This window comes from Gemmata sp. SH-PL17 (assembly GCF_001610855.1).
Classification (GTDB): domain Bacteria; phylum Planctomycetota; class Planctomycetia; order Gemmatales; family Gemmataceae; genus Gemmata; species Gemmata massiliana.
Genome location: NZ_CP011271.1, coordinates 862,611 through 920,281, shown reverse-complemented (window position 1 = coordinate 920,281; position 57,671 = coordinate 862,611). Strand labels below are relative to the sequence as shown.

Sequence of the window (57,671 nt, the reverse complement as noted above, 5' to 3'; positions counted from 1 at the left end):
ACGCGCCGCGGAGTTCGCGCGGGGAGAGAGCGCCGTCGTGGTTCGTGTCCAGAATCTCGAACAGCCCCGCGCCATCGAGCACCGTGAGCAGCACCTGACCGCGTGCTACTTGCGCCTGGAGATCGAGCCACGCATCGAGTTCCTTACGGTCGAGGGTGCCGTCGCCGTTCAGGTCGGCGATCGGCGCGAGCCACGCCAAATTACCCCCGCGCCGCCGGGCGCCGGCGCCCTCTTCTGGTGGGGCGTCGAGTTGAGCCACGATCTGCTTCCGCGCGGCCGCCAGTGCTTCATTCACTTTCCCGCTCGCGACCCACCCGTCCACGCGGAACCGCCCGCTCGCGAACGCGAACCGGTTCGTGGTGCCCGGTTTATCGGAGAGCTTCACGACCCAGGACGTGCCCGACTCTTGCGCGTTCCACGCGGAGAGTTCCGCGGCCTTGAACCGCTTGTCGCGCTGGGCGATTCCCGTTGCCCAGTGCGTGTTCTTGGGGTCGGTCGGGAGCAGCACGAGCGGGAGCTTCGCGAGCACATCGGGCTGCACGCTGTCCGCGGCCGGCGGAGCAAGTAGCACGGTCCCCGCCGCGCCGGGATAAACAGCCTTCGGCACGAGTTCGCCCGCGCCGATCAACTCGTCGTCGTTCTTGTCGAGCTTCTTCAGCACATCGGCGGCCGCGCTCCACTCCTTTTCGCTCACCTTCCCGTCGCCATCGGTATCCAGGTTTTTGACCAGCGCAGCTGCCAGTTCCGTACTCGCGGGCAACCGGCCGACGCCGACCTGCACGTTCCCGACGCCGGCCGCACGGTAGCACGTGGCGAGTTCGTCCGAGGTGACTTTGCCGTCGCCGTTGCGGTCCAGTTCCGCGAACGTCGGGGCCGCGCCAACGGGCGGCGTGAACCCGTTACCCATCGCCTGCCGCAACGAGCGCACGGAGGGGAGCTGCGCGGCTTCCTTGGTGTCGAGCGAGCCGTCGTTGTTGCGGTCAAAAAACGCGAACAGCTTGGCGAACGTTTCGTCCCAGATCGCGGAAACCGCGACGCCGTCAACTTCCGCCCGGAGGTCGATGCGGGCGAGTTTCTCTTCGCCCAACAGTACGAACTGCACCGGTGCCGCGGCGCCTTTAGGGGGAGCAGGATCGGCCGCAGGAGACCACCCGAGCGCGGCGAATCCCAACACCAGCACGCACGAAGTCATGCGAATCACAGCAGCTCCTTGATCGGCTTGGCGTTCGGGTCGGCGAGGCGAATCGGCCGGCTCACGTTCGACATGTTCTGCTTCATCGGGTCGAGGCCGATGGTCTTGATGACGGTCGCGATCAGGTCCGGCGTGCGCGTCGGCTCGCTTTCCACCGCGGTGCCGTCCGCACTCGTCTTGCCGACCACTTGCCCACCCTTAATCCCACCACCAGCCAGCACCGCGGCCCACGACGTGGGCCAGTGGTCGCGCCCGGTCTGCCCGTTGATCTTCGGCGTGCGGCCGAACTCGCCCTGGCACACCACGAGCGTGCTGTCGAGCAACCCGCGGTCCTTGAGGTCGGCCAGCAGCGCCGCGAACGCGGTGTCGAGCGTGCCGGAAAGCGTTTTCACGCGGTCGAAGTTGTTCGCGTGCGTGTCCCAGCCGTCCAGCGTGACTTCCACGAACGAAACTCCGCGCTCCACGAGACGCCGGGCGAGCAAGCACCCCTGGGCGAACGTCCCGCGCCCGTAAGACTCGCGCACCGCGGCCTTCTCGTCTTCGAGCCGGAACGCGGCGGCCGCTTCGGGGCGCATGAGGCGCACGGCGCGGTCGGTTGCTGCCTTCATCGTTTCTGCAACCGGGTGCCCCTTCCCGGGCGCGAAATCCTTCTCCAGCCCGGAGAGCAGGTCGAGGCGCTTCGCGTGGATCTCGGTGCTTACACCAGCGGGCCGCTCCAGGTCGGGCACTTTCAGTTCGGTGGGCGGAACGCCCAAACCGCGGTCGCCGCCCACAACGAGCGGCGCGAACCGCGGCCCGAGGAACCCGCCGCCGATGTCGCCCGTGCGCCCGCCGATGCTCACGAACCCCGGCAGATCGGCTTTGGGGTCGTCGAACTCGTGCGCGACCAGCGAGCCGAGCGCGGGGAACTGGATCGCGCCCTGCGGGGTGTACCCGGTCAGGCTGACGACCCGCGCGCGGGCGTGATCGCCCTCGCGGGTGGCCATCGAGCGGACGATGGCCAAGTCCTTCGCGCGCTTCGCCAGGTTCGGCATGTGCTCGCTGAACTTCATTCCCAGTGCGGCCGTGTCGATCTCCTTGAACGGACCGCCGTTGTCGCTCCCCGGCTTCAAGTCCCACATATCGATGGTGGCCGGCCCGCCGTTCATCCACAGCAGAATGACCGACTTGTGGCGCTTCGTGCCGGCCGTTGCATCGGCCGCGAGCGCTTGCAACCAACCCGATTGGGACGCGCCGATAGCGCCCAGCGCCGAGAGGCGCAAGTAGTCGCGGCGCGACGGCCCGGCACGGAGCGCGGAGCCAGAAACGCGGAGTGAGAACATGGACCCCTCCTGTTGATTCGGTTACGGTTCGCGGCACTCCGGGCGAAATCAATCCGCCCGAAGTGCCCCGCGTCCCGCTAGTGGTTTGTGTTGAACTCGGTGGTGTTGACCAGCGCCCAGAACACGTCGCCGAGGGCGCGTTCGCGTTCCGATTCGGTGACACCTTCGACGAACGCGACCATCGTCTGCGATTCCTTCGCGCTCGGCTTGCGCCCGAGCACCGCGAGGAACAGCGTTTCGATCCGCCCCTTCGTATCGAGGAACGGGGCACTCGCCACCCCGCCGAGCGTCGGGTTCTTTGTCGGGTCGGTGAGGTCCGTTGTGAGGCGCCCGTTCATCATCGAAAGCGCCTGAGTGATCGATCGCTCGGCCGTGACCGGGCGCTCGACGTGGAACTGCGACGCGAACCGTTTACGCCCCTCAAGCCCCAACCCGCGGCCGGTGTCCGCGCGCTCCGGCGGCAGCCCTGCGGCCGTGCGGAGGCTGTCGTAAAGTTGCTCGCCCGTCAGCCCGCGAACCGGCATGCGTGCGAAGAGTCTTGGGTCCGCGGGGGCGTCTTCGCGCGTCAGCGCGGATAGCTGGTAGGCTTTCGTGAGCACCAGCGCGCGGGTGATGTACTTCAGGTCGAATCCGCTGGCCGCGAACGCATCGGCGAGCTCCTTGAGCAGCTCCGCGTGGTAGCCGGTGTTGCCGCTGTCACCGCTCAGGTCGTCGAGCGGCTCCACGAGCGCGGTGCCGTAAATGTGCGCCCAGAGCCGGTTCACCGCGTTCCGGGCGAAGTACGGATTCTCCTTCGCGGTCAACCAGTCCGCGAGCAACGTGCGCCCGGTGTCCGAAGCCAGCACCTCGGGCCACTTCACCGCGCCGCCGTCGAGCAGTTCGGGGGCCAGTGACTTCTTCGTGTTGGGGATCATCAATTCCGGCGGCACCGCCTTGCCGGACTTGTCTTTGGTCGGCGGTGCGAAGAACGCGGCCGTTTGCCAGAACTGGTCGCGGGTCCAGCGCGCGAACGGGTGGTTGTGACACTGCGCGCAATCGAGGTTCACGCCCAAGAACGAGCGGGTGGCATTCGCCGCAAGGTTTTCCGGTTTGCTCTCACTGGCCGCGAAGAACCCGACCGGGCTGACGCCCCCGCGCCGGGTGCTCGTGGACTCGGGCATCGTGAGCAGCTCGCGCACGACGCGGTCGTAGGGCACGTTTTCCTGGATTCGCGCCGCGACCCACGACTCGAAATCGTCCGCGAGCCGCGCGAACTCGGCGGTGTCGGCTTGGGGCACCCAGGTTCGGCGCCAGAACGTTGCCATGTGGCGCGTGTGGCCGCCGGACTCGATGAGTCGCGTGATGAGTTTCGTGCGCTTATCGGGGGACGTGTCCGCAAGAAACTCACGCACTTCCGCGGTCGTGGGGACGCGCCCGCTCAGGTCGAGGGTCGCCCGGCGCAGAAACGTCGCGTCGTCGATCACGGGCGCGGGCTTCACACCGGCCTTCTGCCATTCGGAACTCAGGCGCCCGTCGATCAGTGCCGCGAGCTGCGTGGGGTCCGGTGGGGCCGCGTCGAGAGCGGCCGGCCACGCGACCGCGGCGACGAGCGGGAGCAGGTATCGGTGGTATCGCATCGGTGCGATGATCTCCGGTTCATCAATGTGGGGGGATCGGGTTAGTAGTCATTCGGGGAGATCAGGTGCCCGTCGTCGCGGAGCGTGAGGTACGCGAACGTGAGCGGGTCGAGCTTCGTGCCGACGAACCGCACGGAGCCGTCGCAAAAGAGTACGTTCGCCCCGGCCGTGTGGAACCCGTAGATGCCGAACCAGTTGTTGCAATTAACACTGCAATCGGTGGAGTCGCCCCGGCCGGGGTTCTCGCCGGTCTTGGCGTCGGCCGGCCCGAACGCGATCGACCCCCAGCCGGCCCACGCGCCGCGTGCGTTGGGGCTCAGCCCGAACTGGCCGTCGCCGTCCTTTTTCTTCCCGGCGCGCCACACGTCCGGGCGCCCGGCCTGTTCGATCAGGAGGAGCGTGCAGGACAGCCCGTCGGTGACCTTCGCGAGCGGCACGAAGTCGTTGTCGCTCATCGGCTGGCGCTGGTTGCCGATCATCTGATCGGTGGTGTTCGCGTTCAGCCCGTACCCGCCGCGGGTCATCAGCACCCCGTTGGACGAGATGTAGTCGCACACCCCGGCCTTCGTGGTGTAGACCGTGTCCTTGTCGGCGTTCTCGGACTTGGTGGACGCCTGGGACTGGATCGTGATCGTGCGCGCGCCGGGCGCCGCGGGGCACAGGAACGGCTTCACCGGCGCCTCGACCGCGGCCTTATTCGCGGGGTCGAAGAAGTCGTACTTGAGGTTGTACTTCTTCGCGACGGCTTCCTCCCCGAGGTACGGGAGGATGTACGCCCCCCACCCGCTGTACGGGGCGCCGTTGTTGAACCCTCCGCGGCGCGGGGGCAGCCCGCCGTGAACTTTCTCGAACTCCGAGAACCCCTGCCCGAGCTTGCGGAGGTTGTCCGTACACTGGGTCCGGGCCGCGTCCGCGCGGGCGGCCTGCAACCGCGGTAGGAGCAGGCCCGCACCCAGGAAGAGCATGCCCGCCGTTACGACGAGTTCGATCCGAGTGAATCCTCTGCGCATCGTTCACACTCCCCGTGTCATTAGCCGCGTAGCGAGACGGTAACGGTGTCCGGAGCGGAGCAAATTCTGAGGGGTAGTTCCCTCGATCAAAGCAAGCACCAGACCGAGACCGCCCGTGGGCACAAAGGCCCGTTTTGGGTTTGAGATTTCGAGCCACCACGAAGAGGTGATTGCCTCTCCGTGGTTGTGTCGTAACTGGCGCCCGCGCTCGTTCACTGTCGCGTGCGGCCCTGGGTTAGTACCCGCCGGTGACTTCTCCGCCGTAGGGTTCGCCGTTGTTGAGCCCGGTGCGTCGCGGTGGCAACCCGCCGCTGGCCTTCTCGTACTCGGCGAAGGCGGCGCCTATTTTTCGCAGGTTGTCACCGCACTTGAGGCGATCGGCAGCCCGCACCCAGGGCAGAATTAGCCCGACGACGAGCACGCCGAGGCCCTACGATCAATGCGTCTATTCGACTCAGTCCGGTACGCATGCGGTGTTAGAAGTCTTCAGAGAAAATCTCGCCGCCGTTGATGGTAATCATTCCAAACAGAGTGTTCGGGTGAAGGCCGACTCGAAGGAACCGCACGCTGCCGTCGCAGAATACCGCGGGCGCGCCGCCGGTGTGGAACGCGTAGAACCCCTGGCTGTTGTTGCAGTTGATCGTACACGGCCCGCCGGTGCCGTCCGCGGTGATCCCGTCGGACCCGAACTGCTGGACCCGGGTCACCTGGTACGCGGCCCACGGCCCCCACTGGTTGTAAGCGGCCTGCGACGTGTTGCTGGCCTGCTGCTTGCCGAGGATGTAGAAGCCCGGGCGCCCGGCCTGCTCACTCACCAGGAGCGTGTTCGAGGTGCCGTCGGTGATCTCGGTGAACTTCCGGTTCACCCCGTCGTGCATCGCGGTGCAGGTGTTGTTCCCGCTCAGCGACTGGTTGCCGTACAGGGCCGATTGGAAGCTGTTCGGGCCGAAGTAGTCGCCGGCCGCGCCCGTCGAGATGACGCCGGAGTAGTTCACCTCGATCGTGCGCGGGTTGTTCGGCACCGACGGGCAGGTGAAGATCTTCAGCGGCACGGTGATGTTGGCAGCGTTCTCCGGGGCGTAGAAGTCCCGGTCGAGGCGGTAGTTCCCGCCCAGTGCGGCTTGTTCGACGTAGGGCAGGATCGCCGGCCCCCACCCGCGGCGCTGCCCGGCGGTCAGGTTCCGGCGCGGGGGCAACCCGCCGTTGGCCGACTCGTAGTTGTGCATCGCGAGGCCGATTTGTTTGAGATTGTTCTGGCAGCTCATGCGGGCCGCGGCTTCTCGCACCTTCTGAACCGCGGGCAAGAGGAGCCCAATCAAGATCGCGATGATCGCGATCACCACGAGCAATTCAATGAGCGTAAACGCGCGGCGGGGGCGCCGATTCATGAGTCACTCCACAAGTGCGAAAACACGGAGTTCATCAGGAGCTGCGTAGCGGGACGGAGAGGCGTCCGGAGCGGAGCAAACTCGGGTTCAGTTGGGTCAAGCTGGCTACATGTGGCAAAAGTCGGACCAAGCCCGGCTCCGCGCGTGAACTTTCATTTCCGGCGGATTTTCGACGTACAGAGGTTCGGTCACCCGGCGCGCGTGCGCATTTTTTGACCGCGCGCGCGAACAGCGTATCCAGTTGTTATTCGTGCGATTTTAATCATCTCACGATCCGTTCTTGTGGCCCAGCGCGCCCACCGGCGCGTTCGGATCAGCAGTTCACTCAGCCACCAGGGGCCACAGCGGGTGCTTCGCCCGCCACAGAATTGTGAACTAAACTCCCGGCGGAGACCGCACCACCGGAGCACTCCTCGCCCGTTCCGCAGGTACCCCGCGCGCGGGCGAAAGCGGTCGTACCACTTTCCGTTGGAACGCCCATGCCCACCGAAGATACCGTCCACGTCGGGGCACTGGTCCGGGAGCACGCACACACGGTCCCCGAGGCACCGTCTGCCGAACCGGGTCCGGCCCACGCGGGTGCGGCTCGGGAGCCGGCCCCGGCGCTGCTGCCGACGCGGGTTATTGGGAGCGCGCCCGGCGCCGGCCCGGAACCCGCGTCGGCAGCAGCGCCGGGGCCGCGGGTTCCGGGGTACGAAGTTGAACACGAGATCGCCCGGGGCGGAATGGGAATGGTCCTCGCGGCGCGCGACCCGAAGCTCGGCCGCGACGTCGCCATCAAGGTGCTGCTCCCCGGGAGCGGGTCCGACGACGCGGCCCGGCGGTTCGTCCAGGAGTCGAAGATCACGGCCCGGCTCCCGCACCCCGGAATCCCTCCCGTCTACGAACTCGGCACGCTTCCCGATGGGAACCCCTTCCTGGTGATGAAACTCGTCCGCGGGTGCACCCTCGCCGCCGAACTCGCGCGCCCCGACCGAACGACCGACCTGCCGCGGTTCCTGCAAATCTTCGAGCAGGTCGCGCAAGCCGTCGGGTTCGCCCACTCGCAGTCCCTGATCCACCGCGACCTGAAGCCGGCGAACGTGATGGTGGGGGCCTTCGGTGAAGTGCAGGTCATGGATTGGGGGCTCGCCAAGGGGGTGTGGGAACCGGGGAGCGGCGCGCTCCCTGTTGATCCCGGGACCGAATGGGGGGCCGGCGGCCCCCGGGGAGCGGGCGCCCCCGTCCGGACCGAAACGGGCCTGGCGCTGGGCACGCCGGCGTACATGGCCCCCGAACAGGCGCGCGGCGAGTGCCTCGGCCCGCCGACCGACGTGTTCGCGCTCGGCGGGATCCTGTGCGCCGTCCTCACCGGGCGCCCGCCGTTCGAGGGCGACACCGTCCACGACACCATCCGGCGCGCGGCACGGGGCGACATCGCCCCCGCCTTCGTGCGCCTCGATTCCTGCGCCGCCGACGCGGGGCTGGTTTCACTGTGCAAGCAGTTGCTGAGCCCCGAGGCGCCCGACCGCCCGGCCGACGGCAGGGCCGTCGCGGGCGCCGTCGCGGCCTACCGCGCGGGCCTCGAACAGCGGCTCAGGGGCGCCGAGCGCGCGCGGGCCGCCGCCGAGGCCCGCGCGGCCGAACAGCGGAAGAAGCGGCGCGTGCAACTGGCACTGGCCGTCTCGATCGTCACCCTGGTTGGATCGGTCGGCGCGGGAGCGTGGTGGCAGGACCGTCGGGCCGCGGACCAGCAGCGCGATGAGGAGCGCCGGCAGTTCGCCGAGCGCGAGCGCCGGGACCGGAACGCGGCGGCGCTCGACGACTTGCTGGCGCACTGCGAGGACCGGTTGCGGCAGGGCGACGCCGACCGCGCCGAGGAGGTACTGCGCCGGGCCGAGGAGCGGTTCGCCGACGGCGGCGCGGCCGGCGCCAACGAGCGCCTGGGCCGCCTCCGGGCCGAACTCACACTGCTCAGGGAACTCGATCGCATCCGCGATCTGGAGTGGGGGGTCATCAAGGGCGAACATACCAAAAAGGAGCGCCTGATCGCCGCTTGGTCCGAGGCGCTGCGCCCGCTCGGGTTCACCGCGAGTTCGCCGCCGTCGAACGAGACGGCGAACCGGATCCGAGACGCAATGACCCGCGAGCGGTTGCTCGGGGCACTGGAGAACTGGTTCTGGACGCAGCCGTCCGACGAGGTGCTGGCCCTGCTCCGGGCGGCCGACCCCGACGGGTACCGCAACGACGTCCGCGCGGCCCGGCGAGGCGAGAACGTGGCGCGGTTGCACGAACTGGCGCGAGCACCAGAGGGGCTCCGCCAGCCGGCCCGGTTCGCTCTCCTGCTCGCCCGCGAAACGTGGCTCCCTCCCGCGAGGCGCGACCAGATCCTCCTGGCCCTCTACCAGCGGCAGCCGAACGACTTCCACGTGCTGATGGACCTCGCGGCGGTGCGCCCCGGCGAGCGCACCGAGCGCACCGAGCGCACCGCCGAACGGGTGGGGTGGTACCGCGCCGCGATCGCAGTGCACCCCCGCAACGTCCCCGCCTGGAACAATCTCGGCAACGCGTTGCACACCCTGGGCCAGTTCCCGTCGGCGGTCACCGCGTACCGGGAAGCCATTCGACTCGATCCGAAGTTCGCCGTGGCGTACTCCAACCTCGGGAACGCACTGCGCGATTCAAAGGACTTGCCCGGCGCCGCCGCCGCCTTCAAGGATGCCGTCCGACTCGACCCCGGCTACGCCCTCGGGCACAACAACCTCGCCAACGCCCTGCAAGACGCGGGGGATCTGCCCGGGGCGCTCGCGGCCTTCAGGGAAGCCGTTCGGCTCAAACCCGACTTCGCCCTGGCCCACTCGAACATGGCGAGCGCCCTTTGCGAGTCGGGGAACCCGCGGGCGGCGGTCGCGGCGTGCCGGGAGGCCGTTCGGCTCGCCCCGGCGGACGCAGCGTTCCGCTCCAATCTGGGGAGCGCCCTGCGCGAGGCGGGCGATCCGGACGGGGCGATCGGTGCTTACGAGGACGCGATTCGACTCGATCCGCGGTACGCACCGGCCCGATCCAACTTGGGGGCGGCCCTGCGCGACCGGGGCGACCTGCGGGGTGCGATCGCGGCCTATCAAGAGGCGATCCGGCTCGACCCGAAATTTGCCCCGGCCCACTCCCACCTCGGGAACGCGCTCCGCGAGGCCGGCGACCTGCGGGCCGCGGCCGCGGCGTGCGAGGAGGCGGTCCGGCTCGACCCGAACCAGGCACACGCGCACTACCACCTGGGACTGGTCCTGAAGGCCGCCGGCGACGCACCCGGGGCCGTCACCGCGTACCGAGAAGCGATCCGGCTCCGGCCCAAATTTGCCCCGGCGCACAACAACCTCGGGATCGCGCTGAAAGCCGCCGGCGACCTGCCGGGCGCCGTCGCGGCGTACCGGGCCGCGGTCCGAACCGACCCCAAGTACGCCCCGGCCTACAACAATCTCGGGGTCGCGCTGAAAGCCACCGGCGACCTGCCGGGCGCTATTGGCGCCTACCAAGAAGCCGTTCGACTCGATCCGAAGCACGTGTCCGCCAACTACAACCTGGGCCTCGCGCTGACAGCGAAGGGCGACGCGCCCGGGGCGATCGCCGCGTACCGACGGGCCCTCCGGCTCAACCCCGACCTCCTCCCCGCTCACGCCAGTTTAGCGCCGTTACTACAGGCATCCGGCGACCTGCCGGGGACCGTTGCCGCGTACCGCGAGGTGATCCGACTAGCTCCCCGGCACGCCGGCGCCCACGCCGCGCTCGGGTTGGCCTTGTCGGAGTCGGGCGACGCGGGGGCCGGGCGGGCGGCGTTTGCCGAAGCGGTGCGCCTCGACCCGAAACAATTCGGGCCACCGTTTCGCGCGCGCTTCCCCCTACCCGTTGCCCCCCCTCCTCGTGAGGCGAAGTCGCCCACCCGCGAGCGCGATTAATGGTCCAGCGGCTCCGGGAAAGCGGCGCCGGCAACGACCCGTGCGGGCCGCCCCGCCCGCATCACGGAGCAATCGCTGCCGAGCGGACCAATCACGGGATCCCGCGGACGATGAGCGGGCCGACGAGACGGGTGAGCGCGACGGGGAGCCGCTGCCACAACCGGATGACCTGCTGGAACCGCGGGTTGTCCGGGCGCATGTCGCCGACCTCGCCCTGGAGCACGCTGTACTGCCAGGTGGCCGGGTGCGGGACCGCGCCCCACTGCTTCTTGAACCGGAACGTGCTGCTCGCGACGGTCGAGCGGCCGAAGTCGAACACCCGCTGCCCGCGCTCGATCGCGCGCCGCAACAGGTGGTGGTACATCAGCATGTTCACGTTGCTGGGGTTCTGTTCTTTCAGCGCCGAGGCCGTCGGCACCTCGGTGATGCCCCAACCGTGCAGCAGGAGCGCGGCCGCTACGGGGTGGTCGCCGGCGTGCAGGAGGCAAATTTCCGCGTCGTTGGGGAACTTGTTCAGGATCGCGCGGAACAGCTCCTTGCCGTACACGGGTGAACCGAGGTCGCGCATATTCGCGCACAGGACGTCGTGGAACCCGTCGAGGCACTCCGCGCCGCCCCACTGCACCGAGAACCCGCCCTTTTCGCCCTTGCGGATCTGGTTGCGCACCTTGGGGCTGAATCCCTTCCACAACTGCTCGGGGCACCCGGGCAGCGGCAACCGCATGTGAACCTTGCTGGTCAGCGAGGCGTTCAGCGCCGGGTGCGCGATCGGGGCCTCGTGCCGCAGTTCGAGGTAGCGGACGTTGAGTTCCTCGGCGAGCGTCGCGGCGCGCGCGACGAGTTCGGCCTGGACTTCGGCGGAATGCGCGACGACGCCGTTCGTGTTCAGGTACGGCAGGCTGACGAGGAACCGGCCGAACAGCATCGAGCTGACGCACGCGAGCGGCAGGAACCCGACGGTGCGCCCGCTGGCGGTGGTTTCGAGCGCGTAGACCTCGTGCCCCAACCCGGTGCGCAGCACGTCGAGCCAGAGCGGGTGCTTGCTGAGCGGAACCTCCGGGGCCGAATGCCGCACGAACGCCGCGAGGTCCGCGACCCGGCCGGAGATCGCGGCGCGCGAGTGGGCGACCGTGACGAGCGGCGGTGGTGGGACGGGCGACATGGGGCGATGCATCACGAATTACCGAGGGTCAAAAACCGGCAGCGAACAATGGGGAGCACATCAATCACGGCCAGAAAAACTAAGACGCAGGATCGTACAAGAAATAAAACGGATAATGGACCGGGGGCACATCCGTAAATTAGGTAATTTCTGGTCCTCTTTATGTGCTTCTGGTGCCCTTCTGTGGCCAGCCCCGTTTTTCTGTTTTGATCGTGCCTGAATCAACGTTCTCCTGTGGCGTTTCCGATTCACCGTGCCAGCAGTTCGTCGTAGAGGCACTTGAGGCGCTGCATTCGCGTTGCGAAGTTGTATCGTGTCTCGACGGTTTTCCGCCCGGCCGCGCGGAACTGTTCCCGTCGGGAATCGCTCCGGAGTAACTCGGCCAGCGCCGCGGTCAAGCCATTGAGGTCACCCGGTTCGACCAGTGCGCCGTTGTGCCCGTCCCGAATCAACCGCGGGACGCCGTTCACGCGCGTCGAGACGACCGGCACGCCGAGCGCCATCGCTTCGAGCACCACGTTCGGGAGCCCCTCGCGCAAGCTGCTCAGAGCGAACACGTCCATCGCCTCGAAATACGCCCGCACGTTGGTCTGCCAGCCGGCGAGCCGCACGCGGGCGCCCAAGTCTAGTTCGCGAATCAGGCGCTCGAGGTTCGCGCGCTCGTCCCCCTCCCCGACGATGACGAGTCGAACGTCGTGCCCTTGCGCGACGAGCGCGTGAGCCGCGCGAATTAGAACATCGAATCCCTTCTCGGGCGACAACCGACCCACCGCGCCGATCACGGGGGAGTTTGTGGGTAAATCTAATGTGGCCTTTGCGTCCGCCAAAGTTTGTACGCGCGAATACTCCGCGGTGTCGATACCGTTTTCGAGCAGCACGCAGTTTTTGGCCGGCACCCCGGCCGCGAGGCACGCATCGAGGAGGTCGTCCGACACGCAGATCACGCGCTCGTAGTACGGGAGACAGAGCTGGTCGATGCGGTAATACAGCGGCGTCCGGCGCGTGTGCCGGACCCACCCGTGAACCGTCGTCACCAACCGCATCGGCCACAGGCGCTTCAGCAGCAGCCCGAGCGCGTTCGTCTTGTAATCGTGGCCGTGCCACACGGTTACGTTTTCGCGCCGGCAGATCGCGAGCGCCCGCGTCACGACGCGCCAGTCCCACGCTCCGCGGTCCGGGATGGAGGTGAGCGGCGCGCGGTACTTCGCGGCCTGGCGCGTGAGCACGTCGAACCCCGGATCACCGGGCGGGTGCATGTACGCGCACACCGTCCGGTACCCGAGCGGCTCCAGGAACCGCGGCGAGTTCAGGATGGTCTTCTCCGGCCCGCCGCCGGCCCCGGTCACGACGCGCGCGTCCAGGATCACCGGTTTGGTGGTCGGTTCAGCGCCTCGTTCGATTTCCGGTGAATCGGACAACAGAGCGGGCGGGTGAATGAGTGAGCCGGCGGTGTCCACGGCGTGGGTCGGTTGGAGTAAGTGTAGGTCGAGAACGGCCCGCGCGTGAGGAGAAGCGCACGATCAAGCGGGCGGAAAGATCGCGGCGAGCAGCGGTTGTAAACAGTGTTCCCAGTGGTGGTGCTGCTCGACGTATTGCCGAGCGGCACCCGACAGCGCGTGACGCAGGGGCGCGTCCGTGAACAATGCACTGACGGCACGGACCCACTCTTGCGGGGTCGAAGCCGAGAGCAGGTGAACCCCGCTCTCCGTGCCCAGTGCGGCCAGCGCCGGCGGCGCGGCCACCACCGCTTTCGCCATTGCCATCGCTTCCAGTACCTTGTTTTGCACGCCGCGGGCGAGCCGGAGCGGAACCACTACGGCCGCGGCCGAAGCCACAAACGGGCGCACATCAGGCACTTGACCGATAACAGAGATACCGGGGATCGCGGCGAGCGCTTGCACCGCGGCCGTCGGTTTGCGCCCGATAATGCGGAACTCGGCGGTGGGGAATTTTTCACGGAGCGCCGGCCAAACGTCACGCGCGAACCAGATCGCGGCGTCTTCGTTCGGCAGGTAATCGAGCGCGCCGACGAACGCACACGCCAGTTGTGTTTCGTACTGCACCGGCGCGAAGTAGTCCAAATCGACGCCGTTGGTCGCGACCGTCGCAGCGCCCGCGTGGGTGAACGAATCGTAGACGTTCGCTTCGGCCCGACTTACTACACTCGCGGCCCGCGCGAATTCGGCTATCGCGCGTTCGGCCTTTCGTACCCGCTTCGCTTCGAGGCGGTACAGCCATTTCTTGGGCGCGCGACCGACCGCCGCGAAATCGAGCCATTTTTGGCTGTCCACGTCGATCAAATCGACGACCGCGGGCGTACCAGCAAGAGCGGGGATGCGCAGATACGGCACGAGCGCGGACGACGACGCGACAACGGTATCGAACTTCGTCTCCGCCGCCCACTGTTTCAACACGCGGGCCAGCCCGCTCGACGCGAATAACCCTTCCGAAAGGCTCGCGCCGGTGGCGAGGCTCCACGCGGCCCGGCCCCAACGCGACACGCGGCCGACTGGGATCACAGCGACCCGTTCGCAGAGATCATTGAGTGCGGTGAGCGATTCCGGCGGAACGGGTTCGTCCGCGAGGCACCCGAGCCAGACGCGGCCGCGCGTCACCATCTGCCGGAGCAGATGGTACGTGCGAATGCGGTCGCCTTTATCTGGGGGGTAGGGAACGCGGTGCGTGAGATAAAGAACCCGCGGGGCGGGTTCTTGTAGCGACCGGTCCATCACGCGGGCATGAGAGCGGGCATCGTTTCGCTGTCGTCGGGGATCGACACAACGTTGGCGACGAACCCGGCGGCCACGGCGTCGCGGTTCGGGAGGAAAAACAGGCGGCGGAGCGCGTTCGGGCTTGCTCCCGCTTTGCACAGAGTGGCCGCAATCAAGCGGAGGTCGAGGAACAGGCTCTGGTTCTCGACGTAGTAGAGGTCGTACACGACCTTGTAGCGCACGCTGGTCACGTCCGAGTCGGCCGGCAGTTGGCACTGCGCGAGGCCGGTCACGCCGGGCTTCACGCGGAGCCGGTGGCGGTAGCCCGGGACGAGTTGGTTCAGGCCCTTCGCCTGGATCACTTCGGGCCGTTCCGGGCGCGGGCCGACCAGACTCATGTGCCCGAGCAGCACGTTGAACAGTTGCGGCAGTTCGTCGATGTGCGTGGCCCGCAGGAACTTGCCCACGGCGGTGATGCGCGTGTCGCCCTTCTGCGACCACTGGATGCCGGAGCTGGCCTCGCAGTTCAGTCGCATCGAGCGGATCTTGATGATCTTGTATTTGCGCCCGTTCAGCCCGACGCGCGTTTGTGTGTAGAACACCGGGCCGGGCGACGTGATCTTGACGGCGATCGCGGCGAACGCCATGAGAACGAGAGCCAACGGGAGCATGGCGAGTGCGGCGGCGTAGTCGAACACGATTTTCGCCGCGGCGTACCAGCCCAAGTTCACGGGGATCTCAAGAACCGCGTCCGACGGGAGGCAATCGATCTCCGGCCACGGTTCGCGTTCGGGCGACTGGGCGGGGGTCGGCAGTGTCGGCGGGTGCGTCGGCACAGCACTCATAAGGAGTCCGTTCTCCGGCTTCGGGGCGAGGCGTTAAACGTTCTCGGGTTCCCGCTCGCGTTACGGGCGAAGCAGCGGGTCTTACTTCGATTCGGACGGTCGGGGGGCCAGCGCTTTTTTCACTTCGGGCAAAAAGTCCGTCAGGAATTCGTGGATCGGGTCGTGGGCGCTGGTCGCATCTGGCCCGGGTCGCGTCACGTACATTTTGTATAGCGCAGACTGCCAACCGAACCGGACATTTGTGGAAGCTTCCCAATCTCCACCCAATCCCCACATCCAGCAAACCCGTTGCGACTCGGCTGGTGGGGCCATCTTATCAAATCGAGCCGACCAGTAGGTCGCGGGCGACTGGTCCGGCAGTGCGACCGCTTTTTTCTGCGGCTCTCCTGCCATTGTATAACCGCTACCGGCGTAACAAGCCTCGGGGGTATGGGCGCCGATAGGACCGCTAGGACCGCACAAGATCAGTACGCTGAATTCTGCTCCGGTCTTTCTGTGTTTATAAATTCTTGACAAATGCCCAGTCGCTTCAGCTACTTTCAACACCTTATCAGACATCTGGTATTCTGAGCTCGTCCAGTTTCCGAAATTTGTGGGAATACCGGTGAGCTTTTCAGATGCGGCGCGAACGTCTTCAGACGGTCCCCATCGATTCGACCGCGTTCCTTCAACTATCGCGGCTCCCGCAAGCCCCGCCACCGCAAGCACAATCACCAACCACTTGCGAAGCACCGCACGCCCGGCATTTCCGGGCGAAAGTGCGGGCGCGATTTGGTGGGGGTGAATGCTCATGTGGGCACTATTCGCATCGAACTGCGGTTTCGCAAGGTGAGCAGGGCTTAAATTCGCTCGCCTTGCGAAATCGATAGCGACATAAGTCTCTATCCGAAAAATGGTTACGCGGGAAGCTGTTTCACGTAGTTGTAACCGTAGGAATACACGTCCTGCTTGATGCCGTTCACCACGGCTCCGACCAGTTGGATATTCAACTGCGTCAGTTTCTCCGATGCGGTAACGACCTTCGGCAGTTGGCTTACATCCTGCATGATCGAAAATACAACACCGTCCACGTGTTGCGCGATTAAGAGGGCGTCCGCGACCGGCAGCACCGGGCAGCTATCAACGATCACGAAGTCGAACTGTCCGCGGAGCCGGTTGAACAACGTTTTGAGCGGGTTCCCTTGCGCGAGCGCGGCGATGGTTGCGTTCGAGCAGTGGCCGGCGGGGATGACCCACAGGTTCGGGACCGCGGTAGCCTGCACCGCGTCGCTCACGTCCACTTCCTGACGCAACACTTCAGACACGCCCGGCGCGAGGGGAAGCTCGAACAGCTTCATGATCGACGGGTTCCGCAAGTCGCAGTCCACGATCAGGGTGCGCATCCCGGCGGTCGCCATACTGGTTGCCAGTTGGCTCGCCAGCGAGGTCTTGCCCTCGCCTTGCGTGGCACTAGTCACCATCACCACTTGCATCGCCTGGGCCTTCGCGGTGTGGAGCAGCATCGTGCGCGTCGAGTTGATGGACTCGTTGAGTACGAAGCGCCAGTTCGCGCCGCCGGCCTCGGTCGCGGCCTGGAGGCTCGCGCGGTTCGGGAACGCGGGCACGGTCCCGATGACCCGCATCCCGAGTTCGTTCACCACCTGGTCGACGCCGTCGACACGGCGCGAGCGCCATTCGAGGAACGAGACGAGCAGGATCACGCCGAAGAAGGACACGGCTCCGCCGGCCGAGGACAGCACGATCTTCTTGTTTTGGTTGTTGTTCGGGATCTTCTCGGCGCCGCCCCGGGCGCTCACGCGCCCGCTCTGCAGGGCCGCGACCTGCAACTGAATGAGCTGCGACTGGATCTTGTCGTGCATCTCGCGCTGCGGCTGAAGGTTTTTGCGGTCCTCGTCGATGCTCAGCCCGCCCGCGGCGGTGGTCGCGATCACCCGTTGCAGCCCGTCGCGCTCGAGCCGGTGCTTTTCGCGCACCCCCTTCTTGACCTCGATCGTGTAGGCCAGTTCCTCGGCGCGTTTTTTCTTATTCGCGGTGTCGATCGCCCGGGCGACCTCGAGGGCCTCGGTCGCGGCCAGTTTTTCGGCGCCCTTGACCTCGGCTTCGAGTTTCTTCACCTCGGCCCGCAGGGTCGCGATCCCGTCGTCGAGGTCCGGGTTGGTGGCCTTCGTTGCCTCTTTGTCCGCGTACTCCTTGCGGGCGGTGTAGGCGCTCTTCGCCGCCTTGACCCGCACGTCCGCGGCCACGAGTTGGGTGACGATGGCCGGGTCCGGTGGGGTCTTCGGATCCTTGTCTTCTAACTGTTTTTGCACCACCTTGAGTTCGGCCTCGGCCTTCTCGATCTCGCGCCCGGCCCCCACGAACAGCGCGTCGGCTTCGACGTGCTGCTTTTGGAGCAGCGCGAGGGCGTTGCTGGTGGCCTCCGCGCCCGTGGTACCGTTGGTCCGGCCGGCCAGTTCGAGCTTACTTTTTTGGTCGCTGAGCTTCTTTTCGATGCTCGTGAGCGTGGCCTGGAGAGCGGCGCTCTGGTCGTCGCGCTGTTTGCGGTCGAGGACGGTGGCGTCGTCCACGTACCGCCGGACGACGTGGTCGAGGATCACCTTCATGTCCTCGATGTTGTTGCCGGTGAGCGTGACTTCGAGGATCTCCGGAGCCGCGACCGCGACCCGGATCGTGTCCTCGAGCATCGCGACCGGGTCCTCGGACTGCTTGACGGTGTCGAGGCTCGATACGGCCGGGTCCGCGAGGGCGCGGGTGAACACGTCGCGCGACTTCAGCAGGAACATCTGGTGGCGGCGGTACGCCTCGAAGTCCTCCTGGGTCTTGTTGACGAACTCGACCTGCTTGGGTTGTAGTTGCACGAGCGCCCGGACCTGGTGCTTGCCCGTGGGCAGTGCGAGCCAGATCCCGACCGCGACCGCGACCGCGACCAGACCGCCGATAAACGTGCCCAGCACCCACCGCCGTCGGAATGCGTTCAGCAACCCAAGTGGGGTGGGAGTGGCCGCCACCGCCGGTCCCGGGATGTTGGGCTGGTTCGTGTAGTTAAACGGCGAAAGCGCGACCGGGACCGGCCCCCCGCTCTGCGGGACCTGGTACGGCGGCTGCATCATGGGTGGGTCACCGGCGATCGGACGGGCCATTATGTGGGGTCTCCGGCGCGGAAGCTCGGAGCGGGGTGCGTGCGCACGTCCCGCGTGCGGACAGGCTCGGGCCGAACCCGGAGCCGGGACCGGGGCTGGTTTATCCGGGGCGACCGATTCGACCCGCAAATTCAACCCCGTTAAAAACCTTAGCACGCTGCGCGCCGGATGTTCCGGTGGCCGCGATGCTTCTCGCTGAGCGATCGCAAACAACTACCGTCGTTGGAGTTCCGGCAGCGGTTTTGCCGCGGTGCCGGGGCGCGGTTGCGGTTCCGCGGTTCGCGCCGGAATGGTGCCGCGTAGGTATTACCGACGTCCGCGCCATTTTCGCCGGAGTTTACGACACTTTCGTTTGGTCCGTCACAGTGTAATCTCTGCAACCCAGGATAGGAAAGAGCACCTGTCAAGGCAGTCGGGAAGATTTGGCCCCGGCGCGGAAGGATTAAAGGTGGGGTTAGGATGGGTGGGTCCGGAAAGGGCGGATGGGAGGGAATGTTTTTATTGGACCGGGAAATGGGGGACGCCGATTAGACAGGCGAGCGTGGCGGACCGGGGAACCGGAGCGGTCCCGGTCGTCCGCACTGTTTGCGTAGTCCCAAGGATCGGGATAAGGAGAGTATCATGGCGCCCCGGCGCTTCTGGAAAGTGTGGGTGGCGTTGGCCGCGGTCGCCGGTTCGTTCGGCGGCTCCGGGTGTCGGTCGGCCCACGATTTGAAAGCGGAACGCGACTGCTGCAAGCCGCCGCAGTTTAACTGCTGCACCATCCCCGACGTCCCGGTTCCCAAGGAACTGAACAAGGTCAGCCTCCCGGCATACATCGTGGAGACGCCGGACGTCCTTCAGATCGAAGCGATCCGGGTGATCCCGTTGCCGCCGTTCCGGTTGGAGCCGCTCGACGTGCTCTACCTGAGCGCGGAGAACGACTTCGACCAGAACAAGCTCACCGGGCTGTACCCGGTGGACCCGGACGGCACCATCAACCTGGGGCCGCGCTACGGCGGGGCGCTCCGGGTCGCGGACATGACCGTCGAAGAGGCTCAAAAGGCCATCGAAGATAAGGCGCGGATCAAGGCGAAGAACGTCAGCGTGACCGTGTCGCTGGCGCAGTCGCACGGCGTCCAACAGATCAGCGGGCAGCACATCGTCCGGCCCGACGGCACGGTGGGGCTGGGGTCCTACGGGAGCGTGTACGTCGCGGGCCTGAGCCTCGCGCAAGTGAAGCAGGCGATCGAGGCGCACCTCTCGAAGTACCTCGTGCGCCCCGAAGTGTCCGTGGACGTGTACTCGTACAACAGCAAGTTCTACTACGTCATCACCGACTTCGCGGGCAACGGCGAACAGGTGACGCGCCTGCCGCACACGGGCAACGAGACCGTGCTCGACGCGGTGTCGCTCATCGGCGGGCTGTCGGCGGTGTCGAGCAAGAAGATCTGGGTGGCGCGCCCGGCCCCGACCGAAGCCGGTAACGACCAGATCCTGCCCGTGGACTGGTGCGGGATCACCCGTAAGGGGCAGGTGAAGACGAACTACCAGATCATGCCGGCCGACCGGATCTACATCCTGTCGCAGCCGCTGAGCAAGTTCGACACGTACTTCGCCCGCGTCCTGTCGCCGGTCCAGCGCACGCTCGGTGTGGCGCTGCTCGCCGGGAGCGTGAACAACCAGTTCCGCAACAACGGGAACAACGGGAACGTCGGGATCGTGGCCCCGATCATCCCTTAAAACGGGACCGTCTGAATCGAAGGTTGTAGGGTCGAAAGTCACAACGTCGGAGACCGCGCTCGATTGCGGTCTCCGACGTTGTGACTTTCGACCCTACGACCTTTGTCATTTGTTATTGGTGGCTCGAATTGAGGAATCGGCACGTCCGGCCGGTTCTTCTGGTCGTGCCGCCGGTCACCGTGCGGAACATGGACATCGGTGGTGCGGCGCCTGCTTCGGCGCGTTCCGCGGCGCCGATGTCGTTTGCGGCAGCCGGAAGTGGGTCGTGCTAAATTGAACGGCCTCGCGCACCCTCTTCTGAAGGAGTCCCCGTATGTCGTTCCGAGTGTCCGCGATCATCGCCGCTGTCATCGTTTTGGAGTTCGCGACGCTCAACCCAGCGGGGGCACAACCGCAGGCCCCCGTCCGCCCGCGGAACACGCAGTTTCAGAGCGTCTTCGGCGGCGGGCGCCCGATCGTGGCCAATCCCGCTCAGGGGTTCCTGGGGCAGAACCAACCGGTCGTGAACCCGAACGGTCCGCAAGTGCCCGGGTTCGCGTACCCGGGTCAGGTTTTGTACCCCCAGGGTCTCAACGGCCCGACCGCCGTCGACCCACAAATGCGACCCACGGGCGTCGTCGGCTCGTTCAACAACCTCGGGCACTGGTACGGCGGGAACACGGGGAGCTACGGCCACTGGTACCCGAACGGGATCGCGAACGGGCGCGGGGTGTTGGGCTACGGCGGCGGGAACGGCACCTTTGGTCCCGGCGGGAGCGTCGGCCCGACGGTGGGCAACTCGGCCCGATCGGGCGGCTTGCTGAATTCCGTCGGGGGAACCGCGTTGGGTGTAGGGGCCGCAGTCGGCTCGTTCCGTCGGTGAATGAAGACCCGAGTTGCGCTACTTCGGGCACGTAACGAACCGCGCCGTGAGGACGTGTGTTTACGAGCCGCGACCGCAAGGGAGCGGGGAAACTCCCAGGGTTCTCGGAATCGTGCCCGCTACTGGATGCCGTTGCACCGCTCCCTTGCGGTCGCGGCTCGTAAAATGGTTCGTTTGAACGAATTCTGCTCTCAACCGTGAAAGGAGTCTCGGTATGAGTATTTGCTCGTGTTTCGCCCGGCTCGCGACGAAGGTCGCGGCCGTGGGGGTAGTGGCGTGGGCCGGTTCGTCCGCACGCGCCGCGGACGTCACGCCGCCGGTCCCGGTGGCGGTCGGCGCGCCGGTCACTCTCGGTGCGCCCGGCTGTGAAACCTGTCAGCACGGCACCCCGAAGGGGAGCTGCACCACGTGCGGGAAGTCGATCCTCTTCCCGAACAAGAACAAGAAGCCGTACCCGGTCACCCTGGCCCCCGGCGCGTGCTTCGGGTACTTCCAAACGCAGTGGCGGAAGTGGGACGAAGTGTGCCCGTACCCGTACCAGGGGCAGAACGCGAGCGACGCCCCCAAGCCGCCCGTCATGACGCCCCCTCGCCCGGGCGAAGAACTGAACCCGCCGCGCCCGGTCGAGCCGAAGGGAACCAATCCGAAGGGGAGCGACGCTGAGCCGAAGACGGACACCAAGAAGCCCGGCGACCTGCCGCCGATCCCGCCGGTTCCGGGCAGCAAGTTTAATCCGTGATCGTATCTTAAGCCGAGGACCGTCGCCCGCACCCGACCGCGACCCGGTCGGGTTGCTGTGTTTGTGGGGCTCCCGGTTCCACGTTCCACCTCTTCCACGGGGAATTTGCGATGGCGGGAAAGTGTCTGGTGACCGGCGGGGCGGGGTTCATCGGCTCGCACTTGGTGGAAGCACTCACCGCGGCGGGTTACACCGTGCGCGTGCTCGACGATCTTTCGACCGGGCTCCCGAGCAACCTCGCGCACATCTCACCCGCCCCGGAACTGGTTCGTGGGTGCGTGACCGATGCCGGCGTGGTCGAACGCGCGGTATCGGGGTGCGACGTCGTGTTCCACCTCGCGGCCCTGGCGTCGGTCGCGAAAAGTGTCGAAGACCCGCTCGCGTCGCACGCGGCCTGTGCAACGGGGGCGCTGAACGTGTTCCACCAGGCGCGCAAGGCCGGCGTTCGGCGCATCGTGTATGCGGGGAGTGCGAGCGCCTACGGGAACGCCTCCGACGAGGCCGGTCAGGACGAGAACACGCCGCTCATGGCGCTCTCGCCCTACGCCGCGGCGAAGCTCGCCGGGGAGTTGTACGCGGAATCGTTCGCGCACTCTTACGGCATCGAAACGGTGCGGCTCCGGTTCTTCAACGTGTTCGGCCCGCGCCAGCGCGCGGACAGCCCGTACTCGGGCGTGATCGCGATCTTCGCGGCACTGCTCGCCGCGGGGCGCACCCCGACCATTCACGGCGACGGGCTCCAGTCGCGCGACTTCGTGTACGTCTCGGACGTCGCGAAGGCGCTGATGCTCGCGGCCGAAACGCCGGGCGTGAGCGGGCGCGTTTACAACGTGGGCACCGGCGGGAGCGTGAACCTGCTGATGCTGATCGCGGAGCTGAACAAGATCCTCGGCACGACCGCGGTCCCGACCCACAGTGATTCTCGCATCGGCGACGTGCGGCACTCGCGCGCGAAGATCGACCGCATCCGGGCCGACCTCGGCTACGCGCCCACGGTGCCGTTCGCCGAGGGCCTGCGCCGCACGCTGGAGTGGTCCCAGTCCCAGGCGAACTAACCCCGACTTCTTCACCGGGCTCCCGCCCTGTGCTACGTCAGACGGCCCCTCCGGGGCGAAAACCCGAACCCTCGGCCACCCGGTCACCTTCATCTCATCTGCAATGTGGCGGTGAAGGCCAGTGCCTTTCCGCCCCGGAGGGGCCGGTGTTCGTAGCACAGGGCGGAAGCCCTGTGTGCTTGACGGCCGCGCACAAAAGGCGATGATAAGCACCTCGATTCGAGTTGGTCCCGCCTTCATCCTGACACGCCGTTCCCACACCATGAACTCACACGAACACTCACGCCGTTCGTTCGTTAAGCACTCTGTTGCGCTGGTAGGTTCCGCGCCCCTCATGGGCGGCACCCTTCGCGCGGAAGCGGACAAAGCCGACAAGCCGCTCCTTGCTTATGTGGGGACGTTCAGTTCTCCGCTGCGCGACGTGTTGCCGACTCAGGTGGATCTGCCGCCCGGTAACGGGCGCGGCATTCACATTTTCAAAGTGGACCGCACCACCGGGGCGCTGACTGCGACCGGCGTTCACGAAATGGGCACGAGCCCGAGCTGTCTGGCCGTCAACGCGGCCGGAACGCGACTGTATTCGGCCAACGAAACTGATCGCGTGGGCAAGGACAAAGTGGGCACGGTCAGCGCGTTCGCGATCGACCGGGCGGACGGTAAACTGAAGTTGCTCAACACGGTGAACTCGGGCGGCGCCGGCCCCACCTACGTGAGTATCCACCCGTCCAAGAAGTTCGTGCTGGTGGCTAACTACTTCGGCGGGTCGGTTGCTGTGCTGCCGATCCTCGAAGACGGTCGGTTGGGCGACGCCACCGACACCAAAATCGACGCCGGGAAGGTTGGCCCCACCAAGGCAACCCATGCCCCGCCCGGGAGTTTCGCTTTTAGTGGCCACGACCGGACCCACGCGCACATGATCGAAGCCGATCCGAGCGGGCGCTTTGTGCTGCACGTGGACCTGGGCTTGGACAAGATCTTCGTCTGGAAGTTTGACGAGAAGAAGGGCACGCTGACACCGAACGAACCGCCCGCGGTTTCGCTACCGCCCGGCGACGGCCCGCGGCACTTTCACTTCCACCCCAACGGCAAGTGGTTCTACTCCATTCAGGAGGAAGGCTCCACGGTCGTGCTGTTCGACTACGACGGCACGACCGGCACGCTGACCTCCCGGCAGACGATCTCCACGCTGCCGCCCAAGTTCGCGGGCAGTAACTTCTGCTCCGAGATCCTCGTTTCCACCGACGGTCGATTCGTCTACGCGGGCAACCGGTTGCACGACAGCATCGGGGTCTTTGCCATCGGCGAGAAGGGCACGCTGACCCATGTTGCCGACGAGTGGACCCGCGGGAACTACCCACGCAGCTTCAGTTTCGATCCAACTGGCCAGTTTCTGTACTGCTGCAACCAGCGCGCGGACAATGTCACCGTGTTCCGTGTGGACCGCAAGACCGGCGGACTCACCTTTACGGGGCACTACACGCCCGTTGGTAACCCGTCGATTGTCGTGTTCCTCGATTTGGCGAAACCGGGTGAGTGACGCGCTCAGAATTGAGGAGTCCGCTTCTTATAAGGGAGCGGCTCCAGTGCCTGTGTTCATGACACTTTTGAAGAACGCCCAGATCATCTCGGTGGCGTTGACGGCGTTCGAGGGCGGTCCGGCCACACGCGGGTTCAGTTGTGCTCCACCCCCGGGCCAGTGGTGGCCGAGGTCTTCGACCGTGACCGCGTCGAAGACGACCGGTCCGCGGTAGCGATCCACCCTAACTGTCTGATCGTCTTGTTGTAGTACGGGGGCTTCGGCGCACCCGAGCGCCCGCGCCCAGCGTTCGAGCGTATCTGTAATGGGCGGCCGGCGCACGAGTCGGTTGCGCCACGGCAACCGCACATCGCCCCCGCGGAGTGGGAGCAACAAATCACGCGCGCCGACGGTATAGAGTGTGGGGACGGGGCGAGCGGGGCGCGGGTCGCGTAGCCAGCAGTATCCCGCAACAGGGGCGATGGCCGCCACACGGTTCGCCGCTTCTGCCGCGAGACGAAATGTCATCCCGGCCCCGTTCGAGAAGCCCGTTACAAAGATGTTGCGCGCGTCAGCGCGGAGACGAATTATCGCGTCGTCCATGACCGCTGTGAGGAAACGAACATCGTCCGGTAAAGCCGAAGAACGCGGCGCGAAGGGCGAGTCGGAATTAGAAGAAGATTCGGTGCCTGAGTCTTCGATTGCTCGCGGTTTGTTATTCGCTTCAGAAGCGTCGTTCCAGCGCTGCGGATTCGCAAGAAATGACGGCGGTTTAGTCGGGTCCGGGGGAAGTGCTTCCGGAACAGCGAGCGCAAAGCCTTCGCGCCGGGCGAGTTCCGACCAACCTGTTTCGCGGTCGGCCCATTCCGCGGTCCCGCCCGTGCCGGTGAGGAAGATCACGAGCGGCGCGCCCGGAGACACGGGGAATGAGAGCCATTCCCGACGAAAACCAGAGATTTCTGCCCCAATTCGTTCCACAGGGACGTTTTAGGAAATGAGTACCTCTCCGGAACGTGAACTTACTGACTCGTTGAGCACGTTGAACGGGACCATCTGTAACGAACTGCGCAATGTCGTAATTGGCTCCCGGGGAAGCGTGAACCGAGTTCGTCCCGATCGCGCCAGTAGATTTGGGCACGCGGTTTGCGCGGAAGTGTAATTAGTGAAGGGGGCGAAAGTTTACCGGCCGAATCTGCGCCCGGCCTTGGAAGGTCGGGTATAATACTGAGGGATCGAACGGAATCGGCGCGAACCGTGAACCTTTCGTTCTTCGGGACCGTCGAAATTCTGGGGCGGGTTGTTCCGCCCACAATCGCGACCTAAGCTGTTGTTCCCATCGCGGGCCAGTGTCCGGAACCACTGACGCGCGAGACCCCCATCAAGACAAATTCGTTGGCACGGGACTCGGAGCGATCAGGCCCCGGTAGACCCGTATCGCGATACGGTACGCACACGACTTTTGCCGACCGGGGTTCACCGGACGGAACGGACTGAAATATGAACCGTATGACGCACAACGACGAACTGAACGACCAACCCGTGAACGAACTGCCACACGACGAACGTGTGCCGCAGGACGAGCGCGAGGATTCGGACGACGATTTGGCCGACGACAGTGAGGAATCGGACGAGGATACCGCACTCGAACCAGAAGAGGCGAGTGGCGATAGCGAGGCCGCGAGCGAAGACGAGTATGCCGGTGGACCGGACGACGCGCTCGGGTTGTACCTCCGGCAGATGGGTTCCATTCCGCTGCTCAACCGCGAACGGGAACTCGCACTGGCGAAGCGCCTGGAGCACCACCGGAACCGGTTCCGCAGTGCGGCACTATTGTGCCCGCGTTTGCTCGTCCGGGTGTTGGAGAAGTTCGAGCAGATCGCGGCCGGCCAAACGCCCATCGACCCGAACATCGACGCTTACTCTTCCGCGGACCTGCGTCTCACTCGGGCGCAGATTCTTGCACGCCTCGGCACCGACCTCCCGACGCTCCGCGTGCTGCTCGGTCAAGACAGCGTGGTGTTCGCGGCCGGCGTGCGGGACGAGTTCCGCGGCGACCACAGCGCGTGGCAGCGTGACCGGTTCCACCGGCTCGCCAAGTGCCGTCGACTCGTGAGCGAACTGTCGCCACGAACGGAGCTTCTGGAGCGCTGGACGGACGAACTGAACGACCTCGCGGACGAACTGAAGCATTTGGCGATCGCGCAGAGCGAAGTCGGGTGCCCGGCCGACCGCATTAAACAAACCAAACTGCTCCGCGACGCCGAGTGCGGTGCGTCGATGACGACCGACGAACTGGCGGCGCTGATCCGCGTGCTGCGGAAGCGGCGGCTGGCGTACCAGGCGGTGCGGAAGGAACTCGCGGAAGCGAACCTCCGGCTCGTCGTCTCGATCGCCAAGAACTACCGCAACCGCGGGCTGCCGTTCTCGGACCTCATTCAAGAGGGCAACCGCGGGCTGATGCGGGCCGTGGACAAGTACGAGTGGCGGCTGGAGTTTAAGTTCGGCACCTACGCGACGTGGTGGATTCGGCAGGGGATCACCCGGGCACTGCACGACAACGCCCGGACGGTCCGCGTGCCGTGCCACCAGATCAGCTTGTTGTCGCGTATGGAGAAGACGCGAGGGGAACTCACGGCCGCAACCGGTCGCGAGCCGACCACCGAGGAACTGGCCGCGGCGCTGGACATCAAGCCCGAAGACGCTCGCAGCTTGCGAATCGTCGGCCGGCACCCGGTGAGTTTGAACGACGCGGTTGGTGGAGAGGGCGAACGCGCTCTCGAAGATTTCCTGAGCGACGGTCAGATCCCGAACCCCGGCGAGCACGTCGACGCGAATCTGCTGAAGGAACGCATCGGCGAAGTGCTGAAGAGTCTGGCACCCCGGGAGCGCGAGGTGATCGAACTGCGGTTCGGTCTGAAGGACGGCACCCCGCGCACGCTCGACGAAGTGGCCAAACAGTACGGCATCACGCGCGAGCGCATTCGCCAGATCGAGGCACGCGGGCTGCTGAAACTCCGTCAGCCGACGCGCTCGTGCCGGCTCGAAGAGTTCGCCGACGAGAACGAATAACTCGGACCAATAAACGAACGACGCGGCCGGAGAGTGCTTCTCTCCGGCCGCGTCGTTTTTCGTACCCATCACTTACTTGATCCCGCCCTTAACGCGCGACACCTCGACGGTGACCGGGCCAGTCGTTGACGGCTTGCTATCGATTCCCAGTTCGCTCGAAAGCTTGTTCGCGGCCTCCTGGGGATTGGCCTTCACGTCGCTCGGCCCGACGAGCATCGTCGGCGGCGTGGGGGCAATAGCCGGAGGCGGCGTCGGGTCGATGCTGGGCACACTTGCGAGGGGCTTGCCCTGCTGAGAGAGCGGCGCGTCCTTGGCGAACGGTCCAACCGGTTTGAACGTGTTGCACCCGGCGAGCAAGCACACGCCCAGCGTGAAGAGGAGCGATTTCACGGGTTCACCTCCCGAACTTCCTGAGTGGGACGCACGGGAGCCGAGGTTCCGCCGACTGCGGCGGTACCCGATACCGGGACCGGGGCGGCCGGGGCGACCAGTTTCGCCGCTGCCGCTTTCGCGTCGAGCGGCTTCTCCGGAGCGAGATCGAACGATGCGACGCTGTTCGAGGGCAGCGGGGCCTTCGTGTTCTTCGACACGCCGAGTGCCGCGACCCGCGTTTGGTAGATCGCGTTGGCCTGGCGTTCCAGTTCGTCGACCTGACGCATCAGCGCCTCGTCGACCGGAGTTTTCTCCAGGGCCGCTTGGCGGAGTTCGGTGCAGACGGTGAGCCGGCGGAGCAGGGCCTCGGCCTCGGCTTGTACGGCCCCCTGGACCACGTCCGGCGGGAGCGGGGCCGCCGGGCGCGGACCACCCATAACCGGTCCGCTGCGAACCGTCGGGCCGGTCGGTTTTGGCGCGCTGAAGACCTTCTTGTACCACGGCCGCGTATCGGTCGCGGACCCGTTATCGGCCGCGATCGCCGGTGTCGCCGTCGTTGTGCCGACCGCCAGCGCAGCGGCGACCCCCCAAGCCCGTAGTCGGCTCATGGTTCCCCCCATTTCCCGCAGTACCGCAAGCGCGGCTCGAGCGGCAGCCCGTGATCCGCGCGTTCCCCAACGGCACGTCTTCAGCGGGTGACTATTCGCAGTGAGTGGGCGGCTTATGCCAATGAGAACCGCGCGTGTAAAGACCGTTTCGGGCGCGATCGGGGATTTCTTAAAGTGTGGCTGTCGCAAGTAACTATCGGGCGGCTGCTCGGGAGATGAAATGCACCGGCCCTCCCCCAATTGGGAGAGGGCCGGGTGACGAACCTTTCTACTGGCTCACCATTTGAACGCGAAGCCGAAGCTGATGCCCTGGATGAAGTAGCCGCTCGTGCTGAATTGCGGCTGCGGACGGATCGGGCTGACCAGCGGCGCCCCGGACCCCGGCGGGAGCAGGTTCGGTACGCGGGCCGCGTCGAGCCGGGTGTCGATCGCCTCACCCGGGCGCACCGCGCTGCTCAGGTACAGGAAGTTATACCCGACGAACAGTTTCAGGCGCTCCGTGGCCTGCCACCCGACGTTCAGCCCGACTTCGGGCACGACCGCGAACTTGTCCTGGCTGAAGCGCCCGATGTTCGCCCCGGGCACGGCGAGCAACCCGCCGGGCGTCGTGGTCGTCAGACCGTTCGCGAACGTCAGCGCCTGGGAGCCATTAATTTCCACCGTCTGGTGAACCGTACCGAACGCGACCGTCGCACGCGGATCGAGCGACCAGCGCCCGCGCTGGAACGTTCCGGTGATCCCGATCTGACCACCGTGGAACTGGTTCTCGGTGCGGAACGAGTCGTTAATCACGCCTGAAATTGCCGGGATGCCGACGTTTGGATCCGAGTCCGCGGTGCGCGCGAACCGCTCGGTGATCGTGAGTTGCTCGGTGACGTTCAAGTAGCGGTAACCGGCGAGCAGGTCGATCCGCGCGGTCGAGTCCCCGATGAGGTAGCGCCGGTAGTTGAGTTCCCCGCCCCACACGGTGCTCTTCATGGCGGCAGTCACGCTGCCGACCGCGACGCCGGGACCGGCGATCACTTCCGACGACTGGCCGAAGGGGAAGTTCGGGTCCGAGAGCGTGCCGTTGATGTTGAAGAACGGCCGCGCCAGGAGCGGGAACTGATTGGTGTTCGCCGAAAACGTCGCCGTGGTCGGCGCGACCCAGAACACGCGGGCGTCGATCCCGCGGCACTCGTTCTCGCCGAACCAGTAGCCGGCCCCGATGCGCCCGCCGACGTGGTAAGTGTCGCCGAACGACCCGCCGAGCAGCACCCGTGTGTCGCCCTGACCGACGATGCCGTTGAATTGGGGCGAACTGGTGGTCACGAGCGGTGGCACCTGGCTGCTGCGGTTCCACCACAGCAGCACTTCTGAGGTCAACCACCACGACCTTCGGGTGCTGGCCAGGCGATCGAAGGGGCCGTGCTGCTGGTTCGCGTTATAGAACGGATCGTCCGTCCCCACCGGGCAGTCGTAGCCGGGCACAACGGACGGAACCACGACGCCCTCACTCGAAAGGCTGCCCGTGGGGATGCGCCCGGTCGGGTCGCGCGACTCGGTGATGCTCGGTGTGCCCGGAACGGCACGCGGCGGCGTCAGAGCGCCGGGCGTCATCGGCTGAGTCATCGGCATTTCGCCCATCACGACGCCCGTGGGCGGCTGCGAAATGACCGGTGTGGGCGTACCGAAGTTGCCGGGCGCGTAGGAGCTACTCGGGGGGTAGCTGCCGGGCACGCTGGTCGTAGTCGGCCGGGATGTGATGTTGCGCAACCCGGTCTGCGTGATGCCCGAATCGGGTTGCGGGTCGGGAATCGCACTCGGGCGCCCGAACGCTGCGGCGCGCGGGCTCTTCGTACCAGTCGGGGCCGGCTGCTGAGCGAACGCGGGGTGTGCAAACACGCCCAGCGCGATTCCCAGACCGCCGAGCAGAATGCGGCGCATGTGAAGTGGTCCTCCCTGACACGCTTGTCGGGTCGGTTTCCTGCCGCCCGGAATGCGTCACGTCACATCTCTCATTCGGCCAAATTCCCGCGCCACACGGAACTTCACTGGCCGTCCGGCGCAACTTCTTTTCCCGGCGCGCCGGACTCAACGGATTTTCGCGCGCCTTCGTACTCACCCGCGCCGGGAGCGCAGATACGGGGACCGCGTTACTCGGGGGGAATGGCTGAAGTGGCGCCGGTACGCGGACCGAAGTAAGCGTCAGAAGCCGCACAAACTGAAGCTTCTCGGGGAAGATGCCAAGGAGGGCGATCGTGGCAACTCGGCGCACGCGACTCAAGAAGAAGATGAAGCAACTGATCCCCGCCGTGACCGTGACGCTTACCACGGTCCCGTTCGCGGTGTGGTCGTCGTCGGCACAGGCGTTCTTCCCGCCGGTGTGGGGCAGCCCCCCGGTCACGGTGGTTCCGCCGGTCAGCCCGCCGCCCATTATTGTGGTACCGCCGGTGAGCCCGCCGCCGTTCGTGCCGCCGCCCCCGCCGCCGGTGATCGTGCCGCCGGTCGTGCCGCCGCCGGTGATCGTACCGCCGACGTGCCCGCCCCCGCCGTGTGGGGTGCCGGAGCCGGGTACGATCGTGGGTGGAGTGATTGGGCTGGCCGCGGCCGCGGGCTACGGGTTCCGCCGGCGCGACGGGAAGAAGCCGGAGTAAGAAGAAGCCGGAGTAAGAAACCTCGGCCCCTAAATGGCGAACCCCAACCGCAAGGTCGGGGGTGGCGCGGACTGTTAGGACCGACGGTGGCGCTGGTTTTTGGCTGTTACCCCCGACCTTGCGGTCGGGGTTCACAATCAGTCGCATCGACCTGGAACCGCGGCAGATCGTCGCTGTTCGCGCGAAGTTCGCGCACGGTGTCGATCGCGCGGCGGAACCGGAACTCGCCCAGGAGTTGCGCGAGTCGGTCCGTTGTGCGCCCGACTCCGACATAGGTGCGCCAGCGCGCGAGGCGCCCGAGCGGGAGCTTCGGCTGGTCCGGGTCGAACTCCCACGGGTGGAAGTACAGCATCCCCACTTGTGGCACTTCCGAGCGCGCCGCCTGCCGCAGCCCCGCACGCATCACCGCGAGCGGGAACAGGCGGAAGTACCCGCCGCCGGCGACCGGCAGGTTCATCCCAGCCACGCGGTACGTCAGCGGCGGGAGTTCGAGGATCTCGCGCTCGCGGCCCTGTGCAACGAACGGCACGCGCGGCGCGGTCGGCAGCCCGTAGCGGTCGTGGCGCACCGGGAAAATGGAGCTGTCGTACTCGAAGCCGCACTCGGCGAGCGCGTCGATCGCCCACCACGTCTCGCGCATCAAACTGAAGGTCGGTGCGCGGAATCCGAATACGGTTGCGCCGATCGTTTGTTCCAGGATGTCTTTACTTTTACGCAGGTCTTCGCGGAAGCTCGCCGGCGTGAACTGGTGGATGCGGCGGTGGTCCCAACTGTGCGATCCGATTTCGTGTCCCGCCGCGAAGATGTCGCGCACGAGCTTCGGGTGGTTCCGGGCGATCTCGCCGACGATGTAGAAGGTGGCCGTGACTTTCGCTGCCGCGAGCTGGTCGAGCAGGCGCCGCGTGGCGGCTTCCATTCGGGCCGCGTAGTTCGCTTTCAGTTCCGGGGAGCACGGCAGCCCCACCGCGGCCTCGATCCGGTCGTGTTCTTCGACATCAAAGCTGATGACGTTTGCCACGCGAACGGCCGGGGAGTGTCCGGAGCGAGTCGGGACACTGGTACCCGTACTCACGCTCGCGGCCCCCAGGGGGCGGTAGGGCGATTGCACGATCTCTCGCATTGCGCTCATATCGGTCTTCCAACGGGAAGCCGGACGGGTTCAGCAGGGCGTGGCGCTGAAGGGTAGCACTTTTTGGGAGTTCGACTCAAGACGGGTCTTGGAAATGCCGAACCGTAAAGGTTTCGCATCGTCGTGTAAGCTCTTCGCTACCTTAGTAAGTACTACCGAGTGGCAGAGAGTGACCTGACTAGCTCACGTTGCTGCTTCCAATACGCGAAACTCCTCGTCCAGCAGCAGTTACGTTCACACGGCTCGGTCAGTTCGACCGGCATTGAGATTGCACAGTAAATTCTCGGTTGTGTGCGGAATCGGGTTGACAGCGCGGGTGCCTTCTCGCTTTCTTAGCAAGAGGTTGCGGAATCCGCGCAACGCGCCTGCTCGGGAACGCCCCTCGATTCCCAACGGACCGAACTCCATCAAGGAGCATCGGATCGCGACCCGCGGAGTTCGGACTGTTACGCCCACTCGGTCTCCAATAGGAGCTGCCCGTTATGCTTCAGCGTCAGTTGCGGTGGATCGTCGCGGGCTGCGCGGCCGCCGCCGTGATCGGCTTCGCCCCGGCTCGGTCGAGCGCCGAAGTCCAGATCCTCGTTGAAGAACTCAACGCGAGCAGCACCGTTGTCGGGAGCAGCGCCTACACCGTCGGTAGCCCGACCGGGGCGACGACCTTCTTCCAAAACTTCAGTTACTCCAGCCCCACGGGGCAGTTCACCCTGAGCGGCACGACCGGGACGAATAGTCAACTGGGCACGTTGAACGCTTCGCTCTCGACCAGCTTCACGGCCGGGTTCACGAGCAACTTCGACCCGACCCAGGGGCACACGCTCCGGATCACCGTGACCGACGACAAGTACACCAGTAACGGTGCCCCCGCTGTGCTCCAGAACAGTGCCGGCGTCGCTCTCGGGTTCGCGGGCGGGAGCATCCAGGTCGATTCGTTCAGCCGCATTTACGACCCCACGGCCTCCGGTTCCGTCGCGGCCAGTAACACCGGCACGCTGGCGGACGGCACGACGCTCGGCGGTCCGACCGGAGTCGCGACCGACTCGCTGCCTTCGGACCCCACGAACGCCCGCATCACGTCGGCGAACGTTTCGGGCCTGAACACGCCCTACGCGATCCAGCAAGTGATCCTGATCTCGGTGAGCCAGAACCAGAACGGCTCGATCGACCCGAACAGCACGTTCACGGGTTCGGCCGGTGCCCGCGTGGACCCGACCACCCGTGCGGTTCCGGCACCGGGGGGCCTGGTCCTTGGGTTGGTCGCGCTGCCACTGTTCGGGCTGCGCCGCACGCTCCGCAAACGCGCTGCGACCTGACCGCGCGCCGGGTTTTCGTCACGATTAATGTGTGCTACGCTGGACGGGGCAACAATTGTTGCCCCGTTTTCGTTTTTCCGGCCGCCCACCGAGGATCACGCCTGTGCGTCGAACGCTGTACTGGAAGCGCCTTCTGATCGTCTGCACCGTGTTTCTCGTTCTCAGTGGGGCCGTCTTCGCCGTTCACCGGGTTCAAATCAAAAGTCAGGTTTCGGTCTACAGGGAGGCCGCGGAGCGGGCCGAGGCCGATATCGGCAGCGATTCCGCGAAGCGCGGAGAAGTGATCGCGCTGTACGCGAAGTACCTCAAGTTCCGACCGACCGACGAATCGGCGTACCAGAAATACGTTGCGCTACTGTTCGAGCAGGGGAAAGCTGAAACCGATCCCGTTCAAGCCGAGCGCGTGGTGACCGGGGTCGAGGGCTTTCTGCGTGCGTTCCCCGCGCACGCGACCGAGCGCCGGCAGTTGGCCGAACTGTACGTGAAGAGCGGCAAGTTCACCAGCGCCCGGCAGCACATCGAGATGCTGTTCGCGGCCGGCGGGGGGCACAAATCCGATATCGAACTGCTGGAGCTGGCCGCGACGTGCGAACAGGGCCTGGGCGATCTCACAAAGGCCATCGAGTACCTGAACGCGGCCATCAAGACCGGAACGGCGCCGGTGCGAGTATACAAGCGGGCGCTGGAACTGAACTTCGCGAGCGCGTCCGACCAGAAAAATGCGAACATCGCCGGGTTACTGGAAACACTGCTGCGCAGCCCCCGGTTCGAGAACGACGTCGCGGCCCGCGTCGCGGTGGCCCAATTCCAGCGCTTCCTGGGCGAGTTGCAGAACGCGCGGACCAACATCACCTACGCGCTGAAGGCCCCCGGCGGGGCCGATGACCCGGACGCGCTCCTCGCCGCCGCGGAACTCGCGGTGGCCGAAATCAAGACGATCCAGGACGCGCCGGGCAAGCTCCGGGAGGCCGAAGGGTACTTGCGCCGCGCACGCGAACGCGACCCGAAGAACCTGGCCGCTGGTACGCTGCTCGCCGACGTGCTGACCCGGCAGGACAAGAAGGCCGAGGGGATCGAGCTCCTGCGCGCGACCGCCAAGTTGTTCCCGAAGGTGGACCCCGATTTCGCGATGATCGTGGACCGGCTCATCGATCTGGGCGAGCAGACGGACTCGGCCGCACTGGTGGAGAAGCTCGCGGCCGAGCCGTCGCACAAGGTGCTGGTACCGTACTACCGCGGGCGCCTCGCGCTCATCAAACAGGACTGGCGAACCGCTCAACCACTGCTCGAAGAAGCCGCCCCGAAGGTCGCGAGCGTGCGCGCGTTCCACAAGAAAGTGATGGTCGGGTTGGCCACGTGCTACGCGAACGTGCAGAACCCGGACAAGCAACTCGAATACTGCCAGAAGGCGCTCGGTGACGACCCGAACTATGCGTTCGCGATCATCGGCGAGGCCGAAGCGCTGTCCAAGATGGGCAAAACCGAGGCCGCCCTGCGCCGGTACCGCACCCTCGTGAGCGCCTTCCAGTTGTTCGACTACCGGCCCGAACTGGTGCGGCTCGAACTCCTCGACGTGCTCGGCCAACCGGTCGAGGCCGAGGTACGGAACTGGAGCCGGTTCCAGGAGAGCCTCGGCCCGGTCGAGGGGCGCGCTGCGGAGATTTACGTTCTCGAAGCCGATTCGCTCGTGGCCCGTAACCAACCCGCCGAGGCCGCGAAGCTGTTGCGCGGGTGGCTCGACGCGAACCCGAAGCACGCGAAGGCGGCCAGTGTGTTCGTGGCGCTCGCGCGGGTCAAGGACGGCGGAGGGACCGAATCCGCCCGCTCGGTGCTCGACGAGGCCGAAAGCAAGATCGGCGACGCGGTCGATTTCCGGCTGGCCCGCGCCGGGTTGCTCGCCGCGCGCCCGAAGGTGCCCGCCCCCGACGAGTTTGAAGCGCTCGGGGCTGGCGCGGCGAAGTTCCCGCCTAGCGAGCAGTTTCGGCTCTGGTACGGATTGGGTCAGGTCGCGGGTCGGGTGGCGGACCTTCAGAAACCGGCCGAAGCGCAGGGGCTTCGCGCGGTTGCCATCACGTGCCTGCGGGCGGCGGCGGACCTGAAACCGAAAGATCTGACGTGCCACGCGGCGCTACTCGACCACGGTATTGCCGGCGGAAACATGGACGTCGTGACCCGGGCGCTCCGGGACATTGCTGAGGTCGAGGGGAAGGACGGTCCGGTCGGCGCGCTGGGGCACATCGCCATCAAGTTGCCCGAAGTCAGCAAGATGGCCGATAGCCCTCTGCGCACAGCAGCCGTGAGGGAGTTGCGCGATCTGGCCCGGCGCGTGCGGGACTTGCGCCCGGGTTGGGGCCGCGTGTTCGTGGCGCTCGCGGAACTCGACATGATCGAGGGGCTGAACGACGCGGCGCTGACGAACTACACGGAAGCCATCAAGAAGGGCGAGCGCCAGGAGTTCGTGATCCGCCGGGCGGTGGACCTGTACCGCACCAAGAAGCAGGACGACGATGCCGTCGGCACGCTGAACAAGCTGAGTACCGAGATCCGGCTCCCGGACGACCTGGAACGGTACCGCTCGATCCGCAACCTGCTGCTGGCCCAAGAACTACCCAAGAACTCGCGCCCGACCATCGATCGCATTGCTCCGGTCGACAGCAAGGATTATCGACTCCAGTTGCTCCGCGGGTCGCTGTTGGCCACGATCCGCGAGGACGCGGAGGCGCTGGTCGCGTTTCGCCGGGCGGTCGAACTGAACGACCAGTTGCCCGAAACGTGGGGCGGGTTGGTTTCGCAACTGATCCGCGCCGACAAGCTCGACGACGCGAAGCGCGCGGTCGCACAGGCCGAGAAAGCGCTCACGAATGCCCCCGTTCCCCCGACGACCGAAGGGAAGGCCGAACTCAAGATCGGTTTAGGCAGTTTGCACGAGGTGGTGGGCGATCTGAAACCTGCTCTCGCTTACTACAACGCGGCCGTTGAGATCGCCCCGCGGGATCTCAACCCGACGCGACAACTCGTCCAGTTCTTCCAGCGCACCGGGCAAATGGAGCGGGCCGAGGAATTGCTGAACCGGGCGAAGGACGCGACCACACCGGACGTGGCGCGGTGGGCCAGACGGCACCTCGCGATGACCATGATTAGCCGCTCCGATGCGTACACGTTGCGGGGCAAGGCACTGGACCTGATCGAGCGCAACTTGGCGGTCGCCGCGGACGACCCGGAAGACGTGAAAGCACGGGCCGTGATTTGGACGCTTGACCCGGTCACGCGCGAAAAGGGCGTCGAGGTGTTGAGAGGTTACGGTGATCGCGGCGACCTCGCCCCGGAGGAGTTCTACCTGCTCGGGCGGCTCGCGTTCGACCAGGGCCGGGACAAGTTCGTTCAGGCGGAAAAGTATTTCCGACTTGCTGCACGCCTGCGCCCGGGCGTCACTCCCGAGCACTTGGCCGCGCACGTTCGCGTGTACCTGGCGCTCAACCGCGTGGACCTTGCGGAGGCCGCACTGGAGCGCTTGCGGGGGAACTACTCGAACAGTTGGGAGGCCGCACGCGAGACGGCGAGGGTGCTGTACCGTAAGTGCAAGGACCGGGCCATATTGGAGCCGGACGAGGCGAAGCGCCTGCTCGAACAGGCTCGCGGTGCGATCCAGAAATTTCCCGGTTGGGACACGGGTGCGAGCGCAACGCTCCGTTCCGGTCCTCTCTTCGAGGAACTCGGGATGATCGCGGACGCGGAGTCCCTCTACAAGAAGTACCTCGCGGAGAACTCGTCACCCAGCGCGCACCAGGCGCTCGCGATCCTGTACGTCCGGCAGAAGCAGCCGGAGCGGGCCATCGACCTCGCGTTCGCACACGAACCGAAGGCGCCTGTCGCGCTGACGGCCCGGCTACTCACCGGAGCGGTGCGGGTGAAGCGCCCGGACGCCACGACCGAGGCAAAGGTTGAGAAGTGGCTCGACGGCGCTCTCGCTAAAGCGGCCGGCAACCTCGAAGTGGAAGCCTCGCTCATCGGGGCGAAGGCCGAACTGTTCGACGCACGCGGGGAGTACGCGAACGCGATCAAGGAGTACGAGCGCGCGGTCGCCACGTTCGCGCGCGTCGCCGGTCCGAAGGGGAGCAACGACATGGTTGTGAACAACCTGTGCATGCTCCTCGCGCTGTACCAGCCGGCCCGGGCGAACGACGCGGTGAAGATGATGACGGACCTGATCGCGATCCGCGGACCGGTCCCGTCGTTCCTCGACACCCGGGCAGTCGCGTACCTCGTGAGCAGCCGACCAGAGGGGGCGATCAAGGATCTCGAAATGGCCCTCGTTCAGTTCGACCGCCCGACGTACCACTTCCACCTGGCCTGGGCGTATGACCTCAACGAGCTGGAAGCGAACCGTGCGCTGGCGGTGGGGGAACTCAGGAAGGCGCGTGATGCCGGGCTGACGGCCGACGCCCTGCACCCGATCGAACTCGATAAGTACCGGGCGCTACTGGCGAAGTATAAGTTCCCGGTAGAGTAACGCGACAGTTCGCAGATTCCCGTCACACGAACGGAGAGCGAAGTATGCGCGTTCTCGATGAGGTCGCGGCAGCTATTCACGCCGCTCGCTACTGTTTCCGACCGGTCCACACGGTGACCGGGTTGGAGGAGCAATTCGCCGCCCCGATTACCCCTCGGCAGTGGACCGCGATCCAGCGCCGCCTCGCGTGCGACATTCCACCGCTGGAGTTCGAGCAGGGCCACTGGTTCTTGCCGGACGGCTTCGTCACCGTTTGGGATCTCGTCGATCACGTGGCCCGTTACCACTCCGAATGGGAACTCCCGCCCGAGCGCACCGGGCGCGCGTGGCGCGAGGCGCAGATTTTTGTCGGGGTGCGCGTCTGCATCGCGGGCGCAGGTAGTCTCGATGAGAAAGACGTTGTTCGTTCGGCGCGATTGGTGAAGGACTTGGGGCTCGCCTAATTCCGGTTCGGGTTCGTTGCTGCGGCCACCGTGCGAGAAGCGGAAGGAAGAGCCGCGGATCACGCAGATTACGCGGATCAGACAAAAAGGTGATTTTCTAGCCCCGATAGGGGCGATAGCGAGCGGCCAGGGGTGACGCGCTAGCGCAATTCCTGGCGCACTGGCTCGGCCGCAGCCCCTTCTACTTCCCAGTGGTGAACTCCAGCCCGGCGCGCGGCGGGCTGACCGAGCCGGGCGCGGTGTCGGGCGGGAGCACGTCCCACGACCCGCTCGACCCCATTTGGTACCCGACTAGGTACATCCGCTGGGATTCCTCCGGGTCGAACACCATGCTGCTCGACCGGCCCTGGAAGCTGTCCGGGAGGGCGATGAGGCCGAACCGCGAGCGCGTCGTGCCGCAGAACGCATACAGCTTCACCATGTCGGCCCGGAACAGTGCGTACAGCGTGGTCGAAACCGCGGTCACCATCGTCTCGAAGATGCCGGCGCACTTTTCCGCGCGGTTCGGGTGCGTCTTCCCGGCCGAGAGAACCCACACGCTCGAGCCGGCCGGGATCGGGCCGGCGGTGCGCAGGAACACTTGCGTCAGGTTCCCGGCGTCGGCGTGCAGCTCCTTGTACCGCACGCCGTCCACGGTCACGTCGAACTCGACCGGCGGCACGAGTCCGGGGATCGAGCACGCGGCGAGGATCGCCTTGCGGATGATGACCTTCGCGTCCGGGCGCCCGGAGCACGCGATCGCGCCGATGTCCCAGATCGCGAGCCGGTGCGACAGCACGTTCGACGTGGCGACGAACAGCCGGCGCCCCTGGTTGTGGGCCGCGCACAGGTCGGCCATCACCGCGTCGTTGAGGTGCTTGTCGAGCAGGTCTTCGAGCGGGTGCGAGGTCATCAGCCCGCGCCCCGTGAGCAGCCCGCGGACCGGGCGCCAGCGGAACAGGTCGGAGCGGTTCAGGTTCAGGAAGGTGCGGGCCAGTTCGTCGTCGTACTTTGGGCCGAGGAACGCCATGAACGCGGTCGGCGCGCCACTACTCACTCCGGTCGCGACGTCGAAATCCGGGCGCGTGCCGGACGCGGTCCACCCGCACAGCGCACCGGCCGTGAACGCCGCGTACTTCCCGCCGCCGGACACGCACAGGATGTTCTTGGGTTTCTCCGCGGCGGGCGGGGGCACCGGTTCGGCTCCCCGGAGCGCGGTGGCGAGGCTGGCCACCGTGTCCGCATCGGCGTCGTGGTAGTCGGCGGAAGGTTTTTCGTTGGTCCAGGCCTTCGTCGCGAGCGCGTCCGGGACCGGGTTCTGAACCCGGGGACCGGTACACCCGACCAACACCGCCAGCACCAGCGCTGTCATCAGTGCGAACAAGTGCACGTTTCGAGCGTACCCCCGTCGCTCGCACGAGCCGGTTCCCATGCCACCCCCAAAGTCTGTTCGGCCTGAGCCGGGCGGAAATAACAGCACCCGTGTGCCCGGTCAAGCGTCAAATGGCCCGTTTTGGCGAACTCCCCCGGCGCGGTAAGCTGGAGAACGGGCCGGGCACCGGGAGGCCCAAGTGGTACACTCACTCCATTCGCCCGCGTGCCACCCTCTCGTTCCGCGCAATGATTCTTATCGCACAAGGTCCGACCCCGTTCGATTCCTGGCGCCGCGTACTGCCGAACGACGTTCCCGTCGTTCTCGGGCGCGATTCGCCCGAATGGGCCGTGCCGTGGGAACCGTTTCTCGCGCGGCGCCACGCGGAACTGACCGCGCGCGGCGCGAAACTCAAGGTGCGCAAGATCATCGGGGCGTCCAACCCGGTGTTCCACGCGGGCCGGTCCGTCGATCACTTCGACCTGCTCCCCGGCGGCTCGTTCGTGATCGGGCATACCACGTTCACGTTCGGTGACGCCGCGTATGAACCGGTTTCGCCCGGGAACGAGCCCCCGCTTTTGGACATGCGGACCGTCGCGCACCACGAACTCGACCGGCTCGCGTTCCGCGACGCCCCGCACCGGCTCGACGTGCTGAGCCGACTCCCGGACGTGATCTCCAGCGCCACCGACGACGCGGACCTCCTCCGGCGGCTCGTGGACATGCTCCTGGCGGGGATTCGCCGGGCGGACGCGGTCGCGATCGTCTCGCTCCCGGCCGGCGCGGACGCGGCCCACGAGCGCCTGAAACTGTTGCACTGGGACCGGCGTCTCTCGGGCGAGGGGGATTTCGAGCCGAGCAAGCGACTCGTCACGGCCGCGGTCGCGGAACAGAAGCAAACAGTGCTCCACGTATGGGGGGCGACACCGGGTAGCTCACTGAGGGACGATCCGTTCACGCTCCAGGGTCGGTTCGATTGGGCGTTCTGCACGCCGGTGCATTGCGATGCGTGCCCGGGGTGGGGGCTGTACGTGGCGGGGCGGTTCAACGGGGCGGAGCCGGCCACGCTGCTCGCGCCGTGGGAATCGAACGAACTCCGCGACGATGTGAAGTTCACGGAACTCGTGGGCGACATCCTCGGGGCGCTCCGGCAGGTACAAGTACTCCGAGAGCGTCAGGGCGTCTTCCGGCGGTTCTTTTCACCAGGAGTGATGAACGTGCTCTCCGGTGGCGACGCCCCGCGTGCGCTCGAACCGCGTGAGGCCGACGTGACGGTGCTGTTCTGCGACCTCCGCGGGTTCTCGCGCAAGGTGGAAGAGGGAGCAGACCGGTTGCTCGAAGTGCTCACGCGGGTGAGTGCCGCTCTCGGACTGATGACGCAGAACATCCTCAGCCACCGCGGGGCCATTGCGGACTTCCTCGGCGACGCGGCGATGGGCTTCTGGGGTTGGCCCCTGGAGCAGCCGGGGAAGGTGGAGTATGCGTGTCGCGCGGCGCTGGGAATTCGCGCCGCGTTCGAGGCCGTCGGACGCGACGCGGGGCACCCGCTGTACGGGTTCCGGGTCGGTATCGGTATCGCGAGCGGGCGCGCGGTGGCGGGCGGTATCGGCACGCCGGAACAAGCTAAAGTGACGGTGTTCGGCCCGGTCGTGAACCTCGCGTCACGCCTCCAGGACATGACCAAACTGCTCCGCGTACCGATCCTCATTGACGAACCGACCGCCGACGCGGTCCGCGAGAAGCTCCCGCACGACGTCGGTCGCGTGCGCCGAATGGTGAAGGTTCGGCCCTACGGTTTAGAAACGCCGCTCGTCGTCTCGGAACTGATTCCGCCGGCTCCTGCCCCGGGCGCAGAAGCAACCGAAGGCGCGCTTTCGGACGCGGACCTCGCGGCTTACGATGCCGCACTCGATGCGTTTCTTCGAGGGGACTGGAACGCGGCTTACAAACACCTGCACCGCGTTCCGCCAGACGATCGGGGAAAAGATGTGCTGACGGAGTTCATCCTGAAAAACAACCGCACCCCGCCCCCGGGTTGGGACGGGGTGATACCGCTGGGTAGTAAGGGGTAAGGCTCCCGCTCTTACTCCGCGGCCATTTCTTCGGTGAGCATTGCGTCGGTGTAGACGTTCTGCACGTCATCGTGATCGTCGAGTGCGTCGATGAATTTGATGACCTTTTTGCCGGTCTCCACGTCGATCTCTTTTTGCATCTTCGGGAGGTACTTCACTTCGGCCTCGGCCACCTCGATGTTCGCGGCCTTGAGCGCCTCGAACACGGTCGTGAAGCTGGACGGATCGCAGGTGATCTCGAACACGTCTCCCTCGCGTTTTAGATCGTCCGCACCCGCTTCGAGCGCGATGGCCATCAGCGCGTCCTCGTCCGCGTGCTTCGCGGCCTCGACCGCGAAGAACCCCTTGCGCTCGAACATGTAGCTGACGCTTCCGGGGACGCCGACGTTCGCGTTGGCGCGCTCGAAGATCTTTTTGATCTCGCCGTTGGTGCGGTTGCGGTTGTCGGTCAGCACGTCGACCAGCACCGCGACCCCGCCGGGGCCGTAGCCCTCGTACATGATCTCGTCGAAGCTGGAACCTTCGGTTTCCCCGGTCCCGCGCTTGATGGCCCGCTCGATGTTGTCCTTGGGCATGGAAACGGAGCGCGCCTTGTCGATGGCGTAGCGGAGCTTCAGGTTCATTGTCGGGTCGCCGCCGCCGGCGCGGGCCGCGATGATGATGTACCGGCTCAGCTTGCTGAACAGCTTGCCCCGCTTGGCGTCCACCACGTTCTTGTGGCGGACCATGTTCTTATAGTGGCTGTGGCCTGCCATATCCCAAACCTCTCGGTTAACTCGATAGTGGAACAGTATAGCAGCCGTCTCGTGGTGTGGCGTGCACGGGTGCGGGTGGGTGTTGAGTATCGAAACCTTCAGCGGTACGGTAAACTCGCTTCATGCCCAAACCGTTCGACGCGACGTTGAAGGAGCTCATCAGTTCCTATCCGGAAGACTGGCTCACTCAACTCGGTGTGCCGGTCACGGACCCGCCCGAAGTTCTGTCGGCCGATCTGTCTACGGTGACCGCATCAGCCGATACGCTTCTCAAGGTCGGTGATCTGGTCGTTCACATTGACGTGGAGAGCGGGCCGGACGACTTCCTGGCGCGGCGCATGTTGCTGTACAATGTGCTGGCTCACCACCACACCGGGTTGCCGGTTCGTTCGATCGTTGTGTTGCTCCGCTCGAAGGCGGTCGGGAGCGGGCCGATAAGCGGAGTCGAATACGCTCCGGCCCCGGGTTCTAGTGAGCTTCGGTTCCGGTTCGAGACCGTGCGAGCGTGGGAACTGCCCGCAGAGGATTTACTGAAGGCTGGTGTGGGATTCCTACCACTCGCCGTTTTGGGTAAACCTCCGCCCGGGAAGTCTCGTGAACAGGCGCTTCGGGGTGTCGTTGAGCAAATTGCGGCACGGGCCGAGCGCGAAGCCAAATCGGACGCGGGGATGTTGCTCACCGCGTCGTATATTTTGTGCGCGATGCACATCGCACCCGAGTTCGCGCGAGGTATCTTCAACAAGGTGATTGCCATGCAAGAGTCGGGAACCTACCAACTGATCCTCGAAGAAGGCGCCGTCAAGCACATGCGCGAGCTGATTTTGAGACAGGGATCGACTAAACTCGGTGCACCGACAGAGAAACAGAAGAACAAATTGGCTACAATCGAAGACCTCGATCGACTCGATCGGATTGTGATGAAGGTATTGTCTGCTAAAGATTGGGACGCGCTACTCAAGGTGCAGTAGCACCCTCTCGCAGACCGGCCGCATCCAAGAGCGCGCGGTCGTCGAGTAGTTCCGTAATGCGGCGCAAGTCGTCCTGGAACAGATAGTCGGTTTCACGGTGTGTGGTGACCGAGCGGATGCGCCGGTGCGCGGATTCCACCCCGCGCCCGGGGCGCAGCGGGGAGCGGTAGTCGAGCGCCTGGGCCGCAGTTAGCAGTTCGATCGCCAGCACCGTTTCCACGTTCTTCAGCACCGCGAGCAATTTCACCGCGGAAATACTCCCCATACTCACGTGGTCTTCCTGACCGAGACTCGTCGGGACCGAATCGACGCTCGCCGGGTGGCACAGCACCTTGTTTTCGCTCACCAGTGCCGCGGCCGTGTATTGCGGGATCATGAACCCGGAGTTGAGGCCCGTTTCGCGCATGAGCAACTTTGGCAAACCGTCGTGCCCTTCGAGCAAGAGATAGATCCGGCGCTCGGAGATACTCGCGTACTCCGCGAGTGCGATCGCGGCGAAGTCGAGTGCCAGCGCGAGCGGTTGGCCGTGGAAGTTCCCGCCGCTCACGATGTCGCCGGCCTCGAACACCAGCGGGTTGTCCGTCACGCCGTTGATCTCGGTTTCCAGAACGCCACTTGCGTAGTTCAGCGCGTCGCGGCTCGCTCCATGAACTTGTGGCACGCACCGCAGACAGTAGGGGTCTTGCACCTTCCCGCAATTGCGGTGCGATTCCAGGATCTCGCTCGCTTGCAACAAGAACCGCACGTTAGACGCGACGACACCGTGCCCCGGGTGCGGGCGGATCGCGTGAATGCGCGAGTCGAACGGCGCGATGCTCCCCTGGAGTGCTTCGAGCGACATTGCGGCGGCGAGATCGAATAAATCTATGAGGCGCGAACACCGTTCCAAAATCCACGCGCCGTAAGCGGCCATGAGCTGCGTGCCGTTGATGAGTGCCAGCCCGTCCTTTGCCGCGAGTGCGACCGGCTCAAGGTCGCGTGCGCGAAGTACGTCGGCTGCGGGGACGTACCCGCGCCGGTCGTCGTCCCAGAACTCGCCCAAACCGATGAGCGGCAAACACAGGTGCGCGAGGGGAGCGAGGTCGCCGGACGCCCCTACGCTTCCGCGGCTCGGGACCACGGGAAGGAGGTTCGCTTGGTCGAACTCGACGAGCCGGCGGAACACCGGGAGCGATACGCCGGAGTAACCCAGACCGAGTGCGTGAACCTTCAACTGGAGCATGACACGAGTGATTTCGGGCGGCACCGGGGTGCCCACGCCGACCGCGTGGCTCAGTAATAAATTTCGCTGAAGGGCCGCGAGTTGTTCGTCCGGGACGCGCTTGTTCGCGAGTACACCGAAGCCAGTGTTGATGCCGTAATGAGGGTGGCCATCAGCGAGCGCGATTTCCACGCGCGCCCGGCTCCGTTCGACCGCGGACGTATCGCGTGCGAAGTGCCCGATGCTCGCCGCGAGGTCGGCATGGAGATTGCGGACGGTGATTCGCGGGGCGCTCATTGCGGTTCCTGGTAAGAGCGAAGAGTATTTGACAGGATTTACAGGATGAACAGGATCAAGAAGTCACGGTTCTAATCCTGTTTATCTTGTTGATCCTGTCGAACTTCTTCTTGCCCGGCTTATTGATGAAGGTACATATGCCCAACGAGACGTTCACCCTGCGATCGCCGATGCCGGTGTCGGCCGAAGAATTGTATGCGTGGCACGCGCGCCCGCTCGCGTTCCAGCGCCTTCAGCCGCCGTGGGAAGACGCCCGGATCATCAAGCAAGAGGGGACGTTCGGTAAGGACGGGTTCCGCATTACGATCCGTACCAGAACCGTTGGGCCGCTACGGGGAACGTGGGTCGCGGACGCATTCGATTTCCAGCCCGGGTTGCGGTTCCAGGACCGCGCGCTCGAAGGACCGTTTGCGTCCTGGCACCACACGCACCTGATGGTTCCCGGCGATGCGGGCACTTCCGTTCTGGAAGACACAATCGAGTACCGTCTGCCGCTGGGGATCGCGGGGCGCGCGCTAGCGGGCGGAATAGTGCGCGAGCGGCTCGCGGCGATGTTCGCGTACCGGCACTTCATCACCGCGAGCGATCTGCGCCGGCACGCGAAGTTCGCCCACAAACCGCGTCTCACGATCGCAGTAACCGGGTCGCGCGGGCTGATCGGCTCCGAACTGGTCCCGTTCCTCACGACCGGCGGACACCAGGTCGTGCGTTTACTCACGGGGGACGCAACGCCGCCCTACGACGACGGCACGAAGTGGGTGGCGTGGAAACCGGATCAGCCCCTCGCGACGGACACCTTCGACGGCGTCGACGCGGTGATTCACCTCGCGGGCGATAACGTGGCCGAGGGGCGGTGGACCGACGCCAAGAAGCAGAAGATCCTCGACAGTCGCACCGGACCGACGCGGGCGATCGCTCAGTCTATCGCCGCTCTCCCATTAGACCGGCGGCCGAAGGTGTTTGTGTGTGCGTCGGCGGTGGGCTTTTACGGGAACCGCGGCGAAGAGGAACTGACCGAGGGTTCGCCGGCCGGTGAGGGGTTCTTTCCCCAAGTGGCGAAGGTGTGGGAGGACGCCTGTGTTCCGGCACAAGACGCCGGCGTGCGCACCGCATACATGCGGATCGGGGTCGCCATTTCCCCCAAGAGTGGAGCACTCGGTAAGCAACTTCTGCCGTTCAAGATGGGCGTAGGGGCGGTACTCGGCGACGGGAAACAGTGGGTGCCGTGGATCACGGTGAACGACGTGGTCGGCGCGATTTACCACACGCTGATGAGCGATGAGATCCGCGGGCCGGTCAACACGGTGGGGCCGAACCCGGTGACGAACCGCACGTTCACCAAGACGCTCGGGCGCGTGCTGAGCCGCCCCGCGTTCTTTTGGCTCCCGGGAGTTGCGCTTCGGGCGGTGTTCGGGGGCGTCGCGGACGACGCGCTGCTCGCGAGCATGAAGGCCCGGCCCGCGAAACTCGCCACGAACGGCTTCACGTTCGATCACCCGGACCTGGAGCCCGCGCTGCGGTTCTTGCTCGGGCGATAGTGTTTTGTGTTGGGTGAGTCGAGCGCGAGTGTTATCGTACTGGCGTCGGTCGGGTCGGTTGCGTTTAGCTCCGTACTTTGCACGGGGGCGATGTTGCGTCGCTCCGAGCGCTTGCCGGTCCGTGCGTCGTGGGGAAGGCTGTTTCCAGCACCGCTCTCGTTTCATTTGGGGCACCTGAACCGCGGCGGTCTGGTGCTACCCCGCCAATCGTGGTGCCACCGCGGTTCAGGTGCCAAATGAAACGAGAGCGGTGCTGGAAACAGCCTTCCACACTCCAGGTCAGGAAGTAAACGCTCCGACCCGGCCGGCATTGTGTGGCCAGGCGAACGGCCGGTGTGAGCCGGCCGGTGAGAACCACGAAGAGTTTTGGACAGGATTTACAGGATCAACACGATCAAGAACCGACAGGCCATTTGCAGCATTTCACCGGCCGGCTGACACCGGCCGTTCGCCCCAACCGCTGACAAACCGGCCGCTCGCCACAAAGCAGCCGGCATAAAGCACAACGCCGACCACTGGTCGGCGTTGTGGGTGCGGAACGGCTTCCCGTTACTCGTCTCACGCGAGGCCGGTGAGCGCGCCCGCGGCGCAGTGGTTCGGGTTACCGAACGTCTTGACGTTGTGCCCGAAGCCGTGCGCGAGCGACATCAGGAGGCGGTTGTGCGGCACCTTGTTGTACTTCAGTGAGCGGCCCATCTTGTAGTCCAGCCCGCCGCCGACCATCACGAACGGGATGTTATCCATCGTGTGCGAGTTGCCCTTGCCCAGCTCGTTCGTCCACACGATCAGCGTGTTGTCGAGCAGGCTGCCGGTGCCGCCCGGTTCCGGTGTTTCGGCCAGGCGCTTGGCGAGGTAGGCCACCTGCTCGCAGTACCACTTGTTGATCTTCACCAGCTTCTCTTGGGCCTTTTCGTTCGTGTCCGGCTCGTGCGACAGTTCGTGGTGCCCCTCCTCCACGCCCAGCCACTTCATGCGGGCGCCGCCCACCGAGTTCGTGATCTGGTACGACGCGACGCGGGCGAAGTCGGCCGCGAAGCTGTTCACCAGCAGGTCGATTTGCGCCTTGCTGATCTTCGGCATGTTGTCGTTGTCTTTCTTCATGCCGGCTTCGAGCTTCGGCACCGCGTGGCCCACGTTCGCCGCGGCCTTCTGCTCCTTCAGTTCCTTCTCCATGTCGCGCACGAACGCGGCGTGTTCGTCGAGCAGGCGCTTGTCCGCCGCGCCCACCTTGTCGCCGACCTTCTTCAGATCGTCCTTGATGTCGTCGAGGACGCTGGCGAGTGCCTCGTTGTCCTTCGCCCGGCCGTAGAGCTTGTTGAACATCTGGTACGGGTCGTCGATCGGGGTGATCGGCTTGTTCGCGCCCGCGTAGCTCCAGCGCGTCCAGGTGTCGGCGCGGTCGGGGACCATCACGCCCATTTCGAGCGAGCCGAAGCGCGTCTTGGTGGCCGCGTCCTTCTGGAGGAAGTTCTTGATCTCCTGGTCGATGGAGATGCCCTTCGCCCAGCCCGCCGGCGTGTCGGACCCGCCCTGCACGTTGCCCGGGTACAGCTCGATGCCCGTGAGCAAGCAGCCGATGCCGCGCATGTGGCCGTCGCCGTCGCCGCGGATGCGGTCGCAGACGCCGTGCAGTGTGAGCATCTTGTCCTTGAACGGTTCGAGCGGCGTGAGGATCTCTTTGAGCGTGAACTTCGCGCCCTCTTCGTCCGGCCAGAACGACTTGGGCACGATCCCGTTCGGGCTGAAGATGAAGACGATCCGCTGCTTCCGCTTGGCCTGGTTCGCGAAGCTGAGGCTCGGCAGGTTCAGCAGGAACGGCACGGCCGCGGCGCTGATGCCGAGGTCGCGCACGAACTCGCGCCGGGTGCGGGTGAGGGACATGGCTTGGCTCCGAGGCGGGTGAGTATTGGGTGGGTGTGGCATGCGGGGCGAGGTAACATCCACGCGGGTTAAGCGTGGGCCACACTATTTCGGCGGTTTCTCGTTCTTGGGAGGCATAGCACCGATTACGGCAATCTCCACTACCAGTTTTCGCATATTCAGGCCGTTATCGGCAAATATTTTCCGCAATTCTTCGGGCTTCGCAAGCCCATAAGCCCGGACGGGTTGCTTCACGAAGTAGTGGAACGCTTGCTGAGCGAAGGCGTACTGCGTTTCTTCGCTCGTGGCGAGAAATTTCGCCATTTCCTTTGCGCCGGTGAACTTGGTCGTGGTTCCGGCCCGCGTGTCGTAACTGCCGCTCGCGTCCACAGTCTTCTTGTTGTCCTGCTCGCGGAACCGGCCGACCGCGTCGAAGTTTTCCAGCGCGAACCCGAGCGGGTTCATGATGGTGTGGCACCCGGCACACGCGGGCGCCTTGGTTTGCAGCAGGACGCGCTCGCGGGTGGTCAGGCTCGGGTGCAGGTCCGGTGCGAGGGGCGTGAACGCTTCCATTGGCGGCTTGATGCCGATGCCGAGCAGCCCGCGCCCGACGAACACGCCGCGGTGGATCGGCGACGTTTCCCCCGTGTACGCGAGCGACGAAAGCACGTAGGGGTGCGTGACGACACCGGCCCTCTTATCGGCTTCGAGCTTCACCTTCTGGAAGGGCGCATCGGGGGGCAGTTTCGCGCCGTAAAACTTGGCGAGCCGGCCATTGAGGTACGTTTCTTCGTTCAGGAAGAGCTGGCGGAAGTCGGCGTTGGGGCTTCCCACCACGTCATCCAGGAACAGTTCCAGCGACGTGCGGAGGTCGGACGCGAGGGCCGCGTCGAAATCGGGGAACCGCTTCGTGTCTTTCGGAAGTTCTTTGGCCTGATCGAGTTTCAGCCAGGCGAGCAGGAAATCGCGGAATTTGGCCTTCGCACGCGGATCGTTCAGCATGCGCTCGGCGTGCTTGGCGATTTCGGCGCGCGTACCCAACTTGTTCGCAGCGGCCGCGTCGAGCAGTTCCTTGTCGGGCGGCGAGTCCCACAACTCGAACGCGAGCCGGGACGCGATCGTGTATTGTTCGGGCGCCCCGGCCGCATCGGGGTAGAGGAAGCGAGGCGATTTCAGCACGATCAGAACGATGCGCTTCACCGCAAGTTGCACATCGTCGCCGGCCGCTTCAAATTGCCGGTCGATGTACAGGGCTTTCTCGGGCTCCGTCAGCGGGCGACGCAGCGCACGCTCCGCGAACGTCCGGCAAAACGCCTTGGTCTTCGCAACTCGATCGGTCGAATTGGGTTGCGCGCCACTCAATTCGGGCAGTTTCGCAGTGACATACGCGGCCGTTTCGAGTGCCCCTTCGGTGGTTGCGGCTTCCCACTCCTTCGAGACGGTCGTGCCGCGTTCCCAGCCGAAACTGCGGTCGTCGGGCGGGAACGGCGCTTCAATTACCGCGACTTCTGGGAACCTCTGCGGGGTAAGGTGCTTCGCGGAGATCACCTCGATCGCACGCCCGGGGCGCTTCCAGTTGAGCGAGACGAACGCGGGCTTAACGGGCGGGTTCGGGTTCGTTTTCGAGTCGTCGACGCCCTGTTTGGCCTTCGAGAACTCCAGCCGGATCGGGTACGCGCGCCCGGCGAGGAGGAACACGTTTGTCTTGAACTCGGTGTCGGTGCCGGACTTCACCCAGGCATCAATGGCGGCTTTACGGTTGTCGTTGACCCACAAACGCAGTGCGTGGTCGGTGCGCACAACGAACTCGTACATCCCGGTTTCGGGCGCCCACACCGAGCCTTCCCACTTGATGCAGAACGTGTGCGGATCGAACTTTTCCTTCGCGTCCGGGGCCACGGCCGGTCCCTCTTTGCCGAAGTCGAACTTCACTTCGGCGTCGGTGCGGTCGATCAGACGCTTGTTACCCTGGAACCCGCGTGCGTTGAAATACTCGCCCCGAAGCCCTTGCTTGTCTTCCGGTTTCGGCTGCCCCCGGAAGCTGCTGATTACGTCCGCGATACTGTTGCGATACTGCTTGACCGTGAGGCGCGACAATTCCACACGCGGCGGGTTCAGTTTCGCTTGTGCGTTGGGAGAGTAGAAGGCGTCGTGCATGTACTCAGCGACGCGCTTCGACCCCGCCGCGTCGAGCAGTTCCGGCGCGCCGTCGGGCATGGTGAGGTCGATCACCTGCGCGAGTTGCGCGACCGATTTGTCGCCGATGAGCGGTACCGGGTAGCTTTTGCCCCCCTCGCCCTTCGCGCCGTGACACTTCGCGCACATCTGCCGGTAGATCACTTCGCCGCTTTTCTCTTGGGCGTTCGCGAGCGGAACGAAGGCGAGCAGCGCGACGACGGCCGGGCCGAACTTCGGCAGGGAGGAGGTCATGCGTTTGTGCCGTGTGAACTAGGAGCAAAAGCGTGGGGCGGGCGGGAGGTTCTATCTTTTAATGATAGCGTGGAGACGGCCGGTGCGGGAAACAAACGTGCCGGGAGTGGCGGATTTTGATTTTTACTCCGAAGGGGTAGTATCTCATAGCTTGGGGGCCTGTCACGAAATGATCGCCCCCGGAAACAAGGACCGAAGAGAGATTCACGATGCCTCTTCCCCGCGTGCTCGCCGATCTTCCGGTGTCATCGGCCGTGCTGGAACTGCTCGGCGGGCGCGTCGATCTCGTGCCCTGGAACGCGACCGGGCGCGTGGACGCGATCTACACCTACGGTCACCCGACCGTCGACGCGGCGATGATGGACCGCTTCGCGGGTGTGAAGGTCATCAGCAACTTCGGGGTGGGCGTCGATCACATCAATGTGAAGGCGGCGACCGAGCGCAACATTCCCGTTGGTAACACCCCTGGCATTCTCGACGGTGCGACGGCGGACCTTGCGTTCGCGCTCATTCTCGGGGCCGGTCGGCGCATCGTGGAAGGCGACCGCTATGCACGCGGACCAGACTTCACGCGGTACGACCCGTCGTACATGCTCGGGCGCGAGGTCCACGGCAGCACGCTCGGGGTGTTCGGGATGGGGCGAATCGGTCGGCAGGTCGCGATGCGCGCGAACGGCTTCGGGATGAAGGTGCTGTACCACAACCGCAACCGGAACGACGAGGCCGAAGTCGCGCTAAAGGCCCGGTACGCGACGAAGGACGAACTGCTCGCGGCTTCGGACTTCGTGGTGTTGACGGTGCCGCTGACATCCGAAACGCGCGGGTTCATTGGTCGGGCTGAACTCGCGAAGATGAAGCCCACTGCGACGCTGGTGAACGTCGCGCGAGGAGCCGTCGTTGATAAAGACGCTCTCACGGACGCGCTATCGGCGAAACGCATCTTTGCGGCTGCGCTCGACGTAACCGACCCGGAACCGCTGCCGCGCGACCACCCGCTCCTGAAACTCGATAACGTCATCATCACCCCGCACCTAGGCAGCGCGACTGAAGAAACCCGCCGGCGCATGGCGGAACTGTCGGTCGTGAATCTGTTCGCGGGCCTGGAGGGGAAGGAACTGCTGTTCCGCGTGCGGTGATTCCTGGGAAACCAGACCGGTAGAGCGACCGGACTCACCGCAACTGGGTGAACCCCGCCCGCAAGGGCGGTGGGTGCTGTAGACGGCGAACAACCCACCACCCTTGCGGGCGGGGTTCACCGACGAGTTGGGACCAACCGACCCCAACACCCCGGTCCCGGGTGAAATGCGCCCAGTCGACTGTCGTCACAATTTGCGAGAAATATTCTCACCTGTGTCCCGAATAGCAGTGATCGCCCAGCCCATCCCGAACGGAGTGCCGCATGTCTCGCTCACGTCTGTTGCTCCTGTCTGCCGCTGCCACATTTGTGGTCGCGTTCGCGCCCGCCGGGGCGCGGGCCGCGGACGAACCGAAGGACATCATCGAGAAGGCGATCAAGGCCCACGGTGGCGCGGACGTTCTCACGAAGAACAAGGCCGCGCAACTGAAGACGAAGGGCAAGCTCAACATCCCCGGTGTGGGCGAGGTCGAGTTCACACAAGAAACTGCCTTCATGATCCCCGACAAGATCAAGGAATCGCTGGAATTCAAGGTGGCGGGCCAGAACGTGAGCCTGCTCACGCTCATCAACGGCGACAAGGTCACGGTCGAGGTGAACGGCAAGGAGATCGACGGCGCGGGCGACAAGGTGAAGGACGCGCTGAAGGGCATCGGGCACATGATGGAAGTCGCCCGTCTGGTGCCGGTGCGGGAGAAGGGGTACGAACTGAGCCTCATCGGTGACGACAAAGTGGGCGACAAGAAGGTGGTGGGCGTCCGCGTGTCGAAGAAGGGCGAGAAGGACGTGAGCCTGTACTTCGACAAGGCAACGTTCCTGATCGCGAAGATCGAGCACCGCACCATCGATCAGGCGAGCGGGAACGAGATCACCGAGGAGCGGATGCCCAGCGATTACGCGAAGAACAAGGAAGGGCTGATGATCCCCAAGAAGATCACGGTCAAGCACGACGGGAAAGACTTCCTCGACGCCGAAATCCTCGAAGCAAAGTACTTCGAGAAGCTCGACGACAGCGAATTCAAGAAGTAACGCGCGTTTGCTTTTTTGTTCGTGGAACAGGCCTCTGGCCTGTGGAAGCGCTTCCACAGGCCAGAGGCCTGTTCCACTAAACCAAAATCCACACGCACAAAAACCGCGGAGCGACGGGTAGCGGAGCGAGTCGAAGCGCGACGGGGAAATTCACTTTCCTGATCCCGATCACGCTCGATCTTGTTATCCTGTCGAAAACCCTCCCCCACGGTTTGAAGCGACCCATGCCGCTACGCATTTCCGCGTTCCCCAAGTGCTACCTCGAAGCGATCGCCGGCCACCGGAGCATGACCGTCTTCGAGTGGATCGAAATGGCCAAGTCGCTCGACTGCGACGGCCTGGAGATGTACGAGGGATTCTTCACCAGTCTCGAACCGGGCTACCTCGATTCCGTGGGCGACGCGATCCGCGCGACCGGTCGCGCGATGCCGATGCTCTGCTGCTCCCCGGATTTCACCAACCCCGACGCGGACGCCCGGAAACGCGCCATCGACAAAGAAATCGAGATGGTCCGCGTCACGCGGCGGCTCGGCGGCGCCGGCACTGTGTGCCGCGTGCTCAGCGGCCCACGCTACCCGGACGTCTCGCGCGAACAGGGGCTTGCGTGGGTGATCGAGTGCATCAATGCGGTGCTTCCCGTCGCGCGCGAGTGCGATGTAATTCTCGGCCTGGAGAACCACTACAAGGACGGGTTCTGGAAGTACCCCGAGTTCGCGCAGAAGAAGGACGTGTTCCTCGATCTGGTGAACGCGATCCCGGACCGGACGCATTTCGGCGTGCAGTACGATCCGTCGAACGCGGTTGTAGCGGGTGACGATCCCATCGAACTACTTCGGGCCGTTGCGGACCGCGTGGTGAGCATGCACGCCAGCGACCGGTATCTCGCGGACGGCGCCACGCTGGACGACCTCCGCGCCGCGGACGGCAGCATCGGCTACTTCGACAAGCTCCGCCACGGCGTCACCGGGAAGGGGCTGAACGACTTCGACGCGATCTTCCGCATTCTCGCGGAGCACAATTACCGCGGGTGGGTGAGCATCGAAGACGGCATGAACGGCATGGGCGAGATGGCCGAATCGCTCGCGTTCTTGCGGAACATCACCGCGAAGTATTTCCCGTAATGCCAGCGAGTGTCTGCATTGGGCGAACGGCCGGTGTGAGCCGGCTGGTGAGGGGCACGAAGAGTTTTTGACAGGATTTACAGGATCAACCAGATCAGAACAGACCAGTGTATTCGCGGCAACCTACCGGTCGTTTGTGAGTGGCCCTACCAGCCGGATTACACCGGCCGTTCGCCTACAGATTTTAATTGTATTTTAGTTCACTATTGGATATGATTTCACAATTGGCTCGTTGCGCATACACGCAAGGTGTAATCGAGCGGCTGGTGTGAGCCAGTTGGTGGCAGGCGCAATCGGTGTTCACAGAATGCGACTGTTAGCATTTTATCCCCAAATACCGAGCGAAAGCTCGTTGCCGACCTCGAAAACCTCGGTGTTTTGTGCAATCGGGGCGGGAAAAGTGCCCCGCCGGGCCAGAATGTTAGCAAATGTTAGCCTGCCAATCCGGGACGAACTTGTCGATCGAAATTGCAACTTGTGGTGAAGCTCTCCCATGACACCAATGCGTGTTGCTCTCGTCGGTTGCGGGAAGGTCGCGGGGATTCACGCGGCGGCACTCGCGGCGATACCCGATGCGGAACTCGTTGCCGCATGCGACGTGAGCGCGGACCGCGCGGGCGCCTTCGCCGCGAAGTACGGCGCCAAACCGTTTACCGACCTCGGTACGACGCTCCGCGACGCTCGACCGGATGCGATCATCATCTGCACGCCGCACCCCCTACACGCGGACGCCGCAATTCAAGCGGCTGAAGCCGGCGTGCACGTTCTCGTCGAGAAGCCACTCGCGGCGAGCCTCGATGACTGCGACCGGATGCTGGCGGCCGCGAAGCGGGGCGGGGCCACGCTCGGCGTCATCAGCCAGCGCCGGTTCATCGAACCGGTTCAGCGAATGAAACGCGCGATCGATGAGGGCAAGATCGGGAAGCCGGCGCTCGGCGTGTTCATCCAGTACAGTTGGCGCGACGCGGCGTACTACCTCTCGGACCCGTGGCGCGGAAAGTGGGACACCGAGGGCGGCGGCGTGCTCGTGAACCAGTCACCGCACCAACTCGACATCCTCCTGTGGCTCATGGGACCGGTCGCCGAAGTGAGCGGCTACTGGGCGAACCTGAATCACCCGACCGTGGAAGTGGACGACACCGCGGTCGCATCAATTCGGTTCAAGAACGGTGGGTTGGGTTCAATCATCACGAGCCTCTCGCAGAAGCCGGGCATTTACACGAAGGTCCACATCCACGGTTCCCACGGGGCATCTGTCGGGGTCGAAACGGACCGCGGCGCGACGTTCATTGCGGGCGTGTCGGAGATCGTGGAACCGCCGCTCACCGACCTCTGGACGGTCCCCGGTGAGGAAAAACAACTTGCAGAGTTCCAGGCGCAAGACCGGGCGAGTTTCACCAGCGTGAACGCCACGGTTTACTACCACATGCTCCAGATTCGCGACTTCCTGCAAGCGATCCGAGAGAACCGCCCGCCACTTGTGACCGGCGAAGACGGGCGGGCGGTGGTAGAGTTGTTCAGCGCGATTTACCGCTCCAATCAAGAGAAGCGGGCGATCACGCTCCCGCTCGCGCCACCGGAAGAGAAGTGGGCGGTGTGTCGCACGGATGACAACGGCAACACGTTCGTCGTGCGCGAGCACCTGACGCGGACCGAGGCCGATCGCGTTGTGGCCGAGTTCGAGGCACGCGGCCATAAGCAGACATACTGGACCGAACGCGCGAAGTAACGGACCGGCATCACCCCGGTGCCGGCCGGCACCGGGGTGATGCCGACAAGGAGTACATCGGGGGGCCAACACCGGCACGCAGACGGTGGTGCCCCTGGTGCGGGCGAGCGCGTGAAGGCCCAGTTGAGCCAGTTCCAGGTGCCGCGGCAGATGTCGCGCGGCGTATTCGGTCGGCACACTCGGGCGCTTCGAGTGGCGGCCCGTTGGTGGATCGGCGGGCCGCTGTTACCCGCTCAGAACCTACCCGACCGCCGCCCGACGGAACCAGAACTTATTGCACAACACCCCTACTGACAGGATCGGCCAGATCCGCTTGTCAACAAGGAACCGAAGACGTGAACGCGACCGCATTCGTGCTGCTCACCTGCCTCACTGCGCCGCCGGAACCACCGACGGTCGTAAAAGCGGAACCGGACGCGGCCCTCAACTCCCGGTTCCGACTCAAAGACGGCTGGGTCGGTGGCGACGGCGCGTTCTCGGTGGCGCTTTCGGACAAGCGAGCGTTGTGGTTGTTCAGTGACACGTGGGTCGGTACCGTGCGCGACGGCAAGCGCAAAGACGTAACGATGGTGAACAATACCGTCGGCGTTCAAGACGGCACGGGTGTTGATGCGAAGTTCACTTTCGCAGTTCAAAAGGGAACGAACGGTAAACCCGCCGCAATCTTCACCCCGCCGGACGGAAAGGGGTGGTTCTGGCAGTTCGCGGGGCACTTCGCGGACGACAAACTGCACGTTTTCTTACCGCAGTTCGAGAAGACGAACGATCCCGGCGCGTTCGGCTTCAAGGCGCTCGACCTGTGGCTCGGCACGGTCGAAAAGCCGGACGCGGACCCGCTGAAGTGGAAGACGAAGTACGCGAAAGTTCCGTTCGCTGCGTTGGACGGCGGGCGCAAGTTTTCGTTCGGCTCCTCGGTACTCGCGGTCGGCGAGCACGCTTACGTCTACGGCTACGAAGAAAAGCCGGGCAAGCCGTTCCCGACGCGGAAGCTGCTCACGGCCCGTGTTCCGGTGAACAAACTCGCCGCGTTCGACGCCTGGCGCTTCCTCGCGAACGGTGAGTGGAAGGCCGACGTTAAAGATGCGACCGGTCAGGCAGGTGGTCTTGGGACCGAGTTCTCCGTGAGCTACCTGCCGGGGCTGAAGCAGTACGTACTCGTTTCCACCGACGACGGTTTGTCGGACCGTATCGTGGGGCGGTTCGCGTCCGCGCCCGAAGGTCCGTGGTCGGCGCCGGTGCTCCTCTACACGTGCTCGGAGATGAAGAAAGACAAGAAGGTGTTCTCCTACGCGGGTAAGTCCCACGCCCACCTCGCGACCGGCAACGAACTCGTGATCTCCTACGTCGTCAACTCGTTCGACCTGGCGCCGGTCATCAACAACGCGGACCTGTACTGGCCCACGTTCGTCCGCGTGCAATTGAAGTAGCGCGTTTAGAACAATCGCGGTTGGCGCTTCGGATCGGCGAGCGCGGTCATCAGTTTGCGCTGAGGGGAACTGACGGGGTAGTCCGCGAGATCGGTCGGCGATACCCACTTCGCGTCCGCGTAAGACCCGGGCACGAATTTGCCGCCGGTGCGAGTTGCTTCCAGACACACGAGCGTGATCGCGTAGCGCGTCACACCGTGCTTGATGGCGAGTAGTTCCGCCCCCGGTTCGATGTCGAAACCGGTCAACTCCTTCGCCACGCGCACGGCCGCGGTGTTAATGTCTTCGCCCTCAGCACGCGGCGCGTGGGGCACCTCCCACATATTCTGCCAGCGTCCCGCGTCGGCCGGTCGTTGGCACAGCAGCATTTTGTCCCCGTCGCGAATCACCACGCCGACTTCGGCCACTTCCGTAATCGCGACCGGTTTCTTCTTGGGCGGGATCACGTCCTGCAGGCCGTCGCGGTTCG

General features: G+C 65.2%; 42 protein-coding genes (2 of these 42 cut by a window edge). 19 read left to right on the top strand and 23 right to left on the bottom strand.

From position 1 onward, the window contains the following. From VT84_RS03700 to VT84_RS03675, 6 genes are all read right to left on the bottom strand, one after another. Positions 1-1,192, bottom strand: partial view of an EF-hand domain-containing protein gene (locus tag VT84_RS03700; protein WP_239465898.1) — the 5' portion only. Its footprint begins 284 nt before the window's first position; the window shows 1,192 of its 1,476 coding nt (coding positions 1-1,192); it begins with the start codon at positions 1,190-1,192; its stop codon lies beyond the left edge, outside the window. 5 nt (positions 1,193-1,197) lie between these two features. Next, entirely contained in the window at positions 1,198-2,514 is a 1,317-nt protein-coding gene (locus tag VT84_RS03695; protein WP_082838556.1) for a DUF1501 domain-containing protein, read from the bottom strand. 77 nt (positions 2,515-2,591) lie between these two features. Then, positions 2,592-4,130 (bottom strand): DUF1549 and DUF1553 domain-containing protein, encoded by a 1,539-nt coding sequence (locus tag VT84_RS03690; RefSeq protein WP_082838555.1) that lies wholly within the window; start codon positions 4,128-4,130, stop codon positions 2,592-2,594. Between the two features lie 41 nt (positions 4,131-4,171). After that, positions 4,172-5,140, bottom strand: a complete 969-nt coding sequence (locus VT84_RS03685; RefSeq protein ID WP_082838554.1) for a DUF1559 domain-containing protein — start codon at positions 5,138-5,140, stop codon at positions 4,172-4,174. A gap of 235 nt (positions 5,141-5,375) precedes the next feature. Further along, positions 5,376-5,561 carry a hypothetical protein gene (locus VT84_RS03680; RefSeq protein ID WP_082838553.1) on the bottom strand — a complete coding sequence of 62 codons (186 nt, stop codon included), beginning with the start codon at positions 5,559-5,561 and terminating at the stop codon, positions 5,376-5,378. 55 nt (positions 5,562-5,616) lie between these two features. Continuing rightward, positions 5,617-6,528 (bottom strand): DUF1559 domain-containing protein, encoded by a 912-nt coding sequence (locus VT84_RS03675; RefSeq protein WP_082843209.1) that lies wholly within the window; start codon positions 6,526-6,528, stop codon positions 5,617-5,619. A 479-nt stretch (positions 6,529-7,007) separates the two neighbouring features. Here VT84_RS03675 and VT84_RS03670 point away from each other — a divergent pair, with 479 nt between their 5' ends. Then, positions 7,008-10,460, top strand: a complete 3,453-nt coding sequence (locus VT84_RS03670) for a tetratricopeptide repeat protein (RefSeq protein WP_082838552.1) — start codon at positions 7,008-7,010, stop codon at positions 10,458-10,460. A gap of 91 nt (positions 10,461-10,551) precedes the next feature. Here VT84_RS03670 and VT84_RS03665 read toward each other — a convergent pair whose 3' ends face one another. The 6 genes from VT84_RS03665 to VT84_RS03640 all read right to left on the bottom strand — a co-directional run bounded on the left by VT84_RS03665 (position 10,552) and on the right by VT84_RS03640 (position 18,318). Next, positions 10,552-11,622, bottom strand: a complete 1,071-nt coding sequence (locus tag VT84_RS03665; protein WP_239465663.1) for a FemAB family XrtA/PEP-CTERM system-associated protein — start codon at positions 11,620-11,622, stop codon at positions 10,552-10,554. A gap of 248 nt (positions 11,623-11,870) precedes the next feature. Beyond that, positions 11,871-13,079: a glycosyltransferase gene (locus VT84_RS03660; RefSeq protein WP_239465658.1), complete on the bottom strand. Its 1,209-nt coding sequence runs from the start codon at positions 13,077-13,079 to the stop codon at positions 11,871-11,873. A 63-nt stretch (positions 13,080-13,142) separates the two neighbouring features. Next, positions 13,143-14,351 carry a TIGR03087 family PEP-CTERM/XrtA system glycosyltransferase gene (locus VT84_RS03655; RefSeq protein ID WP_052553352.1) on the bottom strand — a complete coding sequence of 403 codons (1,209 nt, stop codon included), beginning with the start codon at positions 14,349-14,351 and terminating at the stop codon, positions 13,143-13,145. Then, on the bottom strand, positions 14,351-15,178 hold the full coding sequence (locus tag VT84_RS03650; protein ID WP_052553354.1) for a sugar transferase: 828 nt from the start codon (positions 15,176-15,178) through the stop codon (positions 14,351-14,353). Before VT84_RS03650 ends, VT84_RS03655 begins: the two co-directional genes overlap by 1 nt. Positions 15,179-15,259: 81 nt before the next feature. Beyond that, on the bottom strand, positions 15,260-15,970 hold the full coding sequence (locus tag VT84_RS03645; RefSeq protein ID WP_082838550.1) for an exosortase-associated EpsI family protein: 711 nt from the start codon (positions 15,968-15,970) through the stop codon (positions 15,260-15,262). A 104-nt stretch (positions 15,971-16,074) separates the two neighbouring features. Next, entirely contained in the window at positions 16,075-18,318 is a 2,244-nt protein-coding gene (locus tag VT84_RS03640) for a polysaccharide biosynthesis tyrosine autokinase (RefSeq protein WP_052553356.1), read from the bottom strand. A gap of 621 nt (positions 18,319-18,939) precedes the next feature. Between VT84_RS03640 and VT84_RS03635 the strand changes: the two genes are divergently transcribed. From VT84_RS03635 to VT84_RS03615, 5 genes are all read left to right on the top strand, one after another. Continuing rightward, a complete protein-coding gene (locus VT84_RS03635; RefSeq protein ID WP_052553358.1) occupies positions 18,940-20,040 on the top strand; it encodes a polysaccharide biosynthesis/export family protein in 1,101 nt (366 codons plus the stop codon). A gap of 313 nt (positions 20,041-20,353) precedes the next feature. Then, positions 20,354-20,902 (top strand): hypothetical protein, encoded by a 549-nt coding sequence (locus VT84_RS03630; RefSeq protein ID WP_052553359.1) that lies wholly within the window; start codon positions 20,354-20,356, stop codon positions 20,900-20,902. Between the two features lie 214 nt (positions 20,903-21,116). Continuing rightward, the gene (locus VT84_RS03625) at positions 21,117-21,641 is read left to right on the top strand and encodes a hypothetical protein (protein ID WP_082838549.1); all 525 of its coding nucleotides are present in this window, start codon (positions 21,117-21,119) and stop codon (positions 21,639-21,641) included. 110 nt (positions 21,642-21,751) lie between these two features. Beyond that, complete coding sequence (locus VT84_RS03620) at positions 21,752-22,696, top strand: NAD-dependent epimerase/dehydratase family protein (RefSeq protein WP_082838548.1); 945 nt, start codon at positions 21,752-21,754, stop codon at positions 22,694-22,696. Between the two features lie 334 nt (positions 22,697-23,030). After that, a complete protein-coding gene (locus VT84_RS03615) occupies positions 23,031-24,233 on the top strand; it encodes a lactonase family protein (protein WP_239465657.1) in 1,203 nt (400 codons plus the stop codon). 27 nt (positions 24,234-24,260) lie between these two features. Here VT84_RS03615 and VT84_RS38060 read toward each other — a convergent pair whose 3' ends face one another. Further along, a complete protein-coding gene (locus VT84_RS38060; RefSeq protein WP_157469165.1) occupies positions 24,261-24,740 on the bottom strand; it encodes a hypothetical protein in 480 nt (159 codons plus the stop codon). A 969-nt stretch (positions 24,741-25,709) separates the two neighbouring features. Here VT84_RS38060 and VT84_RS03605 point away from each other — a divergent pair. Next, entirely contained in the window at positions 25,710-27,281 is a 1,572-nt protein-coding gene (locus tag VT84_RS03605; protein WP_052553367.1) for a sigma-70 family RNA polymerase sigma factor, read from the top strand. A 72-nt stretch (positions 27,282-27,353) separates the two neighbouring features. Here VT84_RS03605 and VT84_RS03600 read toward each other — a convergent pair whose 3' ends face one another. The 3 genes from VT84_RS03600 to VT84_RS03590 all read right to left on the bottom strand — a co-directional run bounded on the left by VT84_RS03600 (position 27,354) and on the right by VT84_RS03590 (position 30,187). Then, complete coding sequence (locus tag VT84_RS03600; RefSeq protein WP_082838546.1) at positions 27,354-27,671, bottom strand: hypothetical protein; 318 nt, start codon at positions 27,669-27,671, stop codon at positions 27,354-27,356. Then, complete coding sequence (locus VT84_RS03595; RefSeq protein WP_157469163.1) at positions 27,668-28,261, bottom strand: hypothetical protein; 594 nt, start codon at positions 28,259-28,261, stop codon at positions 27,668-27,670. Before VT84_RS03595 ends, VT84_RS03600 begins: the two co-directional genes overlap by 4 nt. Before the next feature lie 276 nt (positions 28,262-28,537). Further along, a complete protein-coding gene (locus VT84_RS03590; protein ID WP_082838544.1) occupies positions 28,538-30,187 on the bottom strand; it encodes a BBP7 family outer membrane beta-barrel protein in 1,650 nt (549 codons plus the stop codon). Between the two features lie 314 nt (positions 30,188-30,501). Between VT84_RS03590 and VT84_RS03585 the strand changes: the two genes are divergently transcribed. Next, on the top strand, positions 30,502-30,897 hold the full coding sequence (locus tag VT84_RS03585; RefSeq protein WP_082838543.1) for a PEP-CTERM sorting domain-containing protein: 396 nt from the start codon (positions 30,502-30,504) through the stop codon (positions 30,895-30,897). Positions 30,898-31,003: 106 nt separating this feature from the next. Here the strand turns inward: VT84_RS03585 and VT84_RS03580 are convergent, their stop codons facing one another. Beyond that, entirely contained in the window at positions 31,004-32,026 is a 1,023-nt protein-coding gene (locus VT84_RS03580) for an XrtA system polysaccharide deacetylase (protein WP_239465656.1), read from the bottom strand. 482 nt (positions 32,027-32,508) lie between these two features. Here VT84_RS03580 and VT84_RS03575 point away from each other — a divergent pair, with 482 nt between their 5' ends. The 3 genes from VT84_RS03575 (at position 32,509) to VT84_RS03565 (ending at position 38,289) form a co-directional block, all read left to right on the top strand. After that, positions 32,509-33,336: a hypothetical protein gene (locus tag VT84_RS03575; protein ID WP_082838542.1), complete on the top strand. Its 828-nt coding sequence runs from the start codon at positions 32,509-32,511 to the stop codon at positions 33,334-33,336. Between the two features lie 103 nt (positions 33,337-33,439). Next, on the top strand, positions 33,440-37,846 hold the full coding sequence (locus VT84_RS03570; protein WP_082838541.1) for a tetratricopeptide repeat protein: 4,407 nt from the start codon (positions 33,440-33,442) through the stop codon (positions 37,844-37,846). 44 nt (positions 37,847-37,890) lie between these two features. Next, entirely contained in the window at positions 37,891-38,289 is a 399-nt protein-coding gene (locus VT84_RS03565; protein ID WP_082838540.1) for a hypothetical protein, read from the top strand. Positions 38,290-38,470: 181 nt separating this feature from the next. Here VT84_RS03565 and VT84_RS03560 read toward each other — a convergent pair whose 3' ends face one another. Then, a complete protein-coding gene (locus VT84_RS03560; protein WP_162271577.1) occupies positions 38,471-39,652 on the bottom strand; it encodes a patatin-like phospholipase family protein in 1,182 nt (393 codons plus the stop codon). Positions 39,653-39,771: 119 nt separating this feature from the next. Between VT84_RS03560 and VT84_RS03555 the strand changes: the two genes are divergently transcribed. Continuing rightward, positions 39,772-41,712 carry an adenylate/guanylate cyclase domain-containing protein gene (locus VT84_RS03555; RefSeq protein ID WP_082838538.1) on the top strand — a complete coding sequence of 647 codons (1,941 nt, stop codon included), beginning with the start codon at positions 39,772-39,774 and terminating at the stop codon, positions 41,710-41,712. Positions 41,713-41,723: 11 nt separating this feature from the next. On the opposite strand, the gene VT84_RS03550 is transcribed toward VT84_RS03555, so the two are convergent. Further along, positions 41,724-42,467 carry a YebC/PmpR family DNA-binding transcriptional regulator gene (locus VT84_RS03550; protein WP_082838537.1) on the bottom strand — a complete coding sequence of 248 codons (744 nt, stop codon included), beginning with the start codon at positions 42,465-42,467 and terminating at the stop codon, positions 41,724-41,726. A gap of 122 nt (positions 42,468-42,589) precedes the next feature. Here VT84_RS03550 and VT84_RS03545 point away from each other — a divergent pair, with 122 nt between their 5' ends. Further along, positions 42,590-43,435: a hypothetical protein gene (locus VT84_RS03545; RefSeq protein WP_082838536.1), complete on the top strand. Its 846-nt coding sequence runs from the start codon at positions 42,590-42,592 to the stop codon at positions 43,433-43,435. Here the strand turns inward: VT84_RS03545 and hutH are convergent. Continuing rightward, on the bottom strand, positions 43,422-44,933 hold the full coding sequence (gene hutH / locus VT84_RS03540; RefSeq protein ID WP_082838535.1) for a histidine ammonia-lyase: 1,512 nt from the start codon (positions 44,931-44,933) through the stop codon (positions 43,422-43,424). The two genes, VT84_RS03545 and hutH, sit on opposite strands and share 14 nt — an antisense overlap. A gap of 137 nt (positions 44,934-45,070) precedes the next feature. Between hutH and VT84_RS03535 the strand changes: the two genes are divergently transcribed. Continuing rightward, positions 45,071-46,471, top strand: coding sequence for a TIGR01777 family oxidoreductase (locus tag VT84_RS03535; protein ID WP_162271576.1), 1,401 nt, complete (start codon positions 45,071-45,073; stop codon positions 46,469-46,471). Positions 46,472-47,029: 558 nt separating this feature from the next. On the opposite strand, the gene VT84_RS03530 is transcribed toward VT84_RS03535, so the two are convergent. Both VT84_RS03530 and VT84_RS03525 read right to left on the bottom strand, forming a co-directional pair. Then, positions 47,030-48,352 (bottom strand): DUF1552 domain-containing protein, encoded by a 1,323-nt coding sequence (locus VT84_RS03530; protein ID WP_082838533.1) that lies wholly within the window; start codon positions 48,350-48,352, stop codon positions 47,030-47,032. Between the two features lie 84 nt (positions 48,353-48,436). Then, complete coding sequence (locus VT84_RS03525; protein WP_082838532.1) at positions 48,437-50,761, bottom strand: DUF1592 domain-containing protein; 2,325 nt, start codon at positions 50,759-50,761, stop codon at positions 48,437-48,439. A gap of 209 nt (positions 50,762-50,970) precedes the next feature. On the opposite strand from VT84_RS03525, the gene VT84_RS03520 reads away from it, so the two are divergent. The 5 genes from VT84_RS03520 to VT84_RS03500 all read left to right on the top strand — a co-directional run bounded on the left by VT84_RS03520 (position 50,971) and on the right by VT84_RS03500 (position 57,202). After that, positions 50,971-51,897, top strand: a complete 927-nt coding sequence (locus tag VT84_RS03520) for a 2-hydroxyacid dehydrogenase (RefSeq protein WP_082838531.1) — start codon at positions 50,971-50,973, stop codon at positions 51,895-51,897. Between the two features lie 263 nt (positions 51,898-52,160). Next, complete coding sequence (locus VT84_RS03515; protein WP_052553399.1) at positions 52,161-52,925, top strand: hypothetical protein; 765 nt, start codon at positions 52,161-52,163, stop codon at positions 52,923-52,925. A 224-nt stretch (positions 52,926-53,149) separates the two neighbouring features. After that, positions 53,150-54,046: a sugar phosphate isomerase/epimerase family protein gene (locus VT84_RS03510; RefSeq protein WP_082838530.1), complete on the top strand. Its 897-nt coding sequence runs from the start codon at positions 53,150-53,152 to the stop codon at positions 54,044-54,046. Between the two features lie 493 nt (positions 54,047-54,539). Further along, positions 54,540-55,775: a Gfo/Idh/MocA family protein gene (locus tag VT84_RS03505; RefSeq protein WP_082838529.1), complete on the top strand. Its 1,236-nt coding sequence runs from the start codon at positions 54,540-54,542 to the stop codon at positions 55,773-55,775. A gap of 335 nt (positions 55,776-56,110) precedes the next feature. Beyond that, on the top strand, positions 56,111-57,202 hold the full coding sequence (locus VT84_RS03500) for a DUF4185 domain-containing protein (RefSeq protein ID WP_082838528.1): 1,092 nt from the start codon (positions 56,111-56,113) through the stop codon (positions 57,200-57,202). A 5-nt stretch (positions 57,203-57,207) separates the two neighbouring features. On the opposite strand, the gene VT84_RS03495 is transcribed toward VT84_RS03500, so the two are convergent. After that, positions 57,208-57,671, bottom strand: the 3' end of a protein-coding gene (locus VT84_RS03495; RefSeq protein ID WP_082838527.1) for an A/G-specific adenine glycosylase. 730 nt of this gene lie beyond the right edge of the window; only the last 464 of its 1,194 coding nucleotides appear in the window; its start codon lies beyond the right edge, outside the window; it ends in the stop codon at positions 57,208-57,210.

Excerpts from the sequence above, each read along its gene's own strand:
- VT84_RS03655 (WP_052553352.1), bottom strand. The coding sequence starts at position 14,351 with ATGGACCGGTCGCTACAAGAACCCGCCCCGCGGGTTCTTTATCTCACG.
- VT84_RS03530 (WP_082838533.1), bottom strand. The coding sequence starts at position 48,352 with ATGTCCCTCACCCGCACCCGGCGCGAGTTCGTGCGCGACCTCGGCATC.
- VT84_RS03690 (WP_082838555.1), bottom strand. The coding sequence starts at position 4,130 with ATGCGATACCACCGATACCTGCTCCCGCTCGTCGCCGCGGTCGCGTGG.
- VT84_RS03635 (WP_052553358.1), top strand. The coding sequence starts at position 18,940 with ATGGCGCCCCGGCGCTTCTGGAAAGTGTGGGTGGCGTTGGCCGCGGTC.
- VT84_RS03620 (WP_082838548.1), top strand. The coding sequence starts at position 21,752 with ATGGCGGGAAAGTGTCTGGTGACCGGCGGGGCGGGGTTCATCGGCTCG.
- VT84_RS03670 (WP_082838552.1), top strand. The coding sequence starts at position 7,008 with ATGCCCACCGAAGATACCGTCCACGTCGGGGCACTGGTCCGGGAGCAC.
- VT84_RS03615 (WP_239465657.1), top strand. The coding sequence starts at position 23,031 with ATGGGCGGCACCCTTCGCGCGGAAGCGGACAAAGCCGACAAGCCGCTC.
- VT84_RS03640 (WP_052553356.1), bottom strand. The coding sequence starts at position 18,318 with ATGGCCCGTCCGATCGCCGGTGACCCACCCATGATGCAGCCGCCGTAC.
- VT84_RS03590 (WP_082838544.1), bottom strand. The coding sequence starts at position 30,187 with ATGCGCCGCATTCTGCTCGGCGGTCTGGGAATCGCGCTGGGCGTGTTT.
- VT84_RS03630 (WP_052553359.1), top strand. The coding sequence starts at position 20,354 with ATGTCGTTCCGAGTGTCCGCGATCATCGCCGCTGTCATCGTTTTGGAG.
- VT84_RS03550 (WP_082838537.1), bottom strand. The coding sequence starts at position 42,467 with ATGGCAGGCCACAGCCACTATAAGAACATGGTCCGCCACAAGAACGTG.
- VT84_RS03580 (WP_239465656.1), bottom strand. The coding sequence starts at position 32,026 with ATGAGCGCAATGCGAGAGATCGTGCAATCGCCCTACCGCCCCCTGGGG.
- VT84_RS03625 (WP_082838549.1), top strand. The coding sequence starts at position 21,117 with ATGAGTATTTGCTCGTGTTTCGCCCGGCTCGCGACGAAGGTCGCGGCC.
- VT84_RS03605 (WP_052553367.1), top strand. The coding sequence starts at position 25,710 with ATGAACCGTATGACGCACAACGACGAACTGAACGACCAACCCGTGAAC.
- VT84_RS03675 (WP_082843209.1), bottom strand. The coding sequence starts at position 6,528 with ATGAATCGGCGCCCCCGCCGCGCGTTTACGCTCATTGAATTGCTCGTG.
- VT84_RS03565 (WP_082838540.1), top strand. The coding sequence starts at position 37,891 with ATGCGCGTTCTCGATGAGGTCGCGGCAGCTATTCACGCCGCTCGCTAC.
- VT84_RS03510 (WP_082838530.1), top strand. The coding sequence starts at position 53,150 with ATGCCGCTACGCATTTCCGCGTTCCCCAAGTGCTACCTCGAAGCGATC.
- VT84_RS03525 (WP_082838532.1), bottom strand. The coding sequence starts at position 50,761 with ATGACCTCCTCCCTGCCGAAGTTCGGCCCGGCCGTCGTCGCGCTGCTC.
- VT84_RS38060 (WP_157469165.1), bottom strand. The coding sequence starts at position 24,740 with ATGACATTTCGTCTCGCGGCAGAAGCGGCGAACCGTGTGGCGGCCATC.
- VT84_RS03535 (WP_162271576.1), top strand. The coding sequence starts at position 45,071 with ATGCCCAACGAGACGTTCACCCTGCGATCGCCGATGCCGGTGTCGGCC.
- VT84_RS03695 (WP_082838556.1), bottom strand. The coding sequence starts at position 2,514 with ATGTTCTCACTCCGCGTTTCTGGCTCCGCGCTCCGTGCCGGGCCGTCG.
- hutH (WP_082838535.1), bottom strand. The coding sequence starts at position 44,933 with ATGAGCGCCCCGCGAATCACCGTCCGCAATCTCCATGCCGACCTCGCG.
- VT84_RS03515 (WP_052553399.1), top strand. The coding sequence starts at position 52,161 with ATGTCTCGCTCACGTCTGTTGCTCCTGTCTGCCGCTGCCACATTTGTG.
- VT84_RS03505 (WP_082838529.1), top strand. The coding sequence starts at position 54,540 with ATGACACCAATGCGTGTTGCTCTCGTCGGTTGCGGGAAGGTCGCGGGG.
- VT84_RS03645 (WP_082838550.1), bottom strand. The coding sequence starts at position 15,970 with ATGAGCATTCACCCCCACCAAATCGCGCCCGCACTTTCGCCCGGAAAT.
- VT84_RS03520 (WP_082838531.1), top strand. The coding sequence starts at position 50,971 with ATGCCTCTTCCCCGCGTGCTCGCCGATCTTCCGGTGTCATCGGCCGTG.
- VT84_RS03545 (WP_082838536.1), top strand. The coding sequence starts at position 42,590 with ATGCCCAAACCGTTCGACGCGACGTTGAAGGAGCTCATCAGTTCCTAT.
- VT84_RS03575 (WP_082838542.1), top strand. The coding sequence starts at position 32,509 with ATGCTTCAGCGTCAGTTGCGGTGGATCGTCGCGGGCTGCGCGGCCGCC.
- VT84_RS03685 (WP_082838554.1), bottom strand. The coding sequence starts at position 5,140 with ATGCGCAGAGGATTCACTCGGATCGAACTCGTCGTAACGGCGGGCATG.
- VT84_RS03665 (WP_239465663.1), bottom strand. The coding sequence starts at position 11,622 with ATGTCGCCCGTCCCACCACCGCCGCTCGTCACGGTCGCCCACTCGCGC.
- VT84_RS03595 (WP_157469163.1), bottom strand. The coding sequence starts at position 28,261 with ATGAGCCGACTACGGGCTTGGGGGGTCGCCGCTGCGCTGGCGGTCGGC.
- VT84_RS03555 (WP_082838538.1), top strand. The coding sequence starts at position 39,772 with ATGGCCCGTTTTGGCGAACTCCCCCGGCGCGGTAAGCTGGAGAACGGG.
- VT84_RS03650 (WP_052553354.1), bottom strand. The coding sequence starts at position 15,178 with ATGAGTGCTGTGCCGACGCACCCGCCGACACTGCCGACCCCCGCCCAG.